This is a genomic window from Mycobacterium paragordonae (genome assembly GCF_003614435.1).
GTDB lineage: Bacteria > Actinomycetota > Actinomycetes > Mycobacteriales > Mycobacteriaceae > Mycobacterium > Mycobacterium paragordonae.
Genome location: NZ_CP025546.1, coordinates 6,484,096 through 6,540,473, shown reverse-complemented (window position 1 = coordinate 6,540,473; position 56,378 = coordinate 6,484,096). Strand labels below are relative to the sequence as shown.

59 protein-coding genes and 1 tRNA gene (2 of these 60 only partly in view) are annotated in these 56,378 nt (G+C 66.6%); 35 read left to right on the top strand and 25 right to left on the bottom strand.

Features of this window, described 5'->3' with window-relative positions:
- On the bottom strand, window positions 1-469 hold the 5' portion of the coding sequence (locus tag C0J29_RS29365) for a hypothetical protein (protein WP_197748234.1). Its footprint begins 347 nt before the window's first position; the window shows 469 of its 816 coding nt (coding positions 1-469); it begins with the start codon at window positions 467-469; the stop codon falls past the left edge of the window.
- Between the two features lie 91 nt (window positions 470-560).
- On the opposite strand from C0J29_RS29365, the gene C0J29_RS29360 reads away from it, so the two are divergent.
- The 5 genes from C0J29_RS29360 to C0J29_RS29345 all read left to right on the top strand — a co-directional run bounded on the left by C0J29_RS29360 (window position 561) and on the right by C0J29_RS29345 (window position 3,848).
- Window positions 561-974, top strand: coding sequence for an MmcQ/YjbR family DNA-binding protein (locus C0J29_RS29360; RefSeq protein WP_120794363.1), 414 nt, complete (start codon window positions 561-563; stop codon window positions 972-974).
- 108 nt (window positions 975-1,082) lie between these two features.
- The gene (locus C0J29_RS34120; protein WP_082978330.1) at window positions 1,083-1,334 is read left to right on the top strand and encodes a hypothetical protein; all 252 of its coding nucleotides are present in this window, start codon (window positions 1,083-1,085) and stop codon (window positions 1,332-1,334) included.
- Window positions 1,335-1,346: 12 nt separating this feature from the next.
- Entirely contained in the window at window positions 1,347-1,502 is a 156-nt protein-coding gene (locus C0J29_RS33040) for a DUF6131 family protein (protein ID WP_162951586.1), read from the top strand.
- 149 nt (window positions 1,503-1,651) lie between these two features.
- Window positions 1,652-2,356, top strand: a complete 705-nt coding sequence (gene tcrX / locus C0J29_RS29350) for a two-component system response regulator TcrX (protein WP_120795037.1) — start codon at window positions 1,652-1,654, stop codon at window positions 2,354-2,356.
- Window positions 2,334-3,848, top strand: coding sequence for a sensor histidine kinase (locus tag C0J29_RS29345; protein WP_120794362.1), 1,515 nt, complete (start codon window positions 2,334-2,336; stop codon window positions 3,846-3,848). The genes tcrX and C0J29_RS29345 overlap by 23 nt, the downstream gene beginning before the upstream one ends.
- Before the next feature lie 9 nt (window positions 3,849-3,857).
- Here C0J29_RS29345 and C0J29_RS29340 read toward each other — a convergent pair whose 3' ends face one another.
- Window positions 3,858-4,328, bottom strand: coding sequence for a lipoprotein LpqH (locus tag C0J29_RS29340; protein ID WP_065049324.1), 471 nt, complete (start codon window positions 4,326-4,328; stop codon window positions 3,858-3,860).
- A gap of 146 nt (window positions 4,329-4,474) precedes the next feature.
- Here C0J29_RS29340 and C0J29_RS29335 point away from each other — a divergent pair, with 146 nt between their 5' ends.
- Window positions 4,475-6,355, top strand: a complete 1,881-nt coding sequence (locus C0J29_RS29335) for an alkyl/aryl-sulfatase (protein ID WP_120795036.1) — start codon at window positions 4,475-4,477, stop codon at window positions 6,353-6,355.
- Between the two features lie 27 nt (window positions 6,356-6,382).
- Here C0J29_RS29335 and C0J29_RS29330 read toward each other — a convergent pair whose 3' ends face one another.
- Genes C0J29_RS29330 through C0J29_RS29310 form a run of 5 tightly spaced genes read right to left on the bottom strand, consistent with a single transcriptional unit; the run spans window position 6,383 to window position 11,068 of the window.
- On the bottom strand, window positions 6,383-7,351 hold the full coding sequence (locus tag C0J29_RS29330) for an NADPH:quinone oxidoreductase family protein (protein WP_120794361.1): 969 nt from the start codon (window positions 7,349-7,351) through the stop codon (window positions 6,383-6,385).
- On the bottom strand, window positions 7,351-7,953 hold the full coding sequence (locus C0J29_RS29325) for a TetR/AcrR family transcriptional regulator (protein WP_120794360.1): 603 nt from the start codon (window positions 7,951-7,953) through the stop codon (window positions 7,351-7,353). Before C0J29_RS29325 ends, C0J29_RS29330 begins: the two co-directional genes overlap by 1 nt.
- Window positions 7,954-7,955: 2 nt before the next feature.
- On the bottom strand, window positions 7,956-9,257 hold the full coding sequence (locus C0J29_RS29320; protein ID WP_065050267.1) for an acyl-CoA dehydrogenase family protein: 1,302 nt from the start codon (window positions 9,255-9,257) through the stop codon (window positions 7,956-7,958).
- A 16-nt stretch (window positions 9,258-9,273) separates the two neighbouring features.
- A complete protein-coding gene (locus C0J29_RS29315; protein WP_065162874.1) occupies window positions 9,274-10,038 on the bottom strand; it encodes an SDR family NAD(P)-dependent oxidoreductase in 765 nt (254 codons plus the stop codon).
- A 1-nt stretch (window position 10,039) separates the two neighbouring features.
- Window positions 10,040-11,068 carry a phosphotransferase family protein gene (locus C0J29_RS29310; protein ID WP_120795035.1) on the bottom strand — a complete coding sequence of 343 codons (1,029 nt, stop codon included), beginning with the start codon at window positions 11,066-11,068 and terminating at the stop codon, window positions 10,040-10,042.
- A gap of 87 nt (window positions 11,069-11,155) precedes the next feature.
- On the opposite strand from C0J29_RS29310, the gene C0J29_RS29305 reads away from it, so the two are divergent.
- Both C0J29_RS29305 and C0J29_RS29300 read left to right on the top strand, forming a co-directional pair.
- On the top strand, window positions 11,156-11,764 hold the full coding sequence (locus tag C0J29_RS29305) for a histidine phosphatase family protein (protein WP_065162873.1): 609 nt from the start codon (window positions 11,156-11,158) through the stop codon (window positions 11,762-11,764).
- Window positions 11,765-11,809: 45 nt separating this feature from the next.
- Window positions 11,810-12,853 carry a phosphotransferase family protein gene (locus C0J29_RS29300; RefSeq protein ID WP_065162872.1) on the top strand — a complete coding sequence of 348 codons (1,044 nt, stop codon included), beginning with the start codon at window positions 11,810-11,812 and terminating at the stop codon, window positions 12,851-12,853.
- On the opposite strand, the gene C0J29_RS29295 is transcribed toward C0J29_RS29300, so the two are convergent.
- Complete coding sequence (locus C0J29_RS29295) at window positions 12,850-13,221, bottom strand: LapA family protein (protein WP_065162871.1); 372 nt, start codon at window positions 13,219-13,221, stop codon at window positions 12,850-12,852. The two genes, C0J29_RS29300 and C0J29_RS29295, sit on opposite strands and share 4 nt — an antisense overlap.
- A gap of 99 nt (window positions 13,222-13,320) precedes the next feature.
- Between C0J29_RS29295 and C0J29_RS29290 the strand changes: the two genes are divergently transcribed.
- Genes C0J29_RS29290 through C0J29_RS29270 form a run of 5 tightly spaced genes read left to right on the top strand, consistent with a single transcriptional unit; the run spans window position 13,321 to window position 17,360 of the window.
- Window positions 13,321-14,250: an ABC transporter substrate-binding protein gene (locus tag C0J29_RS29290; RefSeq protein WP_065050258.1), complete on the top strand. Its 930-nt coding sequence runs from the start codon at window positions 13,321-13,323 to the stop codon at window positions 14,248-14,250.
- 1 nt (window position 14,251) lies between these two features.
- Window positions 14,252-15,346: an ABC transporter ATP-binding protein gene (locus tag C0J29_RS29285; RefSeq protein ID WP_065162870.1), complete on the top strand. Its 1,095-nt coding sequence runs from the start codon at window positions 14,252-14,254 to the stop codon at window positions 15,344-15,346.
- Between the two features lie 10 nt (window positions 15,347-15,356).
- A complete protein-coding gene (locus tag C0J29_RS29280) occupies window positions 15,357-16,025 on the top strand; it encodes an ABC transporter permease (RefSeq protein ID WP_065162869.1) in 669 nt (222 codons plus the stop codon).
- Complete coding sequence (locus C0J29_RS29275; RefSeq protein ID WP_065162868.1) at window positions 16,022-16,756, top strand: ABC transporter permease; 735 nt, start codon at window positions 16,022-16,024, stop codon at window positions 16,754-16,756. The genes C0J29_RS29280 and C0J29_RS29275 overlap by 4 nt, the downstream gene beginning before the upstream one ends.
- 4 nt (window positions 16,757-16,760) lie before the next feature.
- Window positions 16,761-17,360, top strand: a complete 600-nt coding sequence (locus C0J29_RS29270) for a putative glycolipid-binding domain-containing protein (RefSeq protein ID WP_120794359.1) — start codon at window positions 16,761-16,763, stop codon at window positions 17,358-17,360.
- Here the strand turns inward: C0J29_RS29270 and C0J29_RS29265 are convergent.
- The gene (locus C0J29_RS29265; RefSeq protein ID WP_065162867.1) at window positions 17,323-18,267 is read right to left on the bottom strand and encodes a prephenate dehydrogenase; all 945 of its coding nucleotides are present in this window, start codon (window positions 18,265-18,267) and stop codon (window positions 17,323-17,325) included. The genes C0J29_RS29270 and C0J29_RS29265 overlap by 38 nt on opposite strands.
- A gap of 106 nt (window positions 18,268-18,373) precedes the next feature.
- Between C0J29_RS29265 and C0J29_RS29260 the strand changes: the two genes are divergently transcribed.
- The 5 genes from C0J29_RS29260 to C0J29_RS29240 all read left to right on the top strand — a co-directional run bounded on the left by C0J29_RS29260 (window position 18,374) and on the right by C0J29_RS29240 (window position 21,192).
- On the top strand, window positions 18,374-18,895 hold the full coding sequence (locus C0J29_RS29260) for a tRNA adenosine deaminase-associated protein (RefSeq protein WP_065162866.1): 522 nt from the start codon (window positions 18,374-18,376) through the stop codon (window positions 18,893-18,895).
- Between the two features lie 18 nt (window positions 18,896-18,913).
- Window positions 18,914-19,375 (top strand): nucleoside deaminase, encoded by a 462-nt coding sequence (locus C0J29_RS29255; protein ID WP_120794358.1) that lies wholly within the window; start codon window positions 18,914-18,916, stop codon window positions 19,373-19,375.
- 29 nt (window positions 19,376-19,404) lie between these two features.
- A tRNA-Ser gene (locus C0J29_RS29250) sits at window positions 19,405-19,494 on the top strand.
- 221 nt (window positions 19,495-19,715) lie between these two features.
- Complete coding sequence (locus C0J29_RS29245) at window positions 19,716-20,114, top strand: hypothetical protein (RefSeq protein ID WP_065045706.1); 399 nt, start codon at window positions 19,716-19,718, stop codon at window positions 20,112-20,114.
- Between the two features lie 448 nt (window positions 20,115-20,562).
- Window positions 20,563-21,192: an MmpS family transport accessory protein gene (locus C0J29_RS29240; RefSeq protein ID WP_120794357.1), complete on the top strand. Its 630-nt coding sequence runs from the start codon at window positions 20,563-20,565 to the stop codon at window positions 21,190-21,192.
- Between the two features lie 36 nt (window positions 21,193-21,228).
- On the opposite strand, the gene C0J29_RS29235 is transcribed toward C0J29_RS29240, so the two are convergent.
- Both C0J29_RS29235 and C0J29_RS34115 read right to left on the bottom strand, forming a co-directional pair.
- On the bottom strand, window positions 21,229-21,753 hold the full coding sequence (locus C0J29_RS29235; protein WP_065045708.1) for a hemerythrin domain-containing protein: 525 nt from the start codon (window positions 21,751-21,753) through the stop codon (window positions 21,229-21,231).
- Window positions 21,754-21,902: 149 nt separating this feature from the next.
- Entirely contained in the window at window positions 21,903-22,079 is a 177-nt protein-coding gene (locus C0J29_RS34115; RefSeq protein ID WP_240748847.1) for a hypothetical protein, read from the bottom strand.
- A 61-nt stretch (window positions 22,080-22,140) separates the two neighbouring features.
- Between C0J29_RS34115 and C0J29_RS29230 the strand changes: the two genes are divergently transcribed.
- The gene (locus C0J29_RS29230; protein ID WP_242460578.1) at window positions 22,141-22,797 is read left to right on the top strand and encodes a PE-PPE domain-containing protein; all 657 of its coding nucleotides are present in this window, start codon (window positions 22,141-22,143) and stop codon (window positions 22,795-22,797) included.
- Here C0J29_RS29230 and C0J29_RS29225 read toward each other — a convergent pair whose 3' ends face one another.
- The 5 genes from C0J29_RS29225 to C0J29_RS29205 all read right to left on the bottom strand — a co-directional run bounded on the left by C0J29_RS29225 (window position 22,798) and on the right by C0J29_RS29205 (window position 26,280).
- Window positions 22,798-23,934 (bottom strand): glycoside hydrolase 5 family protein, encoded by a 1,137-nt coding sequence (locus tag C0J29_RS29225; RefSeq protein ID WP_120794355.1) that lies wholly within the window; start codon window positions 23,932-23,934, stop codon window positions 22,798-22,800.
- A 106-nt stretch (window positions 23,935-24,040) separates the two neighbouring features.
- A complete protein-coding gene (locus tag C0J29_RS29220) occupies window positions 24,041-24,511 on the bottom strand; it encodes a TM2 domain-containing protein (RefSeq protein ID WP_065045710.1) in 471 nt (156 codons plus the stop codon).
- A 9-nt stretch (window positions 24,512-24,520) separates the two neighbouring features.
- Window positions 24,521-24,880 carry a hypothetical protein gene (locus C0J29_RS29215; RefSeq protein ID WP_065045711.1) on the bottom strand — a complete coding sequence of 120 codons (360 nt, stop codon included), beginning with the start codon at window positions 24,878-24,880 and terminating at the stop codon, window positions 24,521-24,523.
- A 53-nt stretch (window positions 24,881-24,933) separates the two neighbouring features.
- The gene (locus tag C0J29_RS29210) at window positions 24,934-25,332 is read right to left on the bottom strand and encodes a YbjQ family protein (RefSeq protein WP_065045712.1); all 399 of its coding nucleotides are present in this window, start codon (window positions 25,330-25,332) and stop codon (window positions 24,934-24,936) included.
- 54 nt (window positions 25,333-25,386) lie between these two features.
- Window positions 25,387-26,280, bottom strand: coding sequence for a helix-turn-helix domain-containing protein (locus tag C0J29_RS29205; RefSeq protein WP_120794354.1), 894 nt, complete (start codon window positions 26,278-26,280; stop codon window positions 25,387-25,389).
- 52 nt (window positions 26,281-26,332) lie between these two features.
- On the opposite strand from C0J29_RS29205, the gene C0J29_RS29200 reads away from it, so the two are divergent.
- From C0J29_RS29200 to C0J29_RS29180, 5 genes are read left to right on the top strand one after another with little or no spacing between them, the layout of a single operon-like run.
- Window positions 26,333-27,601 carry a sulfotransferase family protein gene (locus tag C0J29_RS29200; RefSeq protein ID WP_120794353.1) on the top strand — a complete coding sequence of 423 codons (1,269 nt, stop codon included), beginning with the start codon at window positions 26,333-26,335 and terminating at the stop codon, window positions 27,599-27,601.
- Between the two features lie 26 nt (window positions 27,602-27,627).
- Window positions 27,628-28,869 (top strand): MBL fold metallo-hydrolase, encoded by a 1,242-nt coding sequence (locus C0J29_RS29195; protein ID WP_242460577.1) that lies wholly within the window; start codon window positions 27,628-27,630, stop codon window positions 28,867-28,869.
- The gene (locus C0J29_RS29190; protein WP_120794352.1) at window positions 28,866-29,615 is read left to right on the top strand and encodes an SDR family NAD(P)-dependent oxidoreductase; all 750 of its coding nucleotides are present in this window, start codon (window positions 28,866-28,868) and stop codon (window positions 29,613-29,615) included. Before C0J29_RS29195 ends, C0J29_RS29190 begins: the two co-directional genes overlap by 4 nt.
- A gap of 10 nt (window positions 29,616-29,625) precedes the next feature.
- A complete protein-coding gene (locus C0J29_RS29185) occupies window positions 29,626-30,093 on the top strand; it encodes a VOC family protein (RefSeq protein ID WP_120794351.1) in 468 nt (155 codons plus the stop codon).
- 6 nt (window positions 30,094-30,099) lie between these two features.
- Window positions 30,100-31,065: an LLM class flavin-dependent oxidoreductase gene (locus C0J29_RS29180; protein WP_120794350.1), complete on the top strand. Its 966-nt coding sequence runs from the start codon at window positions 30,100-30,102 to the stop codon at window positions 31,063-31,065.
- Between the two features lie 227 nt (window positions 31,066-31,292).
- On the opposite strand, the gene C0J29_RS29175 is transcribed toward C0J29_RS29180, so the two are convergent.
- Window positions 31,293-31,697, bottom strand: coding sequence for a hypothetical protein (locus C0J29_RS29175; RefSeq protein WP_120794349.1), 405 nt, complete (start codon window positions 31,695-31,697; stop codon window positions 31,293-31,295).
- Window positions 31,698-31,707: 10 nt separating this feature from the next.
- Window positions 31,708-34,845, bottom strand: coding sequence for an ATP-binding protein (locus tag C0J29_RS29170; RefSeq protein WP_341870244.1), 3,138 nt, complete (start codon window positions 34,843-34,845; stop codon window positions 31,708-31,710).
- Between the two features lie 197 nt (window positions 34,846-35,042).
- Between C0J29_RS29170 and C0J29_RS29165 the strand changes: the two genes are divergently transcribed.
- Window positions 35,043-38,306 carry a helix-turn-helix transcriptional regulator gene (locus C0J29_RS29165; RefSeq protein WP_120795033.1) on the top strand — a complete coding sequence of 1,088 codons (3,264 nt, stop codon included), beginning with the start codon at window positions 35,043-35,045 and terminating at the stop codon, window positions 38,304-38,306.
- A gap of 68 nt (window positions 38,307-38,374) precedes the next feature.
- Complete coding sequence (locus tag C0J29_RS29160) at window positions 38,375-38,761, top strand: DUF2237 family protein (protein WP_065045720.1); 387 nt, start codon at window positions 38,375-38,377, stop codon at window positions 38,759-38,761.
- 2 nt (window positions 38,762-38,763) lie between these two features.
- On the opposite strand, the gene C0J29_RS29155 is transcribed toward C0J29_RS29160, so the two are convergent.
- The 3 genes from C0J29_RS29155 to C0J29_RS29145 form a co-directional block, all read right to left on the bottom strand.
- The gene (locus C0J29_RS29155) at window positions 38,764-40,083 is read right to left on the bottom strand and encodes a M1 family metallopeptidase (RefSeq protein ID WP_120794348.1); all 1,320 of its coding nucleotides are present in this window, start codon (window positions 40,081-40,083) and stop codon (window positions 38,764-38,766) included.
- Complete coding sequence (locus C0J29_RS29150; protein ID WP_120794347.1) at window positions 40,080-43,985, bottom strand: Pls/PosA family non-ribosomal peptide synthetase; 3,906 nt, start codon at window positions 43,983-43,985, stop codon at window positions 40,080-40,082. Before C0J29_RS29150 ends, C0J29_RS29155 begins: the two co-directional genes overlap by 4 nt.
- A 99-nt stretch (window positions 43,986-44,084) precedes the next feature.
- The gene (locus C0J29_RS29145; RefSeq protein WP_065045723.1) at window positions 44,085-44,732 is read right to left on the bottom strand and encodes a GntR family transcriptional regulator; all 648 of its coding nucleotides are present in this window, start codon (window positions 44,730-44,732) and stop codon (window positions 44,085-44,087) included.
- Window positions 44,733-44,793: 61 nt separating this feature from the next.
- Here C0J29_RS29145 and C0J29_RS29140 point away from each other — a divergent pair, with 61 nt between their 5' ends.
- Genes C0J29_RS29140 through C0J29_RS29120 form a run of 5 tightly spaced genes read left to right on the top strand, consistent with a single transcriptional unit; the run spans window position 44,794 to window position 50,835 of the window.
- On the top strand, window positions 44,794-46,140 hold the full coding sequence (locus tag C0J29_RS29140) for an LLM class flavin-dependent oxidoreductase (RefSeq protein ID WP_120794346.1): 1,347 nt from the start codon (window positions 44,794-44,796) through the stop codon (window positions 46,138-46,140).
- A complete protein-coding gene (locus tag C0J29_RS29135) occupies window positions 46,133-47,317 on the top strand; it encodes a CaiB/BaiF CoA transferase family protein (RefSeq protein WP_120794345.1) in 1,185 nt (394 codons plus the stop codon). Before C0J29_RS29140 ends, C0J29_RS29135 begins: the two co-directional genes overlap by 8 nt.
- Before the next feature lie 11 nt (window positions 47,318-47,328).
- Window positions 47,329-48,258, top strand: coding sequence for an HpcH/HpaI aldolase/citrate lyase family protein (locus C0J29_RS29130; RefSeq protein WP_242460576.1), 930 nt, complete (start codon window positions 47,329-47,331; stop codon window positions 48,256-48,258).
- A gap of 43 nt (window positions 48,259-48,301) precedes the next feature.
- Window positions 48,302-49,840 (top strand): carboxylesterase/lipase family protein, encoded by a 1,539-nt coding sequence (locus C0J29_RS29125; RefSeq protein WP_162951585.1) that lies wholly within the window; start codon window positions 48,302-48,304, stop codon window positions 49,838-49,840.
- A complete protein-coding gene (locus C0J29_RS29120) occupies window positions 49,840-50,835 on the top strand; it encodes a D-2-hydroxyacid dehydrogenase family protein (protein WP_120794343.1) in 996 nt (331 codons plus the stop codon). Before C0J29_RS29125 ends, C0J29_RS29120 begins: the two co-directional genes overlap by 1 nt.
- Here the strand turns inward: C0J29_RS29120 and C0J29_RS29115 are convergent.
- The 4 genes from C0J29_RS29115 to C0J29_RS29100 are packed head-to-tail and all read right to left on the bottom strand — an operon-like array spanning window position 50,804 to window position 53,737.
- Entirely contained in the window at window positions 50,804-51,397 is a 594-nt protein-coding gene (locus C0J29_RS29115) for a TetR/AcrR family transcriptional regulator (protein WP_065045728.1), read from the bottom strand. The two genes, C0J29_RS29120 and C0J29_RS29115, sit on opposite strands and share 32 nt — an antisense overlap.
- Window positions 51,394-52,179: an SDR family NAD(P)-dependent oxidoreductase gene (locus C0J29_RS29110; RefSeq protein WP_120794342.1), complete on the bottom strand. Its 786-nt coding sequence runs from the start codon at window positions 52,177-52,179 to the stop codon at window positions 51,394-51,396. Before C0J29_RS29110 ends, C0J29_RS29115 begins: the two co-directional genes overlap by 4 nt.
- Complete coding sequence (locus tag C0J29_RS29105) at window positions 52,176-52,682, bottom strand: VOC family protein (RefSeq protein ID WP_120794341.1); 507 nt, start codon at window positions 52,680-52,682, stop codon at window positions 52,176-52,178. The genes C0J29_RS29110 and C0J29_RS29105 overlap by 4 nt, the downstream gene beginning before the upstream one ends.
- Window positions 52,679-53,737: an NAD(P)H-dependent amine dehydrogenase family protein gene (locus C0J29_RS29100; protein WP_120794340.1), complete on the bottom strand. Its 1,059-nt coding sequence runs from the start codon at window positions 53,735-53,737 to the stop codon at window positions 52,679-52,681. The genes C0J29_RS29105 and C0J29_RS29100 overlap by 4 nt, the downstream gene beginning before the upstream one ends.
- Before the next feature lie 150 nt (window positions 53,738-53,887).
- Between C0J29_RS29100 and C0J29_RS29095 the strand changes: the two genes are divergently transcribed.
- The 4 genes from C0J29_RS29095 to C0J29_RS29080 all read left to right on the top strand — a co-directional run.
- Window positions 53,888-54,307 carry a hypothetical protein gene (locus C0J29_RS29095; protein WP_120794339.1) on the top strand — a complete coding sequence of 140 codons (420 nt, stop codon included), beginning with the start codon at window positions 53,888-53,890 and terminating at the stop codon, window positions 54,305-54,307.
- 63 nt (window positions 54,308-54,370) lie between these two features.
- Window positions 54,371-55,744 (top strand): WS/DGAT/MGAT family O-acyltransferase, encoded by a 1,374-nt coding sequence (locus C0J29_RS29090; RefSeq protein WP_120794338.1) that lies wholly within the window; start codon window positions 54,371-54,373, stop codon window positions 55,742-55,744.
- Between the two features lie 3 nt (window positions 55,745-55,747).
- Window positions 55,748-56,233: an NUDIX hydrolase gene (locus C0J29_RS29085; protein ID WP_120794337.1), complete on the top strand. Its 486-nt coding sequence runs from the start codon at window positions 55,748-55,750 to the stop codon at window positions 56,231-56,233.
- Window positions 56,234-56,278: 45 nt separating this feature from the next.
- Window positions 56,279-56,378 carry the 5' end (the start) of a cytochrome P450 gene (locus C0J29_RS29080; protein ID WP_120795031.1) on the top strand. It continues 1,133 nt past the right edge of the window, so 100 of the gene's 1,233 nt are visible here — the first part of the coding sequence; it begins with the start codon at window positions 56,279-56,281; the stop codon falls past the right edge of the window.

The window sequence follows — 56,378 nt, the reverse complement described above, 5'->3', positions numbered from 1 at the left end:
GGTTGGACCCGTATCCAGCCGCGACCACGCGCAGTCCGGATGGGCGCACCCGCCACATATTGAAGAAGTCATACGCGTTGGCATATCCGATGATTCGGGCGGCTGAGCCCGCATAGTCAGCCAGATTCCAATACACCTGGTTGATCCAGCTGGACCCGTCACCGGGCGGGTTGCCCCCGGATTCGACGTCGAGCATCAAGGCAACCCGCGGATGCAGGCCGCCTTCCGCGTCGATCATCGCCCGCACGGTGTCGGCGTTGGCCTGCCAATTGGGGCGGACGTAGCTGTAGACGATGCCGAACGTCAGCCGGCCACTGTCTATTGCGCCGCGCATCCAGGCATAGTTGCGGGCGAAATTGTGATCCCGGTAGGTGCCGTCACTGACGCGAATCGATAACACCTGGTACGGATACGAGTCATTAACCGGCACTTGGTATTCCGAGACGTCGGCGAACAAGGTATCAGTCACCGTGCCGTTATCCCCCTCTGCAGCAACCTTTTTACCGGTTGCCCATGCTACAGACGCGGACCGTCAGGCCAGGCCCGGTATCGTCGCCGGTATGGCTGATCGACCCGCCACGGTCGGCGACGTGCACCGGATCGCCGCGTCCATGCCACACGTCAAGCGGCTGGAAGGTCCCAAGGGCAACCCGATCTATCAGGTGGGTGGGAAGTCGTTCGTGTTCTTCCGCACTCCGCAGCCCGACTGCGCCGATCCCGACACCGGCGAGCGGTGGCCGGACGTCATCATGCTGTGGGTGGAGTCGGAGAGCGACAAGCTCGCCCTGACCCAGGACCCCGATTCACCGTTTTTCAGCACTTCCCATTTCGACGGGCATCCCTCGGTGCTGGTGCGGTCGGGCCGGCTGGCCGAGATCAGCCTGACCGAGTTGACCGAGCTGATTCAGGACGCGTGGCTGTCCCGCGCTTCGAATAGGCGCGCCGCTTCGTGGTTGGCCGCGCAAGGCGGCTGATAGCGGGCGATTCGGGGCCAACTCTCCCGCCTTTTTCATGTTTAGGCATGAGTACAACGGGCAAAGCTCTGGGGACGCCAAATTGTTTCGGGAACAACGGAGGTCTCTATGTATCGCGGTCGCGGAATACTCGGGGTAATTGTCCTGGTGTGGCTGCTCATAGGGGTCGTTGCGGCCTGGCAGCGCGATTACTTCAAGGGCGAGGAAACCAGTTGCGCCTCACTGGGAACCGTTGCGGTGACGGTCATAGCGGGGCCCCTGAATTACATGGGCGTAAATCCGAAAGTGAAAGACTGCCATGCGCCCAAGTTGCCCCAACCCAGTGCATTGCAATCAATCAGTTATGTCCCTGCTAGGTAAAGGAAAGTTCCCATGATTGTCGTCGGCGCCCTCTTGCTCATCCTCGGATTTGTCTTCGGCGTGCATTTGTTGACAGTGCTTGGAGTGGTCCTGCTTGTTGTCGGTGCGGTCATGTGGGCCCTGGGCTCCGTCGGCCGGCCCGTCGCCGGCAGGCGAAACTGGTACTGATCCACGGCACACCGGGAAGGTCCCGTGACCGCAGCAGCGGCCACGGGATTCTTTCGTTTCACAGCCGGCGCATAGGGATGCCATAGCCTCGGCCTAGTCGGGTGCGGATACTGGAACTCGTGGCGGCTCCCCGAACTGAACGCGTGGTCATGTGCCGCGCCGACGGCCAACCGGTCACCGTGCTGGTGGTGGACGACGAACCCGTGCTGGCCGAGATGGTGTCGATGGCCCTGCGGTACGAGGGCTGGAACATCGCCACGGCGGGCGACGGCTTATCGGCTATCGCGGCCGCCCGGGCCGACCGCCCCGACGTGGTCGTCCTGGACGTGATGCTGCCCGACATGAGCGGGCTGGACGTCCTGCACCGGCTGCGTCAGGAAAATCCCGGCCTGCCGGTGCTGCTGCTGACGGCCAAGGACGCAGTCGAAGACCGTATCGCCGGATTGACCGCCGGCGGAGACGATTACGTCACCAAGCCGTTCAGTATCGAAGAAGTGGTGCTGAGGTTGCGCGCCCTGCTGCGACGCACCGGCGTCACCACCGTGGACAGCGGCGCCCAACTCATCGTCGGGGATCTGGTTCTCGACGAAGACAGCCACGAGGTGACTCGGGCGGGTGAGCCGATTTCGTTGACGTCCACCGAGTTTGAACTCCTGCGGTTCATGATGCGCAACGCCAAGCGGGTGCTGAGCAAGGCGCAGATCCTGGACCGCGTCTGGAGTTACGACTTCGGCGGCCGGTCCAACATCGTCGAGCTCTACATCTCATACCTGCGCAAGAAGATCGACAACGGTCGCGAACCCATGATCCACACGCTGCGCGGCGCAGGGTATGTCCTCAAGCCGGCGCGCTAGGAGCCCGCGGGTCTGGTCGCTTCGGCTGCGCCTGGTCGTCGGGCAGGTCGCGGTTCTCGCCGTCGTGTGTGTCGGCATCACCGCCGCAACCGAACTCGCGCTGCGCCACCACCTGCTGGCGCAGCTGGACAGCCAGCTCAGCGGCACCTCCTACCGCTCGTCACTGCTGTACCCGGAGCCGCCGCGGCGCCACGAACCGCGCGTCCCCAAGACGGGTCCCGGCCCTAAGTTCCTGGACGCCCCCGGCCAGCCGGCCGGCATGGTCGCGGCGGTGGTCAGCGACGGCAAGACGGTGGACGCCGGATACCTCACCAGCAGCGGCACCCGGGCCGCGTTGACACCCACCGCCCAGCAGCAGCTCGAGCAGATCGCCGGTAGCCGCTCGCCGGTGACGGTGAACCTCGACGGCCTGGGCCGGTACCGGGTCGTCGCCGCCCCCAGCCGCAACCGGGCCGACGTCATCGTGACCGGCCTGTCGATGTTCAACATCGACGCCACCGAATTCCGGATGTTGCTCATTTTCGGCATCGTCACGCTGATCGCGATGGCAGCCGCGACCGCCGCCGGGGTGGTCATCATCCGGCGGGCGCTCGCGCCGTTACGGCGGGTTTCCCAGACCGCCACCAAAGTGGCCGACCTGCCACTGGACCGCGGTGAGGTGGAGCTGCCGGTCCGGGTACCCGAGGACGACGCCAACCCCTATACCGAAGTGGGCCAACTCGGTTCGGCCCTCAACCGGATGCTCGATCACATCTCCGCCGCACTGTCGACCCGGCAGGCCAGCGAAACCCGGGTCCGCCAGTTCGTCGCCGACGCCAGCCACGAATTGCGCACACCGTTGGCCGCCATCCGCGGCTACACCGAACTAGCGCAACGCATGGGCGACGACCGGGAGGCGGTCGCGCACGCGATGAGCCGGGTCGCGTCGGAGACCGATCGGATCACGCGCCTGGTCGAGGACCTGCTGCTGCTGGCCAGGCTCGACTCCGGTCGGCCGCTCGAGCGGGAACCGGTCGACCTGTCCCGCCTGGCGGTGGACGCCGTCAGCGACGCGCATATCGCCGGCCCGGATCATCAGTGGGAGCTCGATCTGCCGCCGGAACCGGTGATGGTCACCGGCGACCAGGCGCGCCTGCATCAGGTGATGGCCAACCTACTGGCCAATGCCCGCATTCACACCGCGCCGGGCACCGTCGTCACCACCCGGCTGAGCACCGGGCCGGCACACACGCTGCTGCAGGTCACCGACAACGGTCCCGGGATTCCGGTGACGCAGCAATCGGAGGTTTTCGAGCGGTTCGCGCGTGGGGACAGCTCACGCTCTCGCAAAGGCGGCAGTACGGGGCTGGGTTTGGCGATCGTCTCCGCCGTCGTCAAGGCGCACAACGGGACCATCACCGTGCACAGCCGACCGGGCCGCACCGAGTTCGCGGTGCGGTTGCCGGTCGGCACCACATCAGATGGCTGGCAACCGCCCGCGTCGTCGGGTTGAGGGGTCGGATTAGGAGCAGGTGACGTCGATTTCGAAGGGCTTATTCACCGGGGACATCGGGTTGGCCATGTCCACGCCCGTGGCCGTGCCGGTGATCTTGTAGGCGTTGCCGTTCTTGGTCGCCTCGGCCTTGCCCTGGCCGGTGCCGGAGGTGTACGCGAGGGTCACGCCGTTGACGTTGCCGAGTCCCACCGACTTCACCTCGGGCGGGTTGGCGTCCGTGAGCACCGCGGCGATGCCGGTCGCGGACCCGCCGATCGCGATGTTGACGTTGCCGGCCGCCGTCGTGCACACGGTCGTGCCGGTCACGTGCTGATCCTGGCCGTCGATGATCACCTTGGTGCCGGAAGCGCTGCTGCCTCCGCTTGAACTCGCGCTCGAGGAACCGCTACTCGTGTTCGACTTCTTGTCCGAACATCCGGAAAGACCCGCGACCAGAATGGCCGCCCCGGCCACAGCGACCGTCAGTCCACGCTTCACCTGTGCTCCTTTGCCGTTGTAGCGGCCCATCGTCATTGCGGACCGCCCCGGCAGTATGCGACTTCACCGGACGGAATAGCTAGGGTCCAACGAAAAGAATTTGCATGCGAGTTGTGACTCGGGCCGCGCGAAATAGTGGAAAGGTGGTGCCGGTGGATCACAAGCCTCCTACCGCGACAATCGAGTCGGCACATAGCCAGCATCCGCTACCGTTCGATGACACAAGGGATTTCGACGACGCCGATCGGGGCTTTATCGCCGCGTTGACGCCGTGCGTCATCAAGGCCGCCGATGGCCGCGTGGTCTGGGACAACGACGTGTACTCGTTCCTCGACGGACCCGCCCCCACGTCGGTGCACCCCAGCCTATGGCGGCAGTCGACGCTGGCCGCTAAACAGGGCCTGTACGAGGTGGTCCCGGGTATCTACCAGGTCCGCGGATTCGACCTCTCCAACATCAGTTTCATCGAGGCTGACACCGGAGTCATCGTCATCGATCCGCTGGTCTCCACCGAGGTGGCCGCGGCCGCGCTGGAGCTTTACCGCGCACATCGGGGTGGGGAGCGGCCGGTCGTCGCGGTGATCTACACCCACAGCCATGTCGACCACTTCGGCGGTGTGCTCGGTGTGACGTCGCAGGCCGACGTGGACGCCGGGAAGGTGGCGGTGCTGGCGCCGGAGGGTTTCACCGTCCACGCCGTGCAGGAGAACGTCTATGCCGGTCCGGCGATGACGCGCCGTGCCACCTACATGTACGGCACGCTCTTGGATCGCGGGCCCGCCGAGCAGGTCGGTTGCGGTCTCGGGCAGACCCCTTCGACGGGCGAGGTGGGGCTGATCGTCCCGACCATCGACATCAGGGAGACGGGGGAGACGCACACCATCGACGGCGTGCAGATCGAGTTCCAGATGGCTCCCGGCACCGAGGCGCCCGCCGAGATGCACTTCTATTTCCCGCAGTTCCGCGCGTTGTGCATGGCCGAGAACGCGACCCACAACCTGCACAATCTGCTGACGCTGCGCGGTGCGCTGGTCCGTGATCCGCATGCCTGGTCGGGTTATCTCACCGAAGCGATCGACGCCTTCGCCGACCGCGCCGACGTGGTGTTCGCGTCGCATCACTGGCCCACCTGGGGGCACGACCACATCGTCGAATTCCTTTCGCTGCAGCGTGACCTGTACGCCTACCTGCACGACCAGACGTTGCGGCTGCTCAACCAGGGCTTCACCGGTGTGGAGATCGCCGAAATGTTCCAGATGCCACCGGCATTGGACCAGGCGTGGCATGCGCGTGGTTACTACGGCTCGGTCAGCCACAACGTCAAGGCCGTCTATCAGCGCTACATGGGATGGTTCGACGGCAACCCGGGCCGGCTGTGGCCGCACCCGCCCGAGGCGTTGGGCCCCCGGTATGTCGAGGCCCTCGGTGGCATCGATCGGGTGGTCGAGCTCGCCCGGGCCGCTTTCGATTCCGGAGACTTCCGTTGGGCGGCAACGCTTTTAGACCACGCGATGTTCACCGACGCTGATCACGCCGGTGCCCGCGCGCTGTATGCGGACACCTTGGAGCAACTGGGCTATGGCGCGGAGTGCGCAACCTGGCGCAACTTCTTCATGTGCGGATCCCACGAGTTGCGCGTGGGTAACTTCGGCACGGCGGTGCAGGCCACCTCGCCGACCCTGCTGTCCCAGTTGACGCCGGAGCAGATCTTCGACGGGTTGGCCATCCGGGTGAACGGGCCGCGCAGCTGGGATATGGACATCGCCATCGACATCACGTTCGCCGATCTGGATGCCAATTACCGGCTGGCCCTGCGCAACGGTGTGCTGGTGCAGCGTCGCGTGCCCGCTGACCCGGAATCCGCGACCGTAACGGTCAAGCTGGACACCAAGTTTCGGTTACTTGGCGTGGCGATGGGCGACTTCACCTCGCCGGGGCTCGAGGTGTCGGGCGACCAGAGCGCGCTGCAGTCGCTGCTGGCAGTGCTCGACCAACCGGACCCCAGCTTCAACATCGTGGTCCCATAACTGGGCCGGCGACGGGTCAGGCCATCCTCACACCAGGTCGATGATGACCTTGCCCAGCACTTTGCGGTCGGCCACAAAGCGCAGCGCCGCAGCGGTTTCCGCCAGCGGGAAGCGCGCGCCGATGTAGGGGCGGATCTTTCCGTCGGCGAACATCTGCGACAACTCGGCGATATCGCGGGCACACTCGTCGGGATAGTCGTCGGCGAAGGTGCGGATCTCCATCCCGCGAACCGTGATGTCCTTGAGCATCACCAGGTTCAGCGGAATGGCAGGTATGGATCCAGCCGCGTAGCCGAGCGTGACGAACATGCCGCCGCGGGCCAGGCCCCGCAGCGCGGGCTCGGCGTACGATCCGCCGACCGGGTCCAGGACCACGCGGGCACTGTCGCCGGTCAGCTCCCGGATGCGCAACTTGAGGTCCTCGTTGTCGTAATCGACGGTGGCCTCGGCGCCGCGCTCCCGGCACAGGTCCAGCTTCTTCGGGCTGGACGCGGCCGCCAGCACCCGCGCCCCCATCGCGACCGCCAGGTCCACGGCGGCCAGACCCACTCCGCCCGCCGCCCCCAGCACCACCACCCAATCACCCGGTGCGACGCGGGCCACCGACCGCAACGCGTGATACGCCGTCCGGTAGGTCACGCCGAACGCGGCGGCCGAGGCGAAGTCGACGCCGTCGGGAACCGGTGCGGCAGTCGCGGCATCCAGCACCGCCAACTCCGCGAACGCACCGAAGGTAGTGCCGAACACCCGCTGACCAAGGGTCGTAGTCACTCCGTTCCCGACGGCCACCACCTCGCCGGCGATCTCGTTGCCGGGGATGAACGGCGGCGGGATCTTGATCTGGTACTTGCCCGCGATGAACAGCACGTCGGGAAAATTCACGGCGGCGGCGTGCACCCGCACCAGTAATTGCCCGGGAGCCGGCACCGGGTCGGCAACCTCGGCCAGCGCCAACTCCTCCGGCGGGCCGTAAGCATTGCAGAGGATGGCGCGCATCAACGGACTCCCAGCCCGAGCAGGCAGAACTTCACCAGGTGCTCGATGTCTTCCGGGCCCGGCCGGTCGGCGGAACCCACATACCGCCGCATCATGGCGACCGTGCCACCGTAGACGGCCTCCACGTCGCGCTCGATGTCGGTGCTGCCGAGTGCGGTTACCGGTGCGGTGAGCAGATCGCGCAGCGGGCGCATCATTTCCCGGTCTGCGGCCAGCCAATTCGACAGCTGCGCCGCCACCGCACGGCTCATGCTGATCAGGTGCGGGTCGGCCACCTGCGCCAGCGTTCCCTCGATCCAGCGGGCCACCCTGTCTTCGGGCCTGTTCTCCTTGGCCATCTGGTGCTGCAGGTAAGACACCACGATCGCGATGCCGCGTTCCATCACCGCCAGGATGAGTTCGTCTTTACCCGCGAAATACCGGTAGAACGCCTTGTTCGACGAACCCGCCTCGGCCACGATGTCGCTGACGCGAGGCGGTTCGGGAGCCACCCGCTCCATCACCCGCACCGCGGCGGCCAGGATGCGTTCCACTTCCTCGGCAGCCGCACGCTGCCGGTCGTCGAGAGCGCGTTCGACGGCCGCGCTCGCCCGGTCACTCACGGCTAATCAGGAAGCGCCGGAACGCGATCGATCAGCCCCGCGTATTTCTTGCGGGCCGCCTCACGCCGGATGTCGAGCATCTCGCTGGGCCATTCACCCTCTTCGGGCTGGTAGCTCTTCAGCAGCATCCGGGCCAGGTTGACCTTGTGCGCCTCCGTCGGCCCGTCGGCCAATCCGAGCGCGATGCCGCCGAGCAACACGTTGACCAGTGGCAGTTGATCGCTGAGCCCGAGCGCGCCGTGCACCTGAATGGCGCGCAGCGCAATCGATTTCAACACCTGGGAGGCAAGTATCTTGCAGACGCCGATCTCGGCGCGGGCCGCGCGTTCGTCGCCGCTGTCGATCAACCAGGCGGCGTGCAGCACGGTGAGCCGGAAGGGGACCAGCTCGGTGTGCGAGTCGGCGATGAATTCCTGCACCAGTTGCTTGTCGGCCAGCGAGCTGCCTTGTGTGAAGCGGCTTTTGGCGCGGCGCGACATCATCTCGATGGCCCGCTGCGCCATGCCGATGGAACGCATGGCATGGTGCAGACGCCCGCCCGCAAGTCGCGTCTGCAAGATCAGGAAGCCCTGGCCGGGTTCGCCGAGCAGTGCGTCGGAACCGACCCGGACGTCGTTGTAGCGGACCAGCGAATGGCCCGGTTCGTGTGGGTCCGCGCCGACCAGATGGTGGTTGGCTTCGATGGTCAGACCGGGCGTCCCGGCCGGGATCAGGAAGGTCGACGCGCCCTGGTGCACGGGCACGTCCGGGTCGGAGATGGCGACCACGATGAAGAACGAGGCGACGGCGGCGTTGGAAGAGAAGAACTTCTGTCCGGTGATCACCCAGTCGTCTCCGTCGCGCACGGCGCGGGTGGTGAAGACCCGCGGATCGGCGCCGCCCTGGGGTTCGGTCATCGAGAAGCAGGAGAAGATCTCCCCGGACAACAGGCCGGCCAGATACCGGTCCTTCTGCTCCTGGGTGCCGAATCGGGCGAGGATTTCCGCGTTCCCGGTGTCGGGTGCCTGGGTTCCGAAGATGATCGGAGCCCACGGGCTACGGCCCAGGATTTCGTTGATCAGCGTCAGCTTGACCGCGCCGAATCCCTGGCCGCCCAATTCGGGCCCCAAATGTGGTGCCCACAAACCTTGGTCGCGCACCTGTTGCTTGAGTGGATCGACGATGCGCCGGCGTTCCTCGTTCAGCGGCAGGAACTCGCAGCCGGGAAACAGCACCTCGAGCGGTTCCACTTCCTCGCGAACGAAATTCCGTACCCATTCGAGTTTTTCCTCGAATTCGGGCTCGGTGGAGAAGTCCCATGCCATCGATTGCTCCTGCCTACTAGGGAATGCCGCCGTCGGCCCGCACGATGGACCCGGTGGTGAAACTGGACGCATCGGACGCCAGAAACAGTGCGGCACCGACGATTTCGGCGGGGTTTCCGGCACGTCGCAGCGACAGGTGCCCGAACATGTCGGTATCGCGCTCCTCGAGGTTCCAGGCCTTGCTGACGTCGGTCAGGAACGGCCCGGCCATGAGTGTGTTGACCCGCACCGTGGGGCCGAATGCGCGTGCAAAGCCCTCCGTCATGGCGTTGAGTCCGGCCTTGGCCGAGGCGTACGGAATGATGTCCGGACTCGGACGCAACGAGCCCGCCGAACTCACGTTGATGATCGAGCCACGGCCCGCGGCGACCATCCGCTCACCCACCAACGCCGAAAGGCGGAACGGCCCTTTGAGATTGAGGTTGAACACCGAATCGTAGAGCTTCTCGCTGACCTCGGACAGCTTGCCGTACAACGGCGACATGCCCGCGTTGTTGATCAGGGTGTCGACCTTGCCGAAGGCGTCGTAGGTTGCTTCCACCAGTCCGTCGAGTTGGTCCCAACGGCCGACGTGCACCTGATAGGGCAGGGCGGTGCGGCCGGTCTCGGCCTCGATCTCCTTGGCGACGGCCACGCAGTTGTCCATGTTGCGGCTGGCGATCACCACGTCGGCGCCGCAGCGTGCCAGGCCGAAAGCCATCTCCCGGCCCAGGCCCCGGCTGCCACCGGTGATCAGCACCACCTGGTCGGTGAGGTCGAAAAGGTCGTCGGCATAACCCATCTCAGGACCTCGTCAACTCTGCGGCGGTGGCGATCAGCTGCGGGATCATCGCCCCGAACGCGTCCTTGATCTTCGGGTCGACTTTGCCGGTGCGCACCCCGGCAGCGTAGGTCTTCTCCAGCACGATGCCCAGCTTCCAGTTCGCCAGCACCAGGTAATAGTCGATGTTCTCGGTGGACAGCCCGCTGATCGACTCGTAGTGGTTAAGCAATTCGCTGCGCCGTGGCATGCCGGCCATGTCGAGGTAGAACCCACCGGCGCGCGGTTCCTCACCGTCATAGCCCAGCAGGGCCCACGCCAGGTCCAGCAGCGGGTCGCCGACCGTGGTCATCTCCCAGTCGACGATCGCCGCCAACCTGGCCGGCGCCCCGTGCGCGAACATGACGTTCGCGAACTGGTAGTCGCCGTGCATGATTCCGGGCTGGTACTGCGCGGGGCGGTTGCGGCGCAGCCAATCCGCGGCCTCTTCCAGACCGGGCAATTCGCGCACCTTGTAGGCGTCGAGGAAGGCCAGCCAGCGGTCGACCTGCCGCTCGTGGAACCCGTCCGGGCGGCCGAACCCTTCCAGACCCTGGGCGCGCCAGTCCACTCGGCCCAGCTTGGCGGCGCCTTCGACGAGCTGGAAAGCCAGCTCCCGGCGGGCATCCAGGTCGGTGTCGAAGGGCGCGCGCCAGCCGCCGTCCATCGGGCTCCAGCCGTCGATGGCCTTCATCACGTAGAACGGCATACCCAGCACCGAGCCGGTCTCGTCGGCGGCGATCAACTCCGCATGCGGCACATCCGTGCCCGACAGCGCCCGCACCAATCGGATTTCGCGTAGCAGGCCGTCGATACGCGCGGCGTCGGCGCGGGGGCCGGGCATCCGCAGCACCATCCGCTCGGGCCCGCGCCGCACCAGGTACAGGGTGTTCTGCGAACCGCCGCTGAGCTGTTCCAGGACGAGCCGCTCGCCGTGTCCCGGCGCTTCCTTCGAGTCGAGCCAGTGGCCCAGGACGCCGGCATCCAGTTCGGTTCCGCTTGCAGTCGTCATCGTCTGCACACCCCACTCTCTGAGCGGAGAATAGCATTCTCCGCCGCGCCGGCAAGCGCGCGTGCAGGCGCATGCAAGGCTTGGCGCATGCAACTGCTTCTGGTCCGCCATGCGCTTCCGTTGCGCAGCGAACACGGCGAGGGTGCCGATCCCGACCTGTCCGAGACGGGATTTCAGCAGGTGGCGCGGTTACCGGAAGCGCTTGCGCGGTTTCCCATTTCCAGGGTGGTGAGCAGCCCGCAGCGGCGCGCGATCCAGACGGCCGAGCCATTGGCGCAGGCCCGCGCGCTGACCATCGACATCGAGGACCGGCTGGCCGAATACGACCGTGACCTGTCGTCCTACATCCCGATCGAGCAGATCCGTACCGAGTTCCCGGAGGAATGGGCGCGGATGGCGCAGGGGCACCTGCCCAGTGCCGTCGACGAGGACGCCTTCCGTGCCCGGGTGCGTGGCGCGATCGACGACCTGGTGGCCGCCGCGGATCCCGACGAGACCGTCGCCGCGTTCAGCCACGGCGGCGTGATCAACGTGGTGCTGCACGAGATTCTCGGCACTGCGCGGCTGCTGTCGTTTCCCATCGACTACGCCTCGGTGACCCGGCTGCTGTTCTCCCGGACCGGGCAGGCGACGGTGGCCACCGTGAACGCGACGGAGCACGTGTGGGATCTGCTGCCCCGAAATGTGCGCGGGTGAGGAGCGAACGATTCCACCTGCGCATGCGAGTGGTAAACAAGTGCGGTGACTTCGGTGGACCGACTTGACGGCCTCGAGCTGGCTGCGCTGGACGGGTATCTGCGTTCACTCGACATCCCGCGCACCGGCGAGTTGCGCGGCGAGTTCATCTCCGGCGGCCGCTCCAACCTGACCTTCCGCGTCTACGACGAGGCGACGAGCTGGCTGGTCCGGCGTCCGCCGCTGCACGGCCTGACGCCCTCGGCGCACGACATGGCGCGTGAGTTCAAGGTGGTGGCCGCCCTGCGGGACACCGCGGTGCCGGTGGCGCGCGCGATCGCCCTATGCGAGGACGACACCGTGCTGGGTGCGCCGTTCCAGATCGTCGAGTACGTCGAGGGTCAGGTGGTGCGCCGCCGCTCGCAGCTCGAAGCACTGGGCCGCCGCGCCATCGACGGCTGCGTCGATGCGCTGATCCGGGTTCTCGTCGACCTGCACAGCATCGACCCCGCCTCGGTCGGCCTGGCCGATTTCGGCAAACCCGACGGATACCTTGAGCGCCAGGTGCGCCGGTGGGGCTCGCAGTGGGACCTGGTGCGGTTACCCGAGGACCGCCGCGACGACGACGTCGCGCGTCTGCATTCGGCGCTGCAGCAAGCGATTCCGCAACAGAGCCGGACGTCGATCGTGCACGGCGACTACCGGATCGACAACACCATCCTGGACAACGACGACCCGACGATCGTGCGCGCGGTCGTGGACTGGGAGCTTTCGACTCTGGGCGATCCGATCAGCGACGCGGCCCTGATGTGCGTCTACCGCGACCCGGCGCTGGATCTGATCATCGACACCCAGGCCGCGTGGACGTCGCCGCTGCTGCCTTCGGCCGACGAACTGGCCGACCGGTACTCGCTGGTGTCCGGACAGCCGCTGGGGCAGTGGGAGTTCTACATGGCCCTGGCGTACTTCAAGCTCGCCATCATCGCCGCGGGCATCGACTTCCGTCGGCGCATGTCCGAGCAGGCCGAGGGTCAGGCTTCTGACGACGCCCCCGAGGTGGTCGCGCCGCTGATTTCGCGCGGACTCGCCGAGATCGCCAAGCTGTCCTAGCGGACGGCGGCGGTCAGGTTCTTCTTGGCCGCGCGACGCAGCTGAACGATCCGGGCGGTACCCACGGCGACGGTGATCAGCCCGCCGACGACGGCGGCCAGCAGGATCGCCACACCCAGCGGCAGGGTCCAGTGCCAACCCAGGAAGGTGAAAGCGGTGGACGCCGTGTTCTGCGCGATGAAGACCAGCAACAGGATCAGGATCAGGAACCCGACGATCAGCGACGACCACAGCGCACCGGCGCGGGTGAAGGCGGACGCCTTGTCCTTGGGCAGTGGACGGGACTGCGGCGGCGGCGTCTTGCGGGACGGCGAATGGTCGGGCCGAGGTGCATCCGGCGGAAGCGAGCCAGGAGAGGTGCTGGTCATACGTTCATCTTTCTCTATCTGGCGCGGAATGAAACCAAATCACAGGAAAACTCCTCACGCGCCGCGGCGGTGCGGCCACGTAGTCTCGGCAGGGTGAAAATGCTGCGGCGCGCAATGACCGCCGTGGCTGTCTGGTTGGTCGTGTACCCGGTGTCGGCCTGCGGCAATCCCGATCCGTTCGGGGCCGGGGCGGGCGGCCCGAGATCGATCGTGGTGGGCTCCGGCGACTTCCCGGAATCGCAGATCGTCGCCGAAATCTACGCACAGGCACTGCATGCCAACGGCTTCGACGTGGGGCGCCGGATGGGCATCGGCAGCCGCGAGACGTATATCCCGGCGCTCAAAGACCACTCCATCGACCTGGTGCCCGAGTACATCGGCAACCTTCTGCTCTATTTCGAACCGGACTCCAAAGCCACCGTCCTCGATGCGGTCGAGTTGCAGCTCTACCAACGGCTTCCCGGCGACCTGTCGATTCTGACGCCGTCGCCGGCTTCCGACACCGACACGGTGACCGTCACCGCGGGGACCGCCGCCAAATGGAACCTCAAGACTATCGCCGACCTGGCGGCGCATTCCGCCGAGGTGAGATTCGCCGCGCCATCAGCCTTCGCGACCCGTCCGTCCGGGTTGATCGGGCTCAAGCAGAAGTACGGACTCGACATCAGCTCCGGCAACTTCATGACGATCAACGACGGCGGCGGCCCGGTGACGGTACGGGCTCTGGTGGACGGATCGGCGACGGCCGCCAATATTTTCAGCACTTCCCCGGCCGTGGTGCAGGACCATCTGGTGGCGCTGGAGGATCCCGAGCACAACTTCCTGGCCGGAAATATTGTGCCACTGGTGAATTCGCAGAAGAAGTCGGATCGCCTCAAGGATGTGCTGGATGCGGTCTCGGCCAAGCTGACCACCGGTGGCATCGCCGAACTCAACGCGGCGGTCGCCGGCAACGGTGGTGTCGACCCCGATCAGGCGGCCCGGAAATGGGTGCACGACAACGGTTTCGATCAACCGATCGAGCGGTGACGTGATCACCTTCGACAACGTCAGCAAGGTATTCGCCGGTGGCGCCACCGCGGTCGACCGGCTCAGTCTTCATGTGCCCGAAGGCAAACTGACCGTATTCGTCGGTTCCTCCGGGTGCGGCAAAACCACCGCGTTGCGCATGATCAACCGGATGGTGGACCCCACCTCGGGAACCGTCACCGTCGACGGCAGAGACGTGTCGACCGTCGATCCGGTGCGGTTGCGCCGTGGCATCGGCTATGTCATCCAGAGCGCGGGTTTGATGCCGCACCAACGGGTTATCGACAACGTCGCGACGGTGCCGGTGCTGCGGGGTCAGTCCCGGCGGGCCGCCCGCGCCGCCGCCTACCAGGTGCTGGAACGGGTCGGACTGAACCCGAAACTCGCATCGCGCTATCCCGCGCAGTTGTCCGGTGGCGAACAACAGCGCGTGGGTGTGGCGCGGGCACTCGCCGCGGATCCGCCGATCCTGTTGATGGACGAGGCGTTCTCCGCCGTCGACCCGGTGGTCCGGCACACCCTGCAGAACGAAATCCTGCGTCTGCAAAGCGAATTGCGCAAGACAATCGTTTTCGTCACCCACGACATCGACGAGGCGTTGCGGCTCGCCGACCGTGTCGCCGTCTTCGGATCGGGCGGTGTCCTGCAGCAGTACGACGAGCCGGCGCGCCTACTCGCGCGCCCGGCCAATGATTTCGTGGCCAGATTCATCGGCCTGGGCCGTGGTTACCGCTGGCTGCAGCTTGTCGACGCGGCCGGACTGCCGCTGCACGAGATCGCGCAGATCCAGGCGGACGACCTGGCGGGTGCCGCATTGCCGGACGGGTGGTCGTTGGTGGTCGATGCTGACGCCACGCCGCGGGGTTGGATCGACGCCGACGGGCTTCGCCGGTACCGGGACGGTCAGCCTCTGGCAGAGGCCATGACGGCGGTGGGTTCGGTTTTCCACACCGACGGCAATCTCAGCCAGGCGCTGGACGCGGCGTTGTCGTCGCCGTCGTCGGTGGGTGTCGCCGTGGACCGGACGGAGAAGGTCATCGGCGGCGTTCTGGCCTCCGATGTGCTGGCCGCGGCGCAAGCGCGCAGACGGGTTTAGGGCGGCGCCGATGCACTACCTGTTGACGCATCTGAGCACCGCATGGGCGCTGACCGTTATTCACCTGCGCCTGTCGCTGATACCGGTGGCGATCGGGCTGGCCATCGCGGTGCCGCTCGGTCTGCTGGTGCAGCGCGCTCCGCTGCTTCGCCGGGTGACAACGGCGACGGCCAGCGTGATCTTCACCATCCCATCGCTGGCGTTGTTCGTCGTACTGCCGCTGATCATCGGAACCCGGATCCTCGACGAGGCCAACGTGATCGTCGCGCTCAGCGCCTACACCACCGCACTCATGGTCCGGGCGGTCCTCGAAGCCCTGGACGCGGTACCGGGGCAACTGCGCGACGCGGCCATCGCGATCGGCTATGGGCCCCTGGCCCGGATGCTGAAAGTTGAACTGCCGCTGTCTATTCCGGTGCTCGTCGCCGGACTGCGGGTGGTCGTCGTGACCAATATCGCGATGGTGTCGGTCGGTTCGGTGATCGGCATCGGCGGCCTCGGCAGCTGGTTCACCGCGGGGTTCCAGACGAACAAGAGTGACCAGATCGTCGCCGGCATCATCGCGATGTTCGCGCTGGCGGTCGTCATCGACACGCTGCTCAGCGTGGCCGGCCGGCTGGCCACGCCCTGGGAGCACGGGCGGCGGATCCGGTCGCCGATCGTGGGCGGCGCCCGGTGAACTTCATCGCACAGGCGTTGTCCTACCTGACCACCGCGAGCAACTGGACCGGTCCCGCCGGTCTGGCGGCGCGCACCTGCGAGCACCTGGAATACACCGCGCTCGCCGTGCTGGCCTCGGCCGCCATCGCCATCCCGGTCGGCATGGTGATCGGGCACACCGGCCGCGGTCAACTGTTGGTGGTGGGCGCGGTCAACGGACTGCGCGCGCTGCCGACGCTGGGGGTGCTGCTGCTCGGGGTGCTGCTGTACGGGCTGGGACTGGGACCGCCGATCGTGGCGCTGATGTTGCTCGGCATCCCTTCATTGCTGGCGGGCACCTATGCGGGGATCGCCAATGTCGACCCACTGGTCGTTGACGCGGCGCGCGCTGTCGGCATGGCCGAACACCAGGTGCTGCTTCGGGTCGAGGTGCCCAACGCGCTGCCGCTGATCCTGGGCGGCCTGCGGAGCGCGACGCTGCAGGTGGTCGCGACCGCGACGGTAGCCGCGTACGCGAGTCTGGGTGGACTCGGCCGGTATCTGATCGACGGCATCAAAGAACGGCAGTTTCACATCGCGTTGGTCGGTGCGCTGATGGTCGCGGTGTTGGCGCTGGCCCTGGACGGACTGATGGCGCTGGCGGTGTGGACTTCGGCACCCGGCAGCGGGCGGCTGAGCAGGCGCAATCGTGGCTGTGATGCGGCAGTTGGGGACAAACACGCCACGGTTGACCAACACGTCCTACGGTAGAGACGTGACCGCAGCCCCCTCTGATCCGACTCCTAGCGCCTGGCCGCAGATGCTGACCTGGCGCGCGCAGGACATTTCGCGCATGGAATCTGTACGAATCCAGTTGTCAGGCAAGAGAATAAAGGCGAACGGTCGCATCGTGGCCGCGGCCACCGCAACCAATCCCGCCTTCGGCGCCTTCTACGAATTGCAGACGGACGAGAAGGGTGCCACCAAGCGGTTCGGGCTGACCGTCTCGCTTGCCGAGCGGGAACGCCAGCTCGCCATCGCACGTGACGAAGAGAACATGTGGTTGATCACCGACCACCAGGGGGAGCGACGCTCGGCATACAACGGCGCCCTGGACGTCGACCTGGTGTTCAGCCCGTTCTTCAACGCACTGCCGATCCGCCGGCTGGGCATCCACGAGCGGGCGGATTCGGTCGTGCTGCCGATGGTCTATGTGAATGTGCCGGAGATGACGGTCGACGCCGCCACCGTGAGCTACACCAGCGAGGGCCGGCTGGACGCGATCAAGCTGCGGTCGCCGGTGGCCGACACGACGGTGGTCGTGGACGCCGACGGGTTCATCGTTGACTATCCAGGGTTGGCAGAGCGGATCTGATCACGCCGCCGGCCCGGCCGGCCGCGGCCAGCTGCTGACGCCAGCCGTCCGCGCCGACGACCACGGTGACGATGTCGGAGCGGGGGAAGCTTTCGTACCGCGTGCGTGCCGCGTGACCCTCATCGACCAGATCGGCCACCGAGCCGTTGTGTGCCAGCGACTCGCGGGCGCGGCCCAGCAACTCGATGATCCGGTCGGTGGCGGGCGTCAGCTGGCTGGTGTTGGCCTCGCACATCGCGCGGACCAGGTCCGGCGCGGTGCCCGCGACCCGGGTGGCGTCCCGGAACGAGCCGGCAGCCAGCGCGAACGCCAGCGGAACCTCGGCGGCGGTGATCGCCAGCGCTTCGGCCAGCAGGTGCGGTAGGTGCGATATCGCCGCCGCCGCGGCGTCGTGTTCGTCGGACTTGGCGGGCACCACCACGGCGCCGCAGTCCAGGGCTAGCTCCGTCACCATGGACCACACGTGAGGGTCGACGTGGTCGTCCACGCTGACCACCCAGGGCGCCCGGTTGAACAAGCCGCCGTGGCCGGCCGTCCAGCCCGAATGCGCGGTGCCGGTCATCGGATGTCCCCCGACGAAGCGCGGCAGCAGGCCGGCCGCGACGACCTCGTCGAGCACCGCCTGCTTCACGCTGGTGACGTCGGTCAAAGGACAGTCCGGGGCCGATTCGCCGATATGAGCCAGCATGTTGGGCAGGGCCGGCATCGGCACGGCCAGCACGATCAGGGCGTCGCTCACGGCGGCCCGGGCCAGGGTCTCGTTGAGGTCGGTGGAGGCGTCGAACCCGTCGGACCGGGCGCCGCGGGCGCCCTCCACCGAGCGGTTGTAGCCGAATACTTCACGGCCCGCCCCGGCAGCAGCCCGCATGATCGAACCACCGATCAGACCCAGCCCCAGAACGCACACCGGTGTCTTCCCCACAGACCAAGGTTGGCACAGTTCGACCGGCAACGGACCGCGAGGGATGGCTTCATCTGGCCACCGGCCAGGTCAGGGACTAGCGTAGGCGGCCATGGGAGCACAACGGGCTTCAGCAGCAGGCCCGTCCACGGACATCCCCGACGGCTTCGGCGTCGCGGTCGTGCGCGAAGAGGGCAAGTGGCGCTGTGCGCCGCTGGGCTCGAAAGCGCTGACCAGTTTGTCGGCCGCCGAGACCGAACTGCGGGAGCTGCGAAGTTCCGGCGCCGTATTCGGGTTGTTGGACGTCGACGATGAATTCTTTGTCATCGTGCGTCCGGCGCCATCCGGGACCCGGTTGCTGCTCTCCGACGCCACCGCCGCGCTGGATTACGACATCGCCGCCGAGGTGCTGGACAGCCTGGACGCCGAAATCGATCCCGAAGACCTCGAGGACGCCGAACCGTTCGAAGAGGGTGACCTGGGGTTGCTGTCCGACATCGGGCTACCCGAAGCGGTGCTGGGGGTCATCCTCGACGAGACCGACCTCTATGCCGACGAGCAACTCGGTCGCATCGCCCGCGAGATGGGGTTCGCCGAACAATTGTCGGCGGTGATCGACCGCCTCGGTCGGTAAGCGCCGTAGGCGCATTACGTGACAGCGTCTGACGAAGATCTGATCCGCGCCGCGTTGGCGGTCGCCGGGACCGCCGGACCTCGCGATGTGCCGATCGGGGCCGTCGTTGCCGGACCCGACGGCACCTTGCTGGCTCGGGCGGTCAATGCCCGCGAAGCCGACGGCGATCCCACCGCCCACGCGGAGATCCTGGCATTGCGCGCGGCCGCCCGGGAGCTGGGCGACGGGTGGCGACTGGAGGGCGCGACGCTGGCGGTCACCGTCGAACCGTGCACTATGTGCGCCGGGGCGTTGGTGCTGGCCCGGGTGGCGCGGCTGGTGTTCGGCGCTTGGGAACCCAAGACGGGTGCGGTCGGCTCGCTATGGGATGTAGTGCGGGATCGCCGGCTGAATCATCGGCCGGAAGTTCGCGGCGGCGTGCTGGCCGCGGAGTGCGCCGCGCCGCTGGAGGAGTTCTTCGCCCGGCAGCGATTGGGGTGAGGGGCGGGTGGTTGGGTAAGCTGCTCGGCGGTGGCGTGTCCGAGCGGCCTAAGGAGCACGCCTCGAAAGCGTGTGACGGCTAAAACCGTCCGAGGGTTCAAATCCCTCCGCCACCGCCAACTTTGCCGGCAGGAACCGCTGGTGAAGTCTCACTTTCGGTCGTCGAACTATTGGTGCGCCGCCGCTATCTCTGTGTAGTTGCCAGGACCGCTATGCCTGCGCATTTAAATCTACTTAATCCGTCATCTCGGCTCCGTGCTGAACCGATGTAATTCGTCGAACGCAAGAATTTCGCAAACCGCCGGAGCTAATCTCACCCCGACAGAGAAAGGAACCAACCATGAGCACTCCTCTCAAATTGAAGAGAATCATTGGCGGGGCATTGCTGTCGGGCGGCCTCGCGGTATCCGGCCTGGGTATGGCCGCGGGTATCGCTGCGGCTCATCCCGGTCCTGTTCCGCAGTATCCCGGCCCGTTCGCCACTGACGACAACGGTTGGGGCCCGCCGCATCATTGGTGCCCGGGGGATCCCCTACCGGCGACCGGCAATCACATCACCGACCCGTTTCGCGGGTGGGACATGAACGTGTGTCACACCTATTACTACCTCTGGAGCGGGATGGGCAATGTGTCCAATATGATCTGGGACGGGGATAACCCGCCACCGCATCCGCCTCCTCCGGTCGGCCTTTATTGCGAGCCCAATCTCACCAATTGCCGCATCGGAGACCATCCGTAAATCAGGTATGCAGAAACCCCGGCCACCGGCCGGGGTTTTCTCATGAACGCTTATCGAAGTAGGCCTCCGCGTCCCCATCGCTGAACTTCGGGCACGGAATCGTCACCAGACCCATGACGATCGGGGTCATGGCCTCCGAAACATTCAAGGCCCCACCGGCGGGACGATATCTTTCAATCTGCCATCGACAGACTAGGTGACACGCTAGGTCGTGACGCGGAGTCTTCGCCCGTCTCGTCGAAATATCAACCGCCCCAAAGACTTTGACGCGCAACGCATGACGCCCGCTGGGCCCTTCGCCCGAACATCGGTGGGCCCTTCCAAGATTTGCGCAAGAATCGCGCAAACTCCCGAAGCTAACTTCAGCCTGAAGCCAACAACGGGTCGATCCTGAAGTCGATCGGCCCCCGTCAATCGGGTCCGAAGTAGATCCCGGGGAGGAAAGTCCATGTCAACCACACGTTTATCGATACCGCCGCTGCTGATGTGCGCCGCCACCGCCTTCATCACCGTCGCAGTGCCGGCGCCCGCCCAGGCTGCCCCGGACACGTGCATTTCGGGTTACGTATGGCGCGAAGCCCGGCCCAGTGACCACGTCTGCGTCACGCCCGCGGTGCGCACCCGCACCCAACAGGAAAATGCCAACCCCACCAACCACCGGTCGCCCAACGGCGGCGCCTACGGTCCGAACACCTGCGTCAACGGTTACGTCTGGCGCGAGGCATTCGACGGCGACACCATCTGCGTGACTCCCGACGAGCGCTCAGCAACGTTGGCGGACAACGCAGCTGCTGCATCCCGGGTCGCAACGCCACAGTCCCCCGCGGGTGGGAATGTGGTGTTCGAGGCGTTCGGGCCTGGCGACGTCTACTCCGTCGTCACCGACCCCGACACCGGTCTGTACAGCAATGCGCCACTTCCCTTCAAGCGCACCATCACCGTCGGCGCCGACGTCACGATGCTGCAGGTAGTCGCCACCGGCAAGCAATCCAACCCCGGATGCCGCATCACCCTCGATGGCAAGGTGGTGGCCGAGAAACCGGTCGGTGGAGACGCGCACTGCATCTACACACGCTGACAATCCGCAGAAACCCCGGCCACCGGCCGGGGTTTCTCATGAATGCTTATCGATATAGGCGTCCGCGTCCTTATCGCGATTGTCGACCCCTTTGGTCGCTTCGCGTTCGGCGTGAAACCGCAACCATTGCATGGCCAGCTCATTGCGGAGCTCCAGCGAGGCGCTCTTGATGAAGTCCGGCATCGCTTCGCGTTCTTCTTCGTCGAGGTGTTTGCCGTTCTGCTCGCGGGCCTCGTGGACGGCCTCGAACCACTCGGTGCTGCCCGGCTCGAGCCCGCGTGACCGACGGACCGCATCACGAATCGCGTTGTGGTCGGTGATCGCGTCTTCGGTTTCGTCCTCCGGGTCACCCTCGGGATTGCTCGGATGGTCATGGCCGCCGTGCTTGAGCAGTGCCGGGTAAAACACCGCCTCCTCGGCCTCGGCATGAACGTCGAGGCGGGCGCCGAGGGCATTCCAGATGGCGACGAGATCCTCGTTCGATGCCGCGTCGTCAAGCCGGAAGAACTGACGCCTGATCCAGTCGTGATCGGCGTAGATGAGGTCGATGATGTCCGCCATCGTCAGCGCAACCTCATGGACACGATGATCCCCTCTCGTTGAGTCTCGAACGCAACTAGGGTGTTCACCCGCGGAGCGTCTGCCAAACCGGAATTGTCGGCCGGTACCCTCACCAGATCGCGACCCCGCATCATTCTTGTCTCGATTTATCAACCGCCGCAATAATTTTGACGTTGGCGATGATATATATGCCCGCATGGGGTGGCGCCGGTGAGACGCTTGTTGACGTCAATCGCCTTGGCATCAATAGTCGTTGCCGGCGCAATCACGCCGGTAACGGCCAGCGCCGCAGACGAACCCGTCGCCGCCACGGTATTGACGATCAACCCCGCCTTTCTCCCGTTACCGTCCAATTGGTTACGTGGCGAGCTATTTGCGGCCCCGAACGTGAAAGTCAAAGTCCCCTATACGAATCTGCCCAATGCCTATTTCGTCCATCAGGGATCGGACGCGCTCAACCAGCTCCTGCACTCCACGCCCGGCCGCAAGATCGTCCTCGGTCACAGCGAAGGCGCGCAGGTGGAAGACGATTGGCTGCGCCGGTACGGCCCGGGCAGCGACATCGATCCCGCGACGGTGACGTTCGTTCTCACCGGTGATCCGGAGACCAAGTACGGCGGCTGCACCACCGTTCCCAACAGCGGATGCTCCGCGGCGTATGGCGGACGGGGATTTCCGGCCGACACCCGATACACGGTCAAAGTCCTGATCCGCCAATACGATTTCTGGGCGGACTGCCCGGCCGACCTGTCGAATTCCTTCGCGCTGTTCAATCGGGTGGCATCAAACTTCGTCGCCGGCAGGGGAGAATTGAGGGGCCCGCACCTGGATTACAGCAATCTCAGTCTGACCGATTCGGGGAACAAGTCGTACGTGGAGGGCAACGCCACCTACATTCTCGGAGCGCCGGCCACGTATTACCTGCCCATGGTCACCTGGCGGATCGAATCGGCCGAGAACAAGAGACTCCACGACCAGCAGTGGCGCCCCATCGTCGAATCCGCCTACCACCGTCCGATGGGGACGATCGATCCACCCGCCTGATCACTCGCGGTCCTGCCCGGACGCGAGCTTGCGGATCGTCTGCAGCTCGCCGTCCGCGAACGGCCGACCGTCGGGCTGCAGCAGGTCGGCGAACCATTGCTTGGGCACCGCGGTCGCCGGGTGGTCCCACGAACTCCACGGGAAGTAGGTCTGGGTCTTGCCGGCGACCAGTCCCCAGTTGAGCGCACCGACGTTGTGCCGCCGGGCGATCGGCAGGATGCCTTCCACCGTGCTGCCCAGTGACCGGGCCAGATATTCGGTGCAGATGATGGGGCGCCCGAGCGGCGCCAGTTCACCGATGCGGCCCTCGAACTCGGACGGTGGTGCATAGCTGTGGAACGTGATCACGTCGGCGTTGTCGAGCTGGATGCCGGCGATGGCGCTGCGCGCCCCGGGATCTCCCCAATTGCCCTGCCACACACCACTTGTCAGTGGTTGTACCGGATCCACCGCGCGTGCCCAGCGGAACACCTGGGGGAGCAGGGCCCCGACCCGGTCCAGCTTGTCCTTGCGCTCGACCTTGCGGTACTCGCGGGCCGGATTGTCGGGTTCGTTCCACAGGTCCCAACCCAGCACGCGGTCGTCGTTGCGGAACTGGCTCAACACTCCGGTGACGTATTCCTGCATGACGCCGACGTAGCGCGCGTCGTCGATGTGTTCGGCGCCCGGACCCTGCACCCACCCGGAATTGTGCACCCCGGGTTTGGGGGCGCGCTGGCGACCCAGCCGCGGGAACGGGTCCCAGCAGGAGTCGAACAGCACGAACAGCGGCTTGATGCCGTGACGTGCGGCGATACCGACGAACTGCGCCAGCCGGGTCTGGAAACCCTGGCGGTCGGCAGCCCACAGCTGGTCATGCAGGAACACCCGCACCGTGTTGAACCCGTGGAACCGCGCCGCACCCAGCTCGTTGTCGATGCGCCGCGGGTCATAGGTGCCGCCCTGGAACATCTCGAGCTGATTGATCGCCGTCGAGGTGACGTAGTTGACGCCGACCAGCCAGCCCTGGGCTTGGTACCAGTTGTGCGCGCGGTCGGCCGGCCAGCGGCCCGCCTCGGCGGACGCGCGTGGCGTCCGGCTCAGTGCTGTGGCGGCCGCCAGCGCCAGCGGCAGCTTCAGAGCGGTTCGGCGTTGCACCCAGCGACGGTAAGTTCGGAACCCGGCGCACGCCGCGCGGCATACCGGACCGCGACCCTTTGAGGGTGGAAATTGTTATCCCGCTGTCACTTTCGGGATCGCGTTGTCAACGCAGCTTGCGGCCGTAGCTGTCGGTGACGCTCCCGGTGAAGATCATGATCGCGTCGACGAAGCCCCAGATGGTGACGCCGAGGAGCACCGGCAAGCCGATGATGCAGAAGACCGTGAAGAGCAGGCCGGACAGGCCGAGGCACAGCTGAATCACCGCGATCTGGGTCGAGTCCAGATAGAAACGTCCGACGCCGAACGCCCCGAAAAACAGCTGAAGCAGTCCGGCGGTGGTGGAGGACTTGTCCGACAGTGGCATCCCGGTGGCCGGGTCGCGTCCGAACGGCGCCTGCGGATCGGCGGCGTAGCCCGGGTAGCCGGGATACTGCGGGACCGGCGGCCCCGGCTGGTACTGGGGCGGAACAGGCTGGCCCTGCGGGTACTGCGGTTGAGGCGGCTGGTAGCCGTAGGGCTGCTGGCCCCAGGGCGGCTGCTGCTCGGGGTTTCCCGGGTAGTTCGGTGTTCCCATCGGCTCTAGCTAACCACTGACGATCAGCGGAAGCGAGATCATGCCCGCCCCGCCGGTGACGACCAGAACCCAGCGGCCGTTGACGGGCAGCGTTACCTCGATCGGGAAAATCGCGAAACCGAGTTCGGCGGTGGTGGCGGCTTCGGGCAACTCGAACTCGATGTTCAGCGGCTCGTCATCGGTCGGGGGACGGATTTCGACGTCGACTCGCCGCTCCGGACTGCCGGTCTCCGACTGGGTCAGCACCACGAGCAGGAACTGAGCCAGCCGGTCTTCTTCGACAGCGAATCGCAGCAGCACTCCGCCCGAGACGTTGAGTTTGTTGTCCGTCGCCGAAGCGGCTTCGGCCAAAAAGGCCCCGACTATCACTGGCTGAAACTACCGCTGCGACCTGAGAGAAGCACGGCCGAGGGGCTACCTGGTTACTGCTGAGGTTGCGGCTGAGGCTGCGGCGCGCCGCCGCCGTATCCCAGCTGCGACGCGGTGTAGCGCGCGCCATCGGTCACCGGCACCGCCTGCACCGCCGTCCCGTAGGCGCAGATCTCGGTCCAGACATCTCCGAGCTCGGTCGTGTCGAAGCGCATCGCGATGATGACATTGCCACCCTTGGCGCGCGCCTCGTTGATCAGCCGGGCCATCGCCTCATTGCGGCTCTCGGCCAGGTTCTTGGTCATGCCCTGCAACTCACCACCGAACATCGACTTGAAGCCGGCACCGAACTGCGCGAACGCATTTCGGGACCGCACGGTAAGTCCGAAGACTTCACCGCAGACGCGCTGGATTTCCCAACCGGGGATGTCATTGGTAGTGACGACGAGCACCGTAGCGGCCTTTCCTGTAGACGGGATGACGCGATTCCCGCTGCAGGGTACCGCTCACCGGGGCTGGGTGAGGTGCTGCCCGATGTTTCGAGCCGCAGCGCGGACCTGCTCGCCGAGGCGCCTGACTTCGACGCCGCTGAGTTCGGCGAACGGCGCGGCGCTGACCGACATGGTGACGAGGCCGTCTGCATCGAAGACGGGCGCCGAAATGGTGGCGATACTGTGCGTTGCGTTCTCGGTGAGTTCGGAGGAGAGCACATCGATCACCGTCAGGTCGGCGAATGCCCGCGCCAGTCGCGCGGTGATGGCGTCTGGTTCACCGTCAGCGCCGAGCGCCCGAAGCGCCGTGTACACGCGCACGTACTCGCGGCTGAGTCTTTCGATGACATAACCGCGTTCCCGGATCTCATTGAGTACCGTCGACATTCGGCGTGCCAGCTCAGTCGACGGCTTGCCCACGCCTTCGAGCCACGCGCGTTGGGCACTGGAGGAGCCCCACGCGACGTAGTCACGGCCGAAAGGTGCGACCAGGGGCATGCGCAGCCGCCGATCGATCCGCATTCCCGACGGTGATTCGCCCGCGTTGTCGATCACGACCAGGCTGTTCTGGTCGCGTCGAGCCAAAAACGCCTGTGCAGAGGCAGATTCAGCGAGGTCCCGCAGAATTCCGTGGTAGATGCGCTCGTCGGCCGTCCCGGTGAGGGCCGCCATGCCAGGACCCCGAGAGTAGGCGCCGGCCGCGTCGCGCACCAACCAGTGGTGGCCGGCCAAGGTGGTGACGATGGCGTGCCCGGTGGCGCGGCTGATCCCTAACTCGCGGGTGATCTCGGCCAGGGAGAAGCTGCGGCCGGGTTTCGATCCCACCAGTTCCATGATGGCGATCACACGCTCTGTCGGAGGAGACGCGGGTTGACGATCCGGCGTGCCCGCATCTACCGTAGCTGTCATATTTTCGAATACTATAGCGAATATTCGACATCGCAAGTATTGGAGGTGATGGGTGGAAGCGGCCACGGGATCCGCTGATTTCGTCGACTTCGACGATCTGACGTCGCCCCGGTTGACCGACGTCCAGCGCCAGATCCTGGAATTCACCGAGAGCCGCCCCGTCGAGTTCGACATCGACAAGATGCTTGCCGAGGCCAGAGACCGCGCGGGTGCCGGGGACCTCGACGACACGGACGGCTTCACGGATCGGCTGACGGCTCACGTCGCTGCGATCGAGCATGATGACGGGTTGCGGCAGCTCTCCCGGTCCACGTTGCGGCAACGGGTCGTGCGGCTGTTGCGCAACCGGTTGTCGCTGACGGATCTGATCAAGCGCTATCCCGAGATCGAGTCGATCCCGATCGAGCGACCGATCATCGTCGTCGGAATGCCGCGCTCGGGCACCACACACCTGGTGAACCTCATCGCCGCCGACCCGCGCCGGCGCGCGCTGCCCTACTGGGAGAGTCAGGATCCGATCCCCGCCCCCGGTGAGGGGCCCGACACCTTCGGTGTGGATCCGCGGTACACGCGGTGCAAGCAGGAGCACGACGCGCTGATGGTCAGCGCCCCCGTGGTCGCCGCCATGCACGACCGCTTCCCGGAGGCCATCGAGGAAGAAGTCGAGATCCTCGACCTGGATCTCGCCTCTTACGTGCTGGAATGGCATGCGCGCGTCCCGGATTGGCGCGACTACTACCTGACCCTGGATCAGTACCGGCACTACAGGTACTTACGGAAAGTCCTGCAGGCTTTGACGTTTCTGCGCGGCCCGCGCACCTGGGTGCTCAAAAGCCCGCAGCATTGCGAGCAACTCGGCCCGTTGATGGCCACCTTCCCCGACGCCACCGTCGCCTTCACCCACCGCGATCCGGTGGCGGTGATCCAGTCCGCGATCACCATGATGGCCTACTCCGATCGGCTGCGCCGGACCAGCATCGACCCCGGTTGGCTGTTGGACTACTGGAGCGACCGCGTGCACCGGTTGCTCAGTGCGTGCGTGCGCGACCGCGACCTGGTGCCGGCCGAACGCAGCATCGACATCAGCTTCCATGAGCTCAACGGCAGCGAAATGTCCCTGCTGACCGACCTTTACCGGCGTGCCGGCACGGAACTGACTGACAAGGTGCAGCGGCAGTTCCAGAAATACCTGGACGGCAACCCGCGCGGCAAGCACGGCCGGATCCGTTACGACCTGCGGCGCCACTTCGGCATCTCGCCCGAGGAACTCCGCGCGCGATTCGACTTCTACTTCAACAGGTTCGACGTCCGCGCCGAATGAAGGAGACGCCGAATGAAGGAGACACGATGACATCCGAACCGGTGTACCGAAGCCGCCCGGGCGCGGACGCGATGCGCCCGGCATCCGCCGACCGCGCCGAGCAGATCGCCCCCGGACTCTGGTGCTCCCCGGGATTGTCGAACGCCTATCTGCTCACGACCGACGAAGGCCGGGTGATCATCAACACCGGGATGGGCTTCGAGGGCCCGGTGCACCGGGCCAACTTCGACGCCGTCGACGATTCACCGGTGCGCTACATCATCTTCACCCAGGGTCACGTCGACCACGTCGGCGGCCTGGACAGCGTCCGCGACCCCGACACTACCGTTGTCGCACAAGCGAATTGGAAGCTGTGGCGGGACGACAACGAACGCCTCATCCCGTACCGCGCCAGTCGCAGCGCGTTCGCCTTCAAAGACACGCTCGCCACTGGCATCCAGGCGATCCAGCAGCGGCTGGGCACCAGAAAGCTGCCCGGACAGAGTGTTCCCGCCGTCGACCTCGATTTCGACGACACGCTGACCCTGCAGGTGGGTAGCCGCCGGCTGGAACTCATCTCGGTGCCCGGGGGAGAGACCACCGATTCGCTGGTGGTGTGGCTGCCGGACGAGCGAATCTGCCTGTGCGGAAACACTTTCGGGCCGATCTTCGGACACGTCCCCAACCTGGTCACCATCCGCGGCGACCGGTACCGCGACGCGTTGACGGCGATCGCGTCGGTGGATCGGGTGCGGCAGCTGCAACCGGAGTTGTTGGTCACCGGTCACTTCGACCCGATCGCCGGCGCCGAGCGTATCGACTCCGAACTGACCCGGCTGCGCAACGCGATTCAGTACATCCACGATCAGACGGTGGCCGGCATGAACACCGGCAAGGACGTCGGCTCGTTGATGCGTGAGATCGCGCTGCCCGCGGAACTCGAAGTGGGCCAGGGCTACGGCAAGGTCGCCTGGGACGTGCGGGCCATCTGGGAGAACTATTCCGGTTGGTTTCACCACCGCTCGACCACCGAGCTCTATCCGGTCGGGCTCGACGAAGTGGCGGCCGACATCGTCGAACTCGCCGGTGCCGACGCGCTCGTCGACCGCGCCCGGGCCCACCTGTGCGCGGGCCGCCCGCTGCACGCCATCCATCTCGCCGAACTGGTCACCCGTGAGCACCCGGGCGCGCGTGAAGTGCTCAGAGAAGCCCACGAAGACCTGCTGGCAGGCAGTGAGAACTTCTGGGAAATGGCCTGGCTCAAACAACAGATTGCGAGCAACTCATGACCGCACGGGTCTCCTTCGACTTCACCGGGACAACGGCCTTGATCACCGGTGGTACCAGCGGAATAGGCCACGCGATCGCCACCCTGTTCCGGGATGCCGGTGCGCGGGTCACGATCACCGGAACCAAGGCCGACGCAGGCGAATACGACACCGACCTGTCCGGCATGACCTATCACCAATTGCAGATCACCGACCCAGCTTCGGTGGACGCGCTGACGCAACGATTCACCGACCTCGACGTGCTGGTGAACAATGCCGGTGCGAATTTTCCAGGGGGACTCGACGAATCGAAGCCGGACGGGTTCGAGGCTTCGGTCGGGCTGAACCTGACCGGCCCGTACCGGCTGACGGTCGGGCTGCGCCGCGCGCTGCAGGCGTCGAGCGCGAGCGGTGGCGCCAGCGTGGTGAACCTGGCCTCCATGTCCGCCCTGCGGGCCGTCCCGCTGGTCCCCGGTTATGGTGCGGCAAAGGCCGGAATCATCTGTGTGACAAGAAATCTCGCGGTGAAGTGGGCCGCGCGCGGGATTCGGGTGAACGCGGTGGCGCCGGGCGCCGTCGAGACTCCGATGACCGCACCGATGCTTTCGGTGGCCGAACTCGTGGACACCGAGTTGGCGCATATCCCGCTGCAGCGCTTCGGCAGGGTCGGCGAGATCGCACCCACGGTAGCCTTCTTGTGCACCGAACAAAGCAGTTACACCACCGGTGCGGTGTTCGTCGTCGACGGCGCATCCGACTGCATCTGAGGACGGGAATATGGCACTCGCACTTCGAGCCGAGGACCTCTACCACACCGGCATCGTGGTGCCCGACCTCGACGCCGCGATGGCCCGGTTAACCGCGCTGGCCGGCTACCGCTGGATCAAACCGATGTGCTTCACGCTGCCCTTCCGCACTGCCACGGGCACCCGTGAACTGACCTCGAACTTCGTCTACTCCGTGCAGAGCCCGTACTTGGAACTGATCCAGGAGACACCGGGGACACCGTGGGTGGCGGCACCAGGAAACGCCGTCCACCACCTGGGCTACTTCGTCGACGACCTCGCCGAGACGGGGAAGGCATTGGAAGACAACGGGTTCACTCTCGAAATGACCGCCGACGTGGCCGACTCGACGCTGGCGATGTTCGCCTACTACGTAGACGCCGGTGGCACGCGCATCGAGATCGTGGACCGCGCCTTATTTCCCGACTTTCCCGCCTTCCTGCAGTCCATGGCGCAGTAGCCGAACATGATCCTGACGGTGCTGAGGTTCAATTTCGGTTCCCCGCAAGGCAATCCGCGCAAGCAGAGCGAATTGCTCAACGCGGCAATGGAGCTGGTGGAGTTCGGCGAGTCGCGTGGGATCACCACGGTCAGCGTCGACGAACACCACGCGACCGGACACGGCTGGAGTTGCAACCCGATCATGGCCGCGTCCATGTTCCTGGCGCGAACCTCCACCATGATCGCCAGCGTGGACTGCGCGCTGGGTCCGCTGTGGCATCCGGTCCGCCTCGCCGAGGACATCGCGCTGGTCGACAACATGAGTCGCGGCCGGCTGCACACCACGGTGGGTCTGGGTTACCGCACAGTCGAATTCGATTCACTCGGAGTGGACTTCACGCGGCGCGGCAAGCTGATGGACGCTCTGGTCGAGCGAATGCTCGCTGTCTGGTCCGGTGGCGAAGACGGTATCTGCACGGGAACTTGGACCAGGCCGCATCCGCCGTTGTATGTGGGCGGCGGCTCGCGCGCCACGGCGCGGCGCGCGGCGCGGTTCGGGCTTCCGCTCAGCCTGGCCGACCACCTGCCCGACGTCGCGGCCCACTATCGCGAATTGTGCGCCGAAGCCGGCGTCAAACCGTTCGTCGTCATGCCCGGGCCGGTCAACCGCGGAATGATCTACCTGCATGAGGACCCTGACCGGGCCTGGGCCGAGTTGGGCGAGCACATCCTCTGGGAAGCGGTCACCTATGGCGGCTGGTCCGCCGACGAACGCTCTCTGATGCACCTGCCCGGAGTTCAGACGATCGAGGAGGTCAAGGCGTCCGGGCGGTACCGGTTCCTGACGCCCGATCAGCTGATCGCCGAGGTCCGGGCCGCCGATTACTACGGCCCGATCGTGCTGCACCCGCTGGTCGGCGGAATGCCCGTCGACGAGGCGTGGAAATCGGTGCAGCTGCTGACCGACGTGGTGCTACCCGCCCTGGCCTGAGTTTTTGGCGGCCTCTGGTGCCGCGAGCGCCCGCGTGTTGCCGGGGACACGCCGCGGCGGGTGGCATTTTGGGGTCGCTCGCGCGGGAGGGGGCTGGGGTGCCGAGGGCCCACTGCCGCGAGCGCCCGCGTGTTGCCGGGGACACGCCGCGGGGGGTGGCATTTTGGGGTCGCTCGCGCCGGAGAAACCTGAACCGTGGCAGCCCGGGCGTCGCGAGCGCCCGAAAGTCAGAGCCCGAAGGCCGGCCCCTGCTGCTGCTGCGGCGGCGCAAACTCGGTCACCAGCACCGGAAGCGAGATCGCTCCGGTGCCACCGGTCACCACCAACACCCAGCGGCCGTCACTGGGCAGCCGCAGCTGCAGCTCGAAGAACGCGAACCCCGGGAATTCGGCGACCGAGGCTTCCGGCACCTCGAACTCCAGGCGGATCGGTTCGTCGTCGTTGGGCGGCCGCATCTCGATCTTGACCATCCGATCGGTGTTGCCCGGCTCTGCCTGAGTGAGCACCACCAGCACGAACCTGGCCGAGCGGTCGGGCCCCAGCGCGAATCGGGACAGCACCCCACCGGACACGTTGAGCTTGTTGTCGACGACGGCGGCCGCATCGGCCAGGAAAGCGCCCGTAAGTATCACGTCGCTGAACCTAGCCCATCTGCGCGGCCCACTGCATGTGCCCCTCGAAGCCCAGGGATTGCGCCCACGCGCGGTAGCGATCCCGGAGATCAAAGTACTGGCTGTCCGTGTCGCGCACCTTGGCGACCATGGCGCGCAGCCTCAGCACCATCAGGTCGCGTGCAACCCAATCGTCTCCAGGTAGGGCGGCGATCCGATCGACGACGTCCTGCGCCTCGATCAAATCGCCGTCGGATCCCCGACCCAGCAACACCTCTATCAGAAATCCAGCCATGCCTGTTGCGTAGACAAGCTGGCCTTTCTGCAGCATGTCGGTGAATGAATGCCGCATCTGGGGAAGACCCCCCTCGGCATCACCCGTACGAGCCTGCTCGTATGCCGGCAGAAATTCGATCGGAGATACTTCTGACAAGGGGAACCGGAGCTCGCGGCACATGTCGCGTACCTCGGCGATCAACTGCAAGCGCCGCTGCAGGTCTGCGTCATCCCCGCGACACACGAGCATGGAGCCCATGACGTACTTGATGCTGCCCAGTACGGTGTCGTCACCCGACGCCTCCGCCACCCGTAGCGCGTGTTCGAGGTGGCTCACAACGTCGTCACTGACCAGTTGAACTCCGTTGAGGATGCCGGTGCCGAAGACCCACGCGGTGACGAAGCCCAATGTCTGCGGGTCGGCATCGCAAGCCATCTCCAACGCTGCGGCGAAGTCATCGCGCCAGCCTGCATGGCCAAACCACCATCGGGCAGAGCCTCGGATAGCCAGCGCCGTCGGCAGGGGAGAACCGGCGATCATGATGCCCTTGACCGGATCTCCCGCTGCCCAGTCGATCGTTGTCTGAGCCCAGCGCAGTGCTTCCGCCATCTCTCCGTGCTGCGCCTTGATCGCGATTGCACTGAAGCCCGCCCCCATCATCAGCCCTGGATCCCCAATGGACTCGATCAGCGCCATCTGTTTAGACGCAAGCTCCAACGCCTCCTGCATGCGGGCGTGCCGGGCGTGTTCTGCCACCACGCCGGTCATCGCGATGGCAACGGATGTTTTGTCCCCGGCTTCGTCGCACAGCGCACACAGTTCCTGGAATGTCCCGCCGGCCGGCTGAGGTGTGCCGCGCCACGAGGTGGCGCACAGCATGGTGCGCGGCGCAATTCGCATCGCGAGCCGGTTCGGGTACTCGGCGGGCAGGGAGTCGGCGACTGCGCGGGCCCGGTCCCAACTGACCCGGGCCGCGGCGATTTCCCGATTGATAGACCAGTTAGCGGCGCGCATATGCCACGCGTATGCCGCAATCAGATCGCCGGCGGCTTCGACGTGTTCGGCGATCAGAGCGGCGTTCGCATCGGCCGACGCGGGTTCGCGCGTTTCGATGGCAGCAGCCAGTCGCTGGTGTAGTTGCGCCCGAGCCGATTTCAGTTGTGACTCGTAGGCAACCGCACGAATCATCGGATGACGAAAGGCATATTCGGTGTGTGGCGTGAACCGAACCTGATCGATCAACTCCGCCCCGAGCAACTCGTCGACGGCTGGAGTGATCCCGAGTGCATTGAGCAGGTCGGGGGTGAACCGGGACCCGATCACGGCCGCGGCGTTGATGGTCTGCTTCGCGTCGGTGCCGAGCCGGTCGATCCGTGCCGCGATGGCCGCCTGCAGGGTGGCGGGGACGCTGATCTCACCCACCGCGATGTCGCAGGTGTATTGGCCGCGTTCACCTTTGAGAACGCCGCGTCCGGCAAGTTCGTGCACCATTTCCTGTGCGAAGAAGGGGTTGCCTGCAGCTCGTTCGGCAACCAGACCGGCGATCGCCTGTACTGACACATCGACGCCCAGCAGCTCGGTTAACAGTGTCCCCACCTCGGAACTGCTCAGCGGCGCCAGCGAAAGCGTCTGTGCACCAGCCAAATTGCCTAACGGCCCCCGGTACTCGGGGCGATAGGTGAGCAGCACCACCGAATGGGTCTGCGGAATGACGCTCATCAGGTCGACGAACATGGACTCGCTGACGGCGTCGATCCAGTGCACGTCCTCGACGACATACAGTGCCGGTGTCGAGGTGGACAGGGACATCGAATTGATGAGCGCGGTCAGCCGCCGCCGCCGCGCATCCGGAGCGATGCCGGGCACCGCCGAGTCGGGATCACGAATCCCCATCAAGTCGTAAAGCAACAGGAGATCGTCGGTTCCGGCATCGGAGAACTGATCGGATACCCGCGCCCGCGCGGTCTCCTCGTCTAAATCGGCTATCCCGACCGCGTTGCGAAAGAGCCGTGCGACCGCGTGAAAAGGCACGTCGGTGGTGTGGGACTCGCAGAACGTGGAGAAGACCTCGACCCCGCGCACACGGGCCAGTGCCGCCGCTTCGTATACCAGCCGGCTCTTACCGATTCCCGCCGGACCAGCGACGCCGACCACGCATCCCTGCCCCGCGATCGCTCGATCCAGGACGGCGCCGACCGCACCGAGTTCCCATTGGCGACCCACCAGTGCTGTGTCCGACCGGCCTGGGCCGGCCCGCACCGAGACGGCTAGCAACAACTGGGCCGGCAGCGCATCCGCACTGCCTTTGACGCGGACGAGTTGCCGTTCACCGAGCACAGTCGCGGCTGCCACCAGTCGGGCGGTGGATTCGCTCAGCATCACGCCGCCGGGTGGTGCCACCGACTCCATTCGCTGAGCCATGCCGACCTGATCGCCGATCGCCGTGTAACCGAAAGCGTCCGAGCCGATCTCGCCGGCAATGACCTGGCCGGAATTCAGCCCACCCGCAATTGCAGGTTCACGGCGTCTCGTCGCTGAACCTCGGCCCCGAGCCGGTTTGCCTCGTCCTGGATATCCAGAGCCGTGAGGCAGGCGCGCACCGCGTGGTCTTCGAGCGCGGCCGGGGCGCCGAACATCGCCATGATTCCGTCGCCGGTGAATTTGTCCACCGTGCCGCCGTAATGCTGCACCACTGCGGCCGCGCGGCCGACGAGTTCCGCCATGATCTCGCGCATTCGTTCCGGGCCAACCGCCGTCGCGATGTCCATCGAATGCACGACGTCGGCGAACAACACGGTGACTTGCTTGTATTCGGCCACGCTGTCGGTCGGGGCCAGCGGCGCTCCGCAACCGTGGCAGAAGCGGGCCTCCGTCAGAAGCTCGGTCCCACACATACGGCACGCCGCTACAGCCGCCATTTGAGTAAGAATAGGGCCTTGAACAGGCCTTGAACACACACTATGCACCGATGCCGCCATTCTCACGTACGTATGGCGGCTGCAGCACTATCGGCAATTTGGCCGATGTTTCGCGCTACGCGTCACCAGATGCTGGTTAGCATGAGCCAAATCGACTGGAGCGACGTGGGCATGAGCGAACTGCCGACCGGAACGGTGACGTTGCTGCTGGCGGACGTCGAGGGCTCAACCCGGCTGTGGGAGAGCCAGCCGGAGGAGATGACCGCCGGCGTGGCGCGCCTGGATCAGGTGCTGGCCGAACTCGTTGCCGCCCACGGGGGAGTCCGCCCCGTCGAGCAGGGTGAGGGTGACAGCTTCGTCATCGCTTTCGCCTGCGCCTCCGACGCGGTGGCCTGCGCGCTTGATCTGCAGCGGGCACCGCTGGCCCCCCTGCGGTTACGCGTCGGACTCCACACCGGCGAGGTGAAGCTCAGAGACGAGGGCAACTACATCGGCCCGACGATCAATCGCACTGCCCGACTGCGGGACCTGGCGCACGGCGGGCAGACCGTGTTGTCGGGCGCGACCGAACTGATGGTGGTCGATCAACTCCCGTCCGACGTGTCGCTGACCGACCTGGGCACCCACCCGTTGCGGGATCTACCCCGTCCCGAGCGCGTGTTGCAACTGTGTCATCCCGACCTGTGCAACGAGTTCCCGCCGCTGCGTACGCCCAAAGCCGCTGCCGTGCATAATCTTCCGGCCCAGCTCACCACTTTCGTGGGACGGCAAGCGGAGATCGCCGACCTTCGCGAAGCGTTGACAAGCAATCGCCTGGTCACCCTCACCGGTGCCGGTGGTGCGGGCAAAACCCGCCTGGCGGTGCAGGTCGCTGCGGCGCTGGCCGAGCAGTTCGCTGACGGAATCTGCTATGTCGATCTGGCGCCGATCACCCATCCGGTCGTGGTGCCCGTCACCGCGGCCCGAGCGTTGGGTCTGTCCGACCAACCCGGCCGTTCGACGCTGGACACGTTGCAGCAGCATCTGCGCGACCGCCACATGCTGCTGCTGCTCGACAATTGCGAACACCTCCTCGACTCCTCCGCCGCGATGGTGGCCGCGCTTTTAGGCGCAGCGCCACGGTTGACGGTGCTGGCCACCAGCCGTGAGCCGCTCGGCGTGACCGGCGAAGCGGCTTGGCAGGTGCCTTCCCTGTCGCTGTCCGACGAGGCAGTTGAGTTGTTCGCCGATCGTGCCCGTTTGGCCCGGTCCGGCTTCGCCATCGACGAGGACAACTGTGGCGCGGTGGCCGAGATCTGCCTGCGCCTGGACGGCATGCCACTGGCGATCGAGTTGGCGGCAGCGCGAGTGCGTAGCCTGTCGCTGACCGAGATCGTCGACAGCCTGCACGACCGCTTTCGGCTGTTGACTGGTGGCTCTCGTATCGCGGTGCGACGACAGCAGACCCTGCGCGCATCGGTGGATTGGTCGCATACCTTGCTGACCGATACCGAGCGCGTGCTGTTCCGCCGGCTCGCCGTGTTCCTGGGCGGCTTCGATCTAGATGCCGCCCAAGCGGTCACCGGCGCCGACGGCGTAGAGCGCTATCAGGTCCTGGACCAACTCACCCTGCTCGTCGACAAGTCGCTGGTGGTAGCCGAAAACAACGGGGGTGCAACGAGATACCGGTTGCTGGAAACGGTGCGCCAATATGCGCTGGAGAAACTCGGTGAGTCAGGTGAGGCCGACGCCGTTCATTCCCGGCATTGCGACTATTACACCTCGATGGCGGCGCTGCTGGACGCTCCGGCGCGCACCGACTACATGCAGCGCATCAAGCAGGTCGAACTGGAGATGGACAACCTGCGCAGCGCTTTGGGATGGAATCTGGAGAGCTCCGATACCGGCCGCGCCTTATCGCTGGCGTCGTCGCTGCAACCGCTATGGATGGCGCGTGGACGCCTGATGGAAGGCCGGGCATGGTTCGATACCGTTGCCGCTCAGAGGGATCTGGACGACCTCGACGTACCCGCGCCAGTGCTTGCCCGGGCCCTGGCCGACACGGCGCTGCTGAATATGTGGGTCGTCGACGGCTTTCATCGGGCCGAGCGCGCGCTGGCGATCGCCCGTCAACTTGACGACCCGGTCCTGCTGGCGCGAACCTTGACCGCCCTCGGCTTTATCGCGGGGGCCGGCTACAACGGCGAAACGGCGCAGAAGTATCACTCCGAGGCAATGGTCTACGCCCGCGATCTGGATGATCGATGGAGCCTGAGCCAGATTCTCGCCTGGCAGGCCAACACCTGGGTCAACATGGGCAACGCGATCGAGGCCCGCGCGGCGGCTGCGGAAGGACTCGAGATCGCCGACGCGATCGGTGACCGGCCCAACTCGCGGATGTGTCAATTCTGCCTCGGCTGGGCGCACACGTTCGAAGGTGAACTGACGGGAGCCGTTGCGGCATTGCGCGGCCTGAGTGCCGAGTGCGAAGCCGAACACGACGAGATGCTCAAACCACTCGCCCGGATGGGCGTGAGTATCGTACTGGCATATCAGGGTGAGCTCGATGCGGCGCGCACAGCGGCCGCCGGGGCCTTTGAGATCTCGTCCGGGCTGGACGACTACTTCCAGGGATTGGGCCACGCGGCGTCGGCCACCGCCGCGCTGGCCGCCGGCGACGTCAGCGCCGCACATGACGCCAGCGAGCGAGCCTGGAGACACTTCCATATAGCGGTGCCCCGGTCCGCTACGTCGCAACGCGCCTTCAATGCTGTCGAGGTGGCGCTGGCGGAAGGTGACCTCCTGGTGGCGCGCCGTTGGGCCGACGAATCCGTTTCAGTGGCGTCGGGCTGGCATCTTGTGACGGCTCTGTTGGCCCGAGCCCGCGTCGCCCTTGCGGAGGACGACAGGTCAGGTGCCGAGCAGGACACACAAGATGCGCTCGCCTGCGCGGCCAGCACGAAGGCCTATCAACCGCTGGCCGGCATCCTTGAATGCGTTGCCGACCTCGCGCGAGACGGCGACACTCAGCGAGCCGCCCGGCTCTTCGGCGCGGCCGAGGCGTTCCGGCGGCGAACGGGCATGGTGCGGTTCAAGGTTCATCAAGCCGGTTACGAGTCCTCGGTCGCGGCACTGCGCGAAGTGATGGACGAGGCGGACTTCGACGCAGCCTGGGCCGAGGGCACCGCGTTGTCCACCGATGAGGCGATCGCCTATGCGCGGCGCGGCCGCGGTGAGCGGAGACGACCGAGCAGCGGGTGGGCCGCCCTGACACCCGCGGAGCACGAGGTCGTGCGCCTGGTCTGCGACGGTCTGGCCAGTAAGGACATCGCCACGCGGCTGTTCATCTCACCGCGGACGGTGCAAGCTCACCTCGCGCACGTCTACACCAAACTCGGCGTCAATTCGCGCGTCCAGCTGGTCCAGGAGGCATCCCGTCGCTCCGCAGACCGCTGACCGCGGTCGTATGCCGAGAAGGCGCAGAATGTCTGCGCTTTGATGGAGCAACGCGCAATACTGAGCCCATGCCTGAACGCAACGTGCTGGGTGGCCCGTTGGAACCTTGTGGCACCGAGCCGGTCACCGGCTTCTACCGCGACGGCTGTTGTTCGACCGGCGACGAGGACCGCGGACTGCACACCATCTGCGCCGTCGTGACCGCCGAGTTCCTCGAGCACCAACGGTCGATCGGCAACGACTTGTCGACGCCCGTGCCCGAGTTCCGGTTTCCCGGGCTGCTACCGGGTGACCGCTGGTGCGTCACCGCGCGCAACTGGCTGCGGGCCCACAACGACGGGTGCGCCGCACCGGTGGTGCTGGCCTGCACTCACGAACGCACCCTCGATGTGGTGCCACTCGAGGTCCTGCAAGAACACGCGGTGGACGTACCGGACGATCTGGCCAACCTCTGAGGTCAGGGGACTTCGGTCGAAAACAGCCAGGCCTCCCACAGCGGCCGCAGTGACTCGCCACTGTAATTGGCCGCCAGCCCGGTGAAGTCCTCGGTGCTGGCGTTGCCGTGGCGATACCGGGTCGTCCAATCCTTGAGCAGCGCAAAGAAATTCTCGTCACCCAGCTGCCCCCGCAGCGCGTGCAGGGTCAGCGCGCCGCGCTTGTACACCCGGTCGTCGAACATGTCGCGCGGCCCCGGGTCGGCCAGCAGCAGATCCTGGGGCTTCTGGCGCAACTGGCCGAGGTGGTAACGGGCCAGGGCTGCGGTGCTTGACCCGCCGCTGCGTTCCGACCACAACCACTCGGCGTACGAGGCGAACCCTTCGTGCAGCCAGATGTCGCGCCACCGGCGCGCGGTCACCGAATTGCCGAACCACTGGTGCGCCAGCTCGTGCGCGATGAGTCGCTCACTGGCCCGGGTGCCCGTGCAGTGGTTGGCTCCGAAGATCGAAATGCCCTGCGCCTCAAGCGGAATCTCCAGGGCGTCATCGGTCACCACGACGGTGTACCCGTCGGCGAGCGGATAGGGGCCGAACAATTCGATGAACAACTCCATCATGTCGGGCTGACGCGCGAAGTCGTGATCGAAGTTGTCCTGCAGACGTTGCGGCAGCGCCGCCCGGATCGCCACCGGCGTTCTGGTCAGCCGAATCGACTCGTAGACACCGATTTGCAGCGTGACGAGATAGGTCGACGTCGGCTCGGGTTGCTCATAGGTCCACACGGTCTGCGATGCCCGCGCCCTGGACGACACCAGCTTGCCGTTGGCGATCGCCCGGTACCCGCTCTCGGTGCTGATCTGAATCCGGAAGGCGGCCTTGGCGCTGGGATGGTCGTTACAGGGAAACCAGGATGCGGCCCCGTTCGGTTGCCCGGCGACCAGGACACCGTCGGTCAACTCCTCGAATCCCACGTCACCCCAGAGGGTTCGGAGCGGCTTGGGGCTACCGCCGTAGCGCACCACCACCGACATCGCGGCGCCGGCGAACAACTTCGACTCCAGCGCGACGCGCAACTTGCCGCTCCGGCAGCCGAAACGCGCGGCGCGTTTACCGTTCACCGAGACCCGCGACACCGACAGCGCACTCGACAGGTCAAGAGTGAATTCGCCCAACTCGGCCACGGTCACCGCGGTGATGGTCGCGGTACCCGACAACCGATTGATCGCGACCTTGTACTCGAGGTCGAGTTCGTAGCGCGAGACCGTGTAGCCGAAGTTGCCGTTCTGAGGCAGGTACGGGTCCACACCCTGGTTCTGGGTGGTCTTTTTCGCCGGACTCACGCCGCGTTGTCCTTGACGTCCGGCGCGTTCTTGCGCCCCTTCTTGCGGCTCACCCACGGCCGGACCGGATTGCCTTGCCAGCGCGTCGATCCGGGCACCTCGTCGCCGCGAACCACCAGCGACGCCGGGCCGACGGACGCTCCCGCGCCCACCCGTGCCGCGGGCAGTGCGACGCAGTGCGGGCCCAGCGTGGCGCCCGGCTCCAGCACCACGCTGTCCATCCGCATGATCCGGTCGTGGAATAGATGCGTCTGCACCACACAACCGCGGTTCACCGTGCTGCCCTCCCCAAGCTTGACGAGATCCGCCTCGGGCAGCCAGTACGTCTCACACCACGATCCGCGTCCGACCGCGGCACCCAGGCCGCGCAGCCACAGGTTCATCACCGGCGTGCCGCTCGCAGCGCGCGCAAACCATGGCGCCGCAACGGTTTCGACGAAGGTGTCAGCCAACTCGTTGCGCCACACGAACGATGACCACAGCGGGAACTCGCTCGCCCGGATCCGCCCCACCAGCGCCCACTTCGCGACGACCGTCACCAAGCCGGCGGTCGCGCCCGCGGCCAGCAGCACCAGGCCACCGGCCAGGGCCGCCCACCAGATCCCGAAAGTGATTGTCAGCGCCTGCAATGCGCCCAGTACCGCCACCCCGATGGTCACCGTCACCACCACCGGCAGCAGCCGGCAGATCTCCACCGCGGCCCGCATCACCTTCAATCGCCGAGGCGGGGCGTAGGTGGTCTCCTCATCGGCTTCCGCGGGCCGTCGCCGCAACCGCATCGGCGGACTGCCCAACCACGACGAGCCCCGCTTGGCTTTCGGCGGGGTCGCCGACAACACGGCGACCAGACCGTCGTCGGGAACCCGGCGGCCCGGCTGGGTGATGCCCGAGTTGCCCAGGAATGCGCGCCGACCGACGGTGGTCTCGGCCGCGTAAATCCAGCCGCCGCCAAGCTCATACGAGGCGACCATCGTGTCGTCGGCCAGGAATGCGCCGTCCTCGATGACGGCGAACTTGGGGGTGAGCAGAACCGTGGAGATCTCGGTGCCCCGGCCCACCCGGGTGCCCAGGATGCGCAACCAGACCGGGGTGAACAGGCTGGCGTACAACGGGAACAGGTAGGTGCGCGCGGCGTCCATCAACCGTTCGGTGGTCCACAGCTGCCAGCCCACGCGGCTGCGCACCGGGTGATAGCCCTCGCGCAGCCCGATCGACAGCATCCGGACGGCCACCACCGTTATCAACGCGTACGCCGCAAACCCGGCCAGCGCCGCCAACGGCGTCCAGAGCAGCGCCGGCAGCACGGCCTGCGACAGCGTGCGGGTGTGCCGGACGGCCACCCCGATGATGGCCAGGCCCCCGGCCAGGGCCAGCAGCGGCAACCCGGCCAGCACCAGCGACGTGACCCCGTAACCGGCCACCCAGTACGACTTTCGGGCGGGCCGCTCGTCCGGCCACGGGTGCTTCACCCGGCCGGACTTGGCCGCCGGCGACCCCTTCCAGTACTGGCCGTTCTTGATCTTGTCGGTCACGCCCGAGCCCGGCGCCACGTCGGCGTTCTTGCCGACGACCGCGCCGGGCAACATGGTGGTGCGGGCGCCGATCGTCGCGTCATTGCCGATGGTGATGGTGCCGACGTGGAAGAGGTCCCCATCCACCCAATGCCCGCGCAGGTCCACCTCGGGTTCGATCGCGCTGCGTTCGCCGACGGTCAGCAGGCCGGTCACCGGCGGCACCGAATGCAGGTCCACGCCCTTCCCGATCTCGGCGCCCAACGCACGCGCGTAGTAGACGAGCCATGGTGCGCCGGCCAGGTTTTCCGCACCGGCGGCCTCGGCCAGTCGTTCGGCGAACCACACCCGCAGATGTACCGACCCGCCGCGGGGATAGCTGCCCGGTGCGACGTTGAACAGCAACATCCGGGCGAACAGCACCGCGATCCCCATCCGGCCCAGCGGCGTGACGAACAAGACGAACGCGATCGCCACCCACCACCAACTCACCGCCACGGTCCAGGGCACCAGATGCAGAGCACGAGCAATGTTGTTCCCCAACGCCAGCCAGGTAATCCACTGCAGTGCCGTCAAAGTCGCCAGCGGCACCGTCAACACGGTCTGGATCAGCTGGGTCAGACGCGGTGTCGGCTTCACCAACCGCTCATGGACTTGTGGCGGGGGACCGAACTCGTCGAGAAAGTTGGCCAGCGAGCCGAGCCGGGGGTGGTCGTACAGGTCCGCGACGGTGATCTGCGGGTACTGCTGCCGCAGCGTGGAGACCAACTGCGCGGCGGCCAGCGACCCGCCGCCGAGCGCGAAGAAGTCGGCTTCCTCACCGGTTACCGTGGCGCCCAGCAGATCCCGCCACATCTCGGCCAACCGGCCCGCGGTGCCGGCCAGGTCGGGTGCCTCCTCGGTGTCGGTGCTTCCCGGCGGCGGCCACGGCAACGCGTCGCGATCGACCTTGCCCGACGTGCGGGTGGGTAACTCCTCGATGAGAACCAGTCGCGGCACCAGCGCCGCGGGCAGGTGCTGGGCAAGTTCCGTGCGCGCCTTGGCGATATCGAAGGATTGGTCGGTGCTCACCACGTAGCCCACCAGCACCGCGGTGCCGGTGGCGGTCCGGCGCACCGCGGCCGCGCCTCCGCTGACCCCGGCCAGGTTGACCAGGGCGGAGTCCACCTCGCCGAGCTCGATGCGCCTGCCTCCGACCTTGACCTGATCGTCGGCGCGCCCGCAGAAGAACAGCCCGTCGGCCTCCAGCCGCACCAGGTCGCCGCTGCGGTACGCGCGCTTCCATCCGAGTGTCGGCATGGCAGCGAACTTTTCGGCGTCCTTGGCCTCATCGAGGTAGCGGGCCAGGCCGACGCCGCCGATCACCAGCTCGCCGGTCTCGCCGTAACCGACCTGCCGGCCCTCGCCGTCCACCACGGCCAGGTCCCAGCCCCGCAACGGCAACCCGATGCTGATCGGGCCCGATCCGTCGAGGCGGGCGGCGCAGGCGACCACGGTGGCCTCGGTGGGGCCGTAGGTGTTCCACACCTCGCGACCCTCCTGGGCATTCTGGGCCAGCCGCTCGGCAAGTTCGGGCGGGCACGCCTCGCCCCCGAAGATCAACAGCCGCACCGCTTCCAGCGCCTCGGCGGGCCACAGCGCCGCGAGTGAGGGCACCGTCGAGACCACGGTGACGTCGCGAGTGACCAGCCAGGGACCCAGGTCCATCCCGCTGCGCACCAGCGAGCGCGGTGCGGGAACCAGGCAGGCGCCGTGCCGCCACGCGAGCCACATCTCCTCGCACGACGCGTCGAATGCCACCGAGAGTCCGGCCAGCACACGGTCACCCGGCCCGATCGGGCTGTCCTGGACGAACATCTGCGCTTCGGCGTCGACGAAGGCGGCGGCGCTGCGGTGGCTGACCGCGACGCCCTTGGGGGTTCCGGTGGATCCGGACGTGAAGATGATCCAGGCGTCGTCGCGGGCCAGCGGGGCCTCGGCCCGCCAGCCCCGGGAGGCGCCCTGGGTGCGCTCGATGCCCTTGTCGGTGATGACGGCGACGACATCGGCTTCCCCGAAGACCAGCTCGGCCCGTTCGTCGGGATCGTCGGCGTCGACGGGGACATAGGCGGCGCCGGCGGCCAGCACGGCAAGGATGGCCGTGTAGAGCGAGTAACTGCCCGAGGGCATCCGAATGCCGATCCGGTCGCCGCGTCCGATACCCCGGGCGGCCAGCCAGGCGACGCTGTCGGTCATGTCCTCGATCAGTTCGCTGTAGGTGAGCTGGACTTCTCCGTCGTCGATCGCCGCCGCGTCCGGGTAGCGAGCCGCGGTGGCCCGGATGATGTCGATCAGCGTGCGCGGACTCGGTGCGTCAGCCGACAGCAGGTACTGCGCGGGGATCTCGGGCACTCATGGAACCCTACCCAGCGCGCCACCGTGAATCTCGCGACGTGACACGCCGCTCGGGCGTCGCGTGAGTCACAGTCGCGCGACAGTGGGTGGACCGACCTACCCGCGCCGCTCCAGCCACTCGGCCAGCGAGCGCCCGGCGTCCAGCACGTGCCGCTCGGCGATCTCGCGCGCCCGCCCGGCGTCCCGGTCGGCGAACGCGTCGAGCAGTTCCCGGTGATCGTCCAGCGAGTGCTTCTCGTGGTCGGGGAACAGGGTGAGGAAGTTCGTCGGGACCACCCGGGCCGCCTGCTTGATCTGAGCCATCAACCGGGGGGAATGTGCGGCGCGGTGGATCTTCTGATGAAAGTGCCAGTTGGCTTCACCGATGCTGTCGTCGCCGGAGCGGGCCGCCACGTCGTCGGCCAGTGCGCGCAGCGCGGCGAGTTCGTCCGGCTGAATCCGCTGCGCCGCCCAGGCCGCGGCCTGCCCGGTCAGCACGCCGAGGATGGTGAAGCTGTCCAGCACATCCTCGGGGCTGATGCCGATCACCGTGACACCGCTGCGCGGAGCGACGCGGACCAGACCCTCGAAGGACAGTTCCAGCAGCGCCTCGCGGACCGGGGTGCGGCTGGTGGCGAACTCCTCGGTGATGGCGTCCAGGTCCAGCCGCGAGCCGGCGGGCAGGGTGCCGGTGAGAATGCGGTCCCGCAGTTCCCGTGCGGCGCGTTCCCGGACGGTGCCGGCGATGTCGACGGTGGCGGCCATCGGCGCAGCATATCAAACGGTGCATTTGATATCTGAAATATCAGATGTTAGATTTCGGACCATGCGAAGCGACAAGATGGCGTTGGTGGCGTTCATGCAGGCGGGCAGTACCTCGGTGTACGCGGGATCCTGGCGCCACCCCGCCACCGAACACCGCTATCTCGACGCGTCCTACTACGCCAAGATCGGCCGGCAGCTCGAGGACGGCTGCTTCGACCTGATGTTCTTCGACGACCGGCTGGCGATGCCCGGGGTGCACGGCGGATCGGTGGCCGAGGCCGTCAGCTACGGCGCGCGCCCGGTCAAGCTCGACCTCGGAGTGATCCTGGGCGTGCTAGCCCAGGCCACCTCCCGTATCGGCCTGGGCGCGACCTACTCCACCACCTACTACGCGCCGTTTCACGTCGCTCGGACCTTTGCGTCGCTGGACCACCTGTCCGGCGGACGGGCCGCCTGGAACGTCGTCACCTCGGTCAACGACAGCGAAGCGCAGAACTTCGGCGTCGATGCCCACTTGGGCCACGACGAGCGCTACGACCGCGCCGACGAGTTCATGGACGTGGTGACCGGCCTCTGGGACACCTGGGAGGACGACGCCGTGCTGCACGACCGCTCGTCCGGTCGCTATGCCGACCCCGCCAAGGTGCACGAGCTGGGACACGTCGGCCGGTACTTCTCCGCCCGCGGGCCACTGACCGTGCCGCGCGCCCCCCAGGGCCGGCCGGTCATCATTCAGGCGGGATCGTCAGGACGTGGACGCGAATTCGCCTCGCGCTGGGCCGAATTGATCTTCACCGGAGACCCCGGCATCGACATCGCCCGCAGCCACTACGCCGATCAGAAGGCCCGAATCGCCGACGCCGGCCGCGATCCCGGTGCGGTGCGGATCTGCCCGATGGCCTACGCGGTGGTCGGGGAGTCCGAGTCGCACGCCAAGGATCGCGAGGCGATGTTCCTGAACGACCTGGTGCATCCGATGGCGTCGCTGACTCTGCTGTCGGAGTTGATGAATTACGACTTCGCGCAACATGATCTGGACGACCCGGTCACGGAGGAACTCATCGCGTCGTCGTCGGGCATCCGCGGGTTGGTGCAGAACCTGCGCACGCATATCGGCGGTGACACCGTGACGGTGCGCGACCTGGCCGGGCATCGAGCCACCCTGCTGCAGGGGCCGCGGTTCGTCGGCACCGGCGAGCAGGTCGCCGACCAGATGGCGGACTGGTTCCAAAGCGGCGCGTGTGACGGATTCGTCTTGGCCGCAACACATCTGCCGGGTGCATTCGAGGACGTGGTGCGCATGGTGGTGCCGGAGCTGCAACGCCGCGGCCTGTTCCGCACCGCCTACGAGTCGACTACGTTGCGCGGTCACCTCGGGCTGCAGCGCCCGGCGGTAGCCCATGCTTGACGGCCTGCGGGTGCTCGACCTGGCGACGCTGGCCGCCGCCCCCCTGGTCGCCACCTATCTGGGCGAGTTCGGCGCCGAGGTGATCAAGGTCGAGCAGCCGGTGCACGGCGACCCGATCCGGTCGTGGGGCAACCAGCGTGACGGGGTCGGCCTGATGTGGAAGTCGGTCTCCCGCAACAAGCGTTCGATCACGCTGGACCTGCGCTGCGCCGAAGGTCAGGATCTGGTGCGCCGGCTTGTTCAGCGCGCCGATGTGATCATCGTCAATATCCGGCCGCAGACCTTGCGCAAGTGGGGACTGGACTACGAAAGCCTCCGTGGGGTCAACGACCGGATTGTGATGCTGCACATCACCGGATATGGGCTGACCGGGCCCAAGAGTGAGCGACCCGGCTTCGGCACGCTCGGCGAGGCGATGAGCGGTTTCGCACATATCACCGGGCAGGCCGGCGGACCGCCGACCCTGCCGCCGTTCATGCTGGCCGACGGGGTCGCGTCGCTCAACGCCGCGTATGCGGTGATGATGGCGCTCTACCACCGCGATGTGCACGGCGGGCCGGGCCAGCTGATCGACGTCAATCTCATTGACCCGCTGGCCCGTCTGCTCGAGCAGACGCTGCTCGGCTACGACCAGTTGGGCCTGGTGCCGGAGCGCTCGGGCAACCGGTGGGACATCTCGGCGCCGCGCAACACCTATCAAACGTCCGACGGACGGTGGCTTGCCATGTCGGGGAGCTCGCCGGCCCTGGCGCTGCGGGTGTTCCAGGCGATCGGACGCGACGACCTGGTGCGCGATGCCGACTTCTCCGACCCGCAGCGCCGGCTGGCCCGGGCCCGCGAGGTCGACGACGTGGTGGCGGATTGGGTTGCGGCGCGGACACTTTGCGAGGCGATGAGGATTCTCGAGGCCCATGACGTGGCGGCGGCGCCGGTCTACGACATCACCGATCTGGTCGACGACGAACAGCTGACCCACCGCGGGGTGTTTGTCAGCGTTCCGGACGCCGAGTTGGGTCCGATGACGGTGCAGGCTCCGGTGCCGAGGTTTTCGCAGTCGTCCGGGGCGGTCGGCCATCTCGGCCCTCGTCTCGGCGAACACAACGAGCAGGTGCTCAAAGAATTACTCGGTTTGAGCGACAACGACATTGACGAGCTGCGCCAGCGCGGCGTGATATGAGAGGACGTGAGATGGGACAGGACGCCATGATCCTGCGCCGTTCCGAGCTGGCCGTACCGGCCGGCAATGACCACATGTTCGAGAAGGCCGCGACCTGCGGCGCCGACCTGGTCTTCCTCGATCTCGAGGACGCGGTGCCCGCTGCCTTCAAAGCAGCGGCGCGCACCAAAGCCATTGCCGCGCTGAACGATATCAACTGGGGCGGCACCGTACGCGCGATCCGGATCAACGGTCTGGACACGCAGTGGTGCCACGACGACCTGATCGAGGTGGTCAGCAAGGCCGGTGCGCGGCTGGACACCGTCATCATCCCGAAAGCCCGCACCGCCCGCGACGTCTGGTGGGTGGACATTCTGCTGTCTCAACTCGAAGCGAAACTGGGACTCGACAGGCAGATTCGCCTGGAGGTGCTCATCGAGGAGGTGGAGGGACTCGCCAACGCCGAGGCGATCGCCGCGGCCAGCCCCCGACTCGACGCACTGATCTTCGGGGTCGGCGACTTTTCGCTGTCGCAGGGTGCCCGGGTGGACACCAACTTTGTTCCGGTCGGCGAATACCCCGGTGATTTCTGGCATTACGCGCGCAGCAAGGTGATCGTGGCCGCCCGGATCGCGGGCATCGACGCCATCGACGCGCCCTACCCGGACTACGGCGATCTCACCGGCTACCAGCGCGACGCCCGCCGCGCATCGTTGCTCGGCTACACCGGCAAATGGGCGATCCACCCGACCCAGGTGCCGATCGCGAACGAGGTCTATGCACCCACCGCCGACGAGATCGCCCGTGCCCGGCGCAATGTCGCGGCGTATCGGGAAGCCGAGGCCGGTGGCCGCGGTGCCGTCGGGGTGAACGGCGTCCTCGTCGATGCGGCGCACGTGAAGATGGCGCAGCACACGCTGGCGCGTGCCGAGTTGATCGGTGCACACCCCGCCGCTGGATAGCCGCGGTCGCATGCGGCACACTCCACGTCAGGGAGGTGAGCCGATGGACAGTGCGTTGGAAGTTGCCACTGATTCCGGTGTCGTCCGCGGACGTCGATTCCGCAACGTCGACCTCTGGCGCACAATCCCTTATGCGGCGCCCCCGGTCGGACCGTTGCGCTTCCGGGCACCCGAACCCGTCTCGTCCTGGCCGGACGTCCTCGACGCGACCCGGTTCGGTTACGCCGCGCACTCTCATCGGCTCAGTTCACCCTTGGGCCTGTTGAAGCGGCAGCTGCAGGACGAGGACTGCCTGACGCTCAACGTGTGCGCGCCGTCCGAACGTGGCGGGCCGCCCCGACCGGTGCTGGTGTTCATTCACGGCGGCGGCTATTTCGAAGGCACCTCCGCCCTGCCCGTGCATGACCCCAAGGCGCTGGTGGCCAAGTTCGGCATCGTGCTGGTGACGATCAACTACCGGCTCGGCGGCCTTGGCTTCGTCGATTTCTCGCAGTACGCAACGGATTTCCAGTCGAACCTGGGACTGCGCGACCAGGTGGCCGCGCTGCAGTGGGTCCGGCGCAACATCGCAGCGTTCGGCGGGGATCCCGGCAACGTCACCCTGTGGGGCCAGTCCGCCGGTGGCAGCGGCGTTCTGACCCACCTCATGCTGCCGGCGTCCCGCGGCCTGTTCCACCGGGCCATTGCGCAGAGCCCGGTTCCGGATGCGGTGCGCACACCGGAGCAGGCCACCGACACCGCCCGCCGGTGCATTGAGGCGCTCGGTGCCGACGCCGGCAATGCCGCTCAGGTGCTGCGTGACGCGCCCGCGACGGTGATAACCCAGGCGGCGATCCGGGTGATGTTGACGGCGGCGCGTGCAGTGCCGTGCCAGATGTCTTTGGCTCCGGTCATCGACGGCGAATTCCTGCCCGAGGATCCGACGACGGCGATCACCGCCGGACGGGCCGAACGTGTGCCCCTGCTGATCGGCTCGATGGGCAACGAGCTGGGTCACGCGGGCTGGGGGCCGGTGCGCCATTTCATCGACATCGTCCCGACGACGGCGGCCCGGGTGGACCGGATGTTCGCGGCTACCGATCCGGCGGCCCGGGAGCGGGTGCTGGCGCACTATCCGGACTATCCGAGCCCGGCGGCGCTGACCCGGTTGGCCGGCGACTGCTTCTTCGTGCGGCCGATGATCGCGGTGGCCCGGGGACACGCCCGCCACGCGCCGACTTACCTCTACCGCCTCGACTACGCGCCCGCCTTATTACGGCTGATCGGCATGGGCGCCATCCACGCGACCGACGTCCCACTCGTGTTCGGCTGCGAAATACCGGCCGTGCGACTGCTTACGCTCGGCGGTCGTGGTCACTATCGCGCCATGAGCGACTGCGTGCAACGGCGCTGGATCGAGTTTGCCCGCACGGGCACGCCCGGATGGCCGTCCTATTCCGACGACGAAGCCGCCCTCGTCATCGACGGCCCGGATCCCCACCTCGTACCCGGCCTGCACCGCAGCATGTGGGAGGCGTGGCGGCATTACGGGGGACCGCAACGGGGACAACAATCTTCGACCGCCCGCCAGGACGTTCAGTGATGGACCACCGCCGGCCGCGGGTAGCAATCCTCGACGACTACGCGGGTGCCGCCCTCGACCTCGCTGACTGGTCCCCGGTGCTGAGCCGCGCGGATGTCACGGTCTTCGACCGGCACCTGAACCAGGACGAAGCCGCCGAACAGCTGCGGTCCTTCGACGTGCTCTGCACCCTGCGGGAGCGAATGGCGCTGCCACGCGCCCTCATCGAGCGACTGCCGAACCTGAAGCTGATCACCATCGTCGGCCGGAGCCTGCCCAACCTGGATATGGCGGCCGCAATCGAGCACGGGGTCCTGGTCGCGCATTCGAACTTCGCTCACCCCCGGTTCGCGGCCGTGCGGGATGCCACACCGGAACTGGCCTGGGGCTTGATGATCGCGACGGTGCGCAACCTGGCCGAGGAGCACCGCCGCATGCGCGAGGGTGCATGGCAGACGACGACCGGGATGACGCTGCACGGCAAGACGCTGGGGTTGCTCGGTCTTGGCCGCGTCGGCCGACGAATGGCGCAGTACGCCAACGTGTTCGGCATGGACGTCATAGCGTGGAGCCAGAACCTCACCGAAGAGGCGGCATCGGCGGCGGGTGCGCGGCGGGTCGACAAGGCCGCGCTGTTCGCGGAATCCGACGTGGTCTCCATCCACGTCGTGCTCTCGGAACGCACGCGAGGTCTGGTCGGCGCAGTCGAGTTGGCCTTGATGAAGCCGAATGCCTTCCTGATCAACACGTCTCGCGGCCCGATCGTCGACGAACCGGCGCTGCTCGACGCCCTGCGGACCGGGCGCATCGCCGGGGCCGGGCTTGATGTCTTTGACACCGAACCCCTTCCGGCCGAGCATCCCTTGCGGGTGTTGCCGACGGTGACCCTCTCACCCCACCTCGGCTATGTGACCCGCGAAATGCTCGGGGCCTTCTACGCCGACACCGTCGAAGCGGTCGCGGCGTGGCTGGACGGCGCGCCTGTCAGGACCGCCGGCCCCAGTACGAACTCTTGATCGCCTGCAGCGCCTCGGTGACATAGCGGTCCAGCGAGCGGGCGGTTCCGGATTGGCGGATCCACCGCTGAAACGCGAAATCGCCTGCCGCGAAACCTAGTTGAACCAGCAGGCCGGGCCGGATATCGGCGTCGGGATCGGCGCCCATGCGTTCGGCGATCAGCTTGACCGCGCGTTCCCGGTCGGCCGGCGTGTAGAGGGTGACCTTGCCCAGCAGTCCGGGCGCCACCAGCAGCGCTTCCCGCCACTCTTCGCTCTCCACGTCACCGAACGATCGCGTGCGGGTGATGATGGCATTGATCAGTGCGACGTCCGGCGCCTCACCGCCGGGACGCTGCTCCAGCAGGTTGACCACCTCGGCACCGCCGTGGCGAATGGGGCCCAGCAGCAACTCTTCCTTGGTCGGCACATGCCGGAAGAATGTGCGCGGCGAAACACCTGCGGCAGTGGCGATCTCCTCGGTGGTCACCGTGTCGTAGCCACGCTCCACGAACAGCCGGAACGCCGCCCGCCTGATGTCGGCGCGGACCTGCGCGCGCTGACGGTCGCGCAGCGATGTCATCGGAAGCAGCCGATCCCGCCGTCGACATGGATCGTCTGCCCGGTGATGAACGTGGCATCGGGGCCGAGCAGGAACGCGACCAGCGCGCCGACGTCGGTGCGGACGTCGCCGATCCGCTTCATCGGTACGCGCCGTACCGCCTTGGCGTAGTCGTCCGGCGCGTACTGCTTCCACAGCTTGACGCCGTCGGATTCGGCGAAGGGGCAGATGACGTTCACGCGGATGTTGTCGCGTCCCCACTCCAGGGCGGCGACCTTGGACAACCCTCGGATGCCTTCTTTGGCAGCGGCGTAACCACCCCACTTGGGTTCGCCGCCGGTTCCGGTGCCCGAGCCGAGATTCACGATCGCACCGCCACCGGCATCGACCATCAGCGGGTGCACCGCCTGCATCAGCAGGAACGTGGCGCGCGGGCCGACCTCGTAACCCAGCGCCAGGTCGTCCACAGAGATGTCGACGAACCTCTTGGGCTCGTTGGTGGCGATCGCATTGTTGACCAGTCCGTGCACGGTGCCGAATGCGCCGACCGCGGCCGCCGCGATCCGCTGCGCACTCTCCGGATCGCGCAGGTCGGCGACCAGCATCTCGACCGGGCCCGTCTCCTTGAGCTCCGTGGTCGTCGCGTGCAGTTTGTCTTCCTGGATGTCGACCACCAGAACCGCCGCGCCACGCTCCAGTAGGGCGGCCGCCACGCCCCTGCCCACGCCCTGAGCGGCGCCGGTGACGATCGCGACATGCCCGCGTAGCGATTCCGGGTGCGAATAGCTGGTGGAGATGCTCATCCGGCCGGTCCCAGCCGCAACGGCACCCCGCGATGCATCTCATACGTGCTGCGCGCACCGCCGGGAAGTTCGATGAACTCCACCGACGTCCCGTCCGGGTCCTTGACGAAAAACATTCGTACTCCGCCGATTTCGAACGGGTCCTGCTCGGGCGGGTAACCCGCCTCGACGAGCCGGCGGTGGGTGTCGTTCAGGTCGGTGACCGACAGCGCAAAGTTGTGGATGCCGGTGACTCCGCGACGCGCCGGCTCGCGTGGCCCTGATCCGAGCGAAAGCAGTTCGATCATCAGCCCGCCCAGCAGGCCGCCTACGACCCGGCCTTCCTGTTTGCGCGTCGCGTGCAGGACCGCGTCGAAAGGCTCACCCGAGATCAGACTTTCGAAGACGATCTCCATGCCCAGCAGGTCGCGGTAGAAAGCCAGCGCGCGGTCCATGTCGGTGACACCGACGACGAGGTGGCAGAACGCTACGTCGCCTACCCCGTCACCCGCTGTGACGGTCATGCGCGTCCGGCGATCAGCGGCAGATCCAGGTAGGTCTTGATGCCGGGTTCGGCCGGGACGACGTAGGGGATGGCGTTGACGCAGTGGTTGGCGGTGGCCACCACCCCCGGATTGCGTTGCAGCCCTTCAGCGATCGTCTGCGGCTGCAGGCCCTTGAAGGTCAGGCTCACGCTGGGATCGCCGGTGATCTCGACCTCGAAGCGCTCGCCCTGTTCGCCGAACTCCCAGGCCGGCTCCAGGTTGTCTTCGCCCATCAGCCAGTTGACCGCGGCGGTGATCACCGGTTCTCCGTCGGACAGCGCTTGCCAGCGGAACCGGCGCGCCGCAACCGTTCCGGGGGCGATGGTCATCGGTTCGTAGTCGATGTCGCCGGTGGCGACGGCGATGTCCTGAATCGTCCTGATGTTGGGGTCGATGCGAAAACCCATGTGGTCGGCGATCATTCGCACCGACTGCTTGAAACCGGCTTCGAGCAGACTGGCCATCGGGCCCAGCATCGCCTCCTCGGGGGTGCCGCCGAAGCCCATGATGTGGCGCACCACGTCGGGTGCGTTGTAGGTGCGGATGTCGGAGAACTCCTCGGCGCGGACGTGCGTGACCGCCGACGACAGCGACGACACCATGAGCGGAAAGCGCTCCGTGATACCGCCCGGGTGAATGCCCGACCCGTGCAGCGTGACGCCGGATTCGGCCGCGGCGTCGGCGATCGCCCGGACGCGCGGGTTGTCCAGGTCGGGATACACCCAGCCGACCGGGGTGACGACGTTCTTGCCGGACCGCAGGATCGCGATGACCTCTTCGTCATTGGGCACCAACGGGCTGTACATCACGCAGTCGGCGTCGATCGCGAGCACGTCGTCGATGTTGTTGGACGCGGCGATACCCAGCGGGTCGCGACCGAGGATATGCCCGACGTCCACACCGTTCTTGTCGGCGCTGTGCACCCAGCAGCCGGCCAGTTCCAGCTCGGGGTGGTTGAGCACGCACTCGATGGCGGCCTTGCCGACGCCACCGGTTGCCCACTGAATGACACGGAATTTGGTTGGGCTACTCATCGGCACCTCCGGAGGACATCGTGGCAGTTTGTGACTTTGTGACAGTAACTGTCAGCACGCATCTTGCGAAAGCCACCACCCGGGACCCGCGGACCTGTTAGCTTGCGTAAGCATCAGCCGTTGGGGTCGGGGGGCACCATGCATCGAGCCGTGAATCGAGCGAAAGTCGCAGCGCTCGGAATCTTCGTTGTGGGCGCGTGCGTCGCAGCGCCGCCGGCTGCAGCCGACAACCCGGTGTGCACGTCGACGTGGTGTTCCTTCCTGCTGCCGTCGCGCAACATCGGCTGCGAGCTGAACTATCAACGCGGCAGCGGCATCGCCGACGAGGCGTACTGCCAATCCGATTCGCCGCCGCAGTCGGTCCGTATGGCGCCCGCCGGAACGTTCAAGACCTGCACCGGCGAAACCTGTCTGGGCAACGCCGGACAGGGCACCCCGGTGCTCGGCTACGGGCAGAGCGCCGGCGTCGGGCCCTTCACCTGCCGGTCGGACACCAATGGCGTCACCTGCACGGTGGGGTCGGGACGCGGTTTCACGCTGTCCAACGCCGGCGTCGCACCCGTGGGGTAAGGGGCCGTCCCCGAATTTCACAACACCTTCGCTTTGCCTGCGTCTCAGGGTGTAATAGCGGGCATGGAACTGATGATGCCCACCGACTCGATGTTTCTGTTCACCGAATCTCGGGAGCATCCGTTGCACGTGGGCGGTTTGTCGTTGTTCCAGCCACCGGAAGGGGCCGGTCCGGAATTCGTCCGGGAGTTCTACGAGAAGCTGGTCGCCAACGACGAGTTCCAGCCCACTTTCCGCAAGCACCCGGCGACGATCGGCGGCGGCATCGCGCGGGTCGCCTGGGCCTACGACGACGACGTCGACGTCGACTACCACGTCCGGCGCTCCGCTCTGCCGTCGCCGGGACGCGTGCGTGATCTGCTCGAGCTGACCTCGCGGCTGCACACCAGCCTGCTGGACCGGCACCGCCCGCTGTGGGAGTTGCACGTCGTGGAGGGACTGAACGATGGTCGCTTCGCCATGTACACGAAGATGCACCACGCACTGATCGACGGAGTCTCGGCGGTGAAGCTGATGCAGCGCACCATGTCGACCGACCCGGACGACACCGAGGTGAAGGCGATGTGGAACCTACCCCGACCGCCCCGCCCGCCGAAACCCTCGTCCGACGGTGGCGGCTCCAACCCGCTGAGCGCTCTGGTCAAGTTGGCGGGTTCGGTTGTGGGAGTTGCGCCTTCGACGCTGAAGCTGGCTCGCGCCGCGTTGCTCGAGCAGCAGCTGACGCTGCCGTTCGCCGCGCCGCACACCATGTTGAACGTCAAGGTCGGCGGCGCCCGCCGGTGCGCCGCCCAGTCGTATTCCCTGGACCGCGTCAAGGGCATCAAGAAGGCCGCCGGCGTGACGGTCAACGACGCCGTGCTGGCGATGTGCGCGGGCGCGCTGCGCGAGTACCTGCTGGAACAAGACGCATTGCCGGACACGCCGCTGGTCGCCATGGTGCCGGTCAGCTTGCGCTCGGAAGCCGACGCCGACAGCGGCGGCAACAAGGTGGGCAGCATCCTGTGCAATCTCGCGACCAACGTCGAAGACCCGGCCGACCGGCTGGAGGTCATCGCCGAGTCGATGCGCCGCAACAAGAAGGTGCTTGCCGAATTGCCGTCGTACCAGGTGATGGCGTTGTCGGCGTTGAATATGGCGCCGCTGACGCTGGCCGGGGTGCCGGGATTCCTCTCCGCGGTGCCGCCCCCGTTCAACATCGTCATCTCGAATGTGCCCGGGGTGGGTGACCCGCTGTACTACGGCGGCGCCCGGCTCGACGGCAGCTACCCGCTGTCCAACATCCCGGACGGCCAGGCGCTGAACATCACGTTGGTGAACAACGGCGGCAACCTGGACTTCGGGCTGGTGGGATGCCGCCGCAGCGTTCCGCACCTGCAGCGGTTGCTCGCGCACCTGGAGACCTCACTGAAGGATCTGGAGCAGGCCGTCGGGGTGTAACCGGTGCCCAAGCTGAGTGCGGGTCTGCTGCTGTACCGGGAGCGGGCCGGCGTCGTCGAGGTGCTGATCGCGCATCCGGGCGGGCCGTTCTGGGCGCGCAAGGACGACGGCGCGTGGTCGATCCCGAAAGGCGAGTACGGCGAGGGCGACGATCCCTGGTCGGCGGCGCGGCGCGAATTCGCCGAAGAGCTGGGTTTGCCGGCACCCGAGGGGCCGCGACTGGATTTCGGACCGATTAGGCAGCCCAGCGGCAAGGTGGTCACGGCCTTCGCGGTCCGGGCCGATCTCGACGTCACCGATGCGCGCAGCAACACCTTCGAGATGGAGTGGCCGCGCGGCTCGGGCCGGATGCGGGAATTTCCCGAGGTGGACCGCGTCGGCTGGTTCCCGGTGGCCCACGCCCGCGACAAGCTACTCAAGGGTCAGCGGATCTTCCTGGACCGGTTGATGGCGCACCCCGACCTGGCAGGCTGCTCCGAGGGAGGCTGACTCGACGCGGTGGGCGCACACTCGGGCGCAGGCACAATGGCGTCCATGACCATCACGGAGCCCACCGAATCGCAGACGTTGCTGTTGCGGCTGCTGGACCCGGCCAGCCGGGCGGACCCGTATCCGGTGTGCGCCGAACTGCGGG

Coding starts and splice junctions, on each gene's coding strand:
- C0J29_RS29360 (WP_120794363.1), top strand. CDS start 561: ATGGCTGATCGACCCGCCACGGTCGGCGACGTGCACCGGATCGCCGCG.
- C0J29_RS34120 (WP_082978330.1), top strand. CDS start 1,083: ATGTATCGCGGTCGCGGAATACTCGGGGTAATTGTCCTGGTGTGGCTG.
- C0J29_RS33040 (WP_162951586.1), top strand. CDS start 1,347: ATGATTGTCGTCGGCGCCCTCTTGCTCATCCTCGGATTTGTCTTCGGC.
- tcrX (WP_120795037.1), top strand. CDS start 1,652: ATGTGCCGCGCCGACGGCCAACCGGTCACCGTGCTGGTGGTGGACGAC.
- C0J29_RS29345 (WP_120794362.1), top strand. CDS start 2,334: ATGTCCTCAAGCCGGCGCGCTAGGAGCCCGCGGGTCTGGTCGCTTCGG.
- C0J29_RS29330 (WP_120794361.1), bottom strand. CDS start 7,351: ATGCGCGCCATCCTCTGCAATGCTTACGGCCCGCCGGAGGAGTTGGCG.
- C0J29_RS29320 (WP_065050267.1), bottom strand. CDS start 9,257: ATGGCATGGGACTTCTCCACCGAGCCCGAATTCGAGGAAAAACTCGAA.
- C0J29_RS29315 (WP_065162874.1), bottom strand. CDS start 10,038: ATGGGTTATGCCGACGACCTTTTCGACCTCACCGACCAGGTGGTGCTG.
- C0J29_RS29310 (WP_120795035.1), bottom strand. CDS start 11,068: ATGACGACTGCAAGCGGAACCGAACTGGATGCCGGCGTCCTGGGCCAC.
- C0J29_RS29305 (WP_065162873.1), top strand. CDS start 11,156: ATGCAACTGCTTCTGGTCCGCCATGCGCTTCCGTTGCGCAGCGAACAC.
- C0J29_RS29295 (WP_065162871.1), bottom strand. CDS start 13,221: ATGACCAGCACCTCTCCTGGCTCGCTTCCGCCGGATGCACCTCGGCCC.
- C0J29_RS29290 (WP_065050258.1), top strand. CDS start 13,321: ATGCTGCGGCGCGCAATGACCGCCGTGGCTGTCTGGTTGGTCGTGTAC.
- C0J29_RS29280 (WP_065162869.1), top strand. CDS start 15,357: ATGCACTACCTGTTGACGCATCTGAGCACCGCATGGGCGCTGACCGTT.
- C0J29_RS29260 (WP_065162866.1), top strand. CDS start 18,374: ATGGGAGCACAACGGGCTTCAGCAGCAGGCCCGTCCACGGACATCCCC.
- C0J29_RS29245 (WP_065045706.1), top strand. CDS start 19,716: ATGAGCACTCCTCTCAAATTGAAGAGAATCATTGGCGGGGCATTGCTG.
- C0J29_RS29240 (WP_120794357.1), top strand. CDS start 20,563: ATGTCAACCACACGTTTATCGATACCGCCGCTGCTGATGTGCGCCGCC.
- C0J29_RS29235 (WP_065045708.1), bottom strand. CDS start 21,753: ATGGCGGACATCATCGACCTCATCTACGCCGATCACGACTGGATCAGG.
- C0J29_RS29220 (WP_065045710.1), bottom strand. CDS start 24,511: ATGGGAACACCGAACTACCCGGGAAACCCCGAGCAGCAGCCGCCCTGG.
- C0J29_RS29205 (WP_120794354.1), bottom strand. CDS start 26,280: ATGACAGCTACGGTAGATGCGGGCACGCCGGATCGTCAACCCGCGTCT.
- C0J29_RS29195 (WP_242460577.1), top strand. CDS start 27,628: ATGACATCCGAACCGGTGTACCGAAGCCGCCCGGGCGCGGACGCGATG.
- C0J29_RS29190 (WP_120794352.1), top strand. CDS start 28,866: ATGACCGCACGGGTCTCCTTCGACTTCACCGGGACAACGGCCTTGATC.
- C0J29_RS29185 (WP_120794351.1), top strand. CDS start 29,626: ATGGCACTCGCACTTCGAGCCGAGGACCTCTACCACACCGGCATCGTG.
- C0J29_RS29180 (WP_120794350.1), top strand. CDS start 30,100: ATGATCCTGACGGTGCTGAGGTTCAATTTCGGTTCCCCGCAAGGCAAT.
- C0J29_RS29165 (WP_120795033.1), top strand. CDS start 35,043: ATGAGCGAACTGCCGACCGGAACGGTGACGTTGCTGCTGGCGGACGTC.
- C0J29_RS29160 (WP_065045720.1), top strand. CDS start 38,375: ATGCCTGAACGCAACGTGCTGGGTGGCCCGTTGGAACCTTGTGGCACC.
- C0J29_RS29145 (WP_065045723.1), bottom strand. CDS start 44,732: ATGGCCGCCACCGTCGACATCGCCGGCACCGTCCGGGAACGCGCCGCA.
- C0J29_RS29140 (WP_120794346.1), top strand. CDS start 44,794: ATGCGAAGCGACAAGATGGCGTTGGTGGCGTTCATGCAGGCGGGCAGT.
- C0J29_RS29135 (WP_120794345.1), top strand. CDS start 46,133: ATGCTTGACGGCCTGCGGGTGCTCGACCTGGCGACGCTGGCCGCCGCC.
- C0J29_RS29130 (WP_242460576.1), top strand. CDS start 47,329: ATGGGACAGGACGCCATGATCCTGCGCCGTTCCGAGCTGGCCGTACCG.
- C0J29_RS29125 (WP_162951585.1), top strand. CDS start 48,302: ATGGACAGTGCGTTGGAAGTTGCCACTGATTCCGGTGTCGTCCGCGGA.
- C0J29_RS29120 (WP_120794343.1), top strand. CDS start 49,840: ATGGACCACCGCCGGCCGCGGGTAGCAATCCTCGACGACTACGCGGGT.
- C0J29_RS29115 (WP_065045728.1), bottom strand. CDS start 51,397: ATGACATCGCTGCGCGACCGTCAGCGCGCGCAGGTCCGCGCCGACATC.
- C0J29_RS29110 (WP_120794342.1), bottom strand. CDS start 52,179: ATGAGCATCTCCACCAGCTATTCGCACCCGGAATCGCTACGCGGGCAT.
- C0J29_RS29105 (WP_120794341.1), bottom strand. CDS start 52,682: ATGACCGTCACAGCGGGTGACGGGGTAGGCGACGTAGCGTTCTGCCAC.
- C0J29_RS29100 (WP_120794340.1), bottom strand. CDS start 53,737: ATGAGTAGCCCAACCAAATTCCGTGTCATTCAGTGGGCAACCGGTGGC.
- C0J29_RS29090 (WP_120794338.1), top strand. CDS start 54,371: ATGGAACTGATGATGCCCACCGACTCGATGTTTCTGTTCACCGAATCT.